Below are 54,537 nucleotides of genomic sequence, written 5' to 3'. Positions count from 1 at the left end.
TAGGGGAGACAGGGGTGGTAACACCGCAGTACTACTTCGGTATGAAGGCCCATATCGGCGTGGACGTCGAGTCCGGCCTGGTGCACAGCGTGGTGGGCACGGCGGCCAACGTGGCGGATATCACCCAAGTCGACAAGCTGTTGCACGGTGAGGAAAACATGGTGGGAGCCGATGCGGGCTATACCGGTGTCGAAAAGCGTCCGGAGCATGATGGCCGGAAGGTTATTTGGCAGGTGGCGGCACGCCGCAGCACCTACAAGAAACTGGGCAAGCGCAGCGCTCTATACAAAGCCAAGCGCAAAATCGAGAAGGCCAAGGCGCAGGTTCGGGCCAAGGTCGAACACCCATTCAGAGTGATCAAGCGCCAGTTCGGTTATGTGAAGACGCGGTTCCGTGGCCTGGCGAAGAACACGGCGCAACTGGTGACACTGTTCGCGCTGTCGAATCTGTGGATGGCGCGCAGACATTTACTGACGAATGCGGGAGAGGTGCGCCTGTAATGCGGGGAATGGCTGCCGCGAGGTGCTTGCGGCGGCTAAAAACACAGAAATAAGCGGGTGATCTGATCGCTTTTGATCGATTTGCCGCTTTCAAAATCGGCGGAGGCTGAAGTTAGCCAGAAATACATGACTACTTCAGACCATCCTTAAGCACAAAGCGAAACTGCCCGTCACTGCTATTAGTCAACTCATACCAGCCAGCCATATGCATCTCCGTTATTTAGATTGCTAATGTGCGTGAAGAGTGTAGTCGAAAGAATAGGGCAGGGCGGCGGATAGCAATGATGATCGTCGTGATCGATTGAACGCTTGGCCCCTGCTGCGCGAACTACAGAATGGTCAGGGCGGTAAACCCACAGCAGGCGGATATACGAATGCACCACGCTGACGAAAGGGTTAGGAAAGCTTTGCTCACTTTTTGTGGGGAGAGTTCATATAAGTTGTTATGTGTTTTAATTGAATTTAGGCCAGCGGTTGTAGCCTACATCCGGATTGTTTGACTGAAACTGCTTAATGAACTTGGCCTCTTTTTTTGCAAGCTGGGAATCACTGCAGCTTGCTGACTCCCATAATATTTCTTTTCTAACCGTATAGTCTTTCTGCGTTTCAATAGGGAGTTTGCGGAAGTCTTCGTTCACAATATTTATATCTGGACTTCCAAAATATCTGAAGCTTTCATATGCCACTTTACCGATATAAATTTTATTGGTGGCTAGATATGTAATTTTATATATTTGTTTCATCTGCGCGCATAACTCGGATAGGCACATAACTATTAAGTAGGCGACACGTATGTCGCGAAACGTATCGCATAAGCTTCCTATCTGTCAGCTAAGCCCTTGTCTCGCTTGAGTGCTGTCGTGATAAACGCGACAGCACTCAGGGAGAAGCGTGACATGGGGGACGGCAAGCCTAAGCGGCTGGATCAAGTGCGCCAGCCAATTCGTGTACGAAGCTATTCCATCCACATTGAGGCTGTCTACGCCGAGTAGGCAAAGCGCTTTATTTGTTACCACCGTTATCGGCATTTGGCAGCGATGGGGCGGTGGAAGGTGAGGTGTGTGTAGCGGCGAGAAACATCGCTGTTTCTCGCCGCGAACAGCATCACTGCGTTTGGCTTAGTCCGCGCGTGGCTGCAGTACCAGCTGGCTGCGACTATTGGCCTTGATCGCATCTAGGTCGAGGTGCATGGGTACGTACTCACCGCGCATATAGCGCTCGGCTTGGTCTTTGTAGTGCTTATCGAACAGCACGCCGCTTTGCCCGACCGGGTTGATGCCCAAGGCGCTGCTGGCGTCGGCCATATCGATCAGGCGGCGGGTCGAGGGGCCGTAGACCACGGACCAGGGCGCCGGGCCGATGGGTTGCGAGAGGTTGTTCGGTGTTTCATGGCCGCCCGGTGCGGCAAAGGGCCCAACGTTGAACAGCGTATCCAGCGGCTTTTGCTGGCCCAGCGGGTGGCTGTGGGTGAGGGTGTGCACGTTGCCCCAGGCCCATGTGCTCGCGTCATTGCCGAGGGTGCTGCGCAGGTGGGCGAGGCTGGCTTGCCAGGCGGCCTTGACGGTATCGGCGCGGCTTTCCACGGCGTCGCTGCCGCGTTTGTCCCACCACGGCGATGTGGCGTCGCTGGCCAGGCGCGGCAGGGCGCTGTCGAGTACGCGGGTTTGCAGCAGCGTGGCGAAAAAGGCCTCGCTCAGCTCGTCGGCCATGGCCTCAACCGTCAGCTGATATACCAGTTGGTTGAACAGCGTGGCGGCCGTGGCGTCGAGGGTGTGCTGGCCATCCCAGCCCAGCAGTTGCTCGACCAGCGCTTGCTCTTCGGCATCGCCTGCGGCGGCGCGCAGGTCGGCGGCCAGCGGCGTGAGCAGGCGTTGTGGGTAGCCGGTGCCGGGTTCCAGTTGCAGCGCCTGGCTGTTGTTCAGGTCCCATTTCACGCTGTTATCGCTGAGGCGCTGATTCAGGCGTTGGCCGCGGTCGGGCAGGTTGTAGTAGCCGGGAATCGCCATGCCGGTGGGCGACACGGGCTGGTAGTTGGCCGAGACGATATAGCCGCGCGCGGGGTTCTCTTCTTGCGGGTTGGCGCTGAAGGGGAAGTAGCCGTCTTTCTCCGCTTCACCGCTGGCGCCGTCGAGGATAAAGCTCGGGTTGACCCCGGCTGGGCGACGCGGCAGTTTCGCCGCAGCCCACCAGCCAATGTCCCCGCTGGCATTGGCCCAGACAATGTTCAGGCCTGGCGACTCGATGTTTTCCACGGCGGCGCGTGCCGTATCCAGGCTGTTGGCACGGTTGAGCTGATAAAAGCCGTCGAGGATCGGGTTGTCGGTTTCGAGGAACGCCCACCACATGGCAATCGGTGTGCTGCCGGCGGTTTCACCCAGGGCGCTGTTGATGATCGGCCCGTGCGGCGAGCGGCGAATGGTCAGGCTGACCGGTTCGGCATCCTTGACGCTGATCTGCTCTTCGCGGCTTTGCAGGTCGACCCACTGGCCGCGGTACCAGACCTGATTGGGGTTGTCCGGGTTGGTTTTTTCGGCGATCAGGTCGAGGTCATCGTTCTGGAACATGGTGATGCTCCAGGCAAATTCGTTGTTATGCCCCAGCGAAGCCACCGGGTTGAGCGCCTGGTGGTGACCGTACAGGCTGAAACCCGGGTAGCTGAGGTTGGCCTCGTACCACACCGACGGCACGGCGAAGCGAATATGCGGGTCGCCGGCCAATAGCGGTTTGCCGCTGGCCGTGCGGCTGCCGGATACAGCCCAGGCATTACTGCCTTCAAACTGCGGCAGGCCGGCTTCTTCCAAGGCGGCGAGGCTCAGCTCGGCGATGGCGTTCAGATCCTGCCAGTCGCCAGCGGCCAGTTGTTGCCCCACCACGCCCTGCGGGTGCCAGTCGAGGTCGAAGACCTTGAGGTAGTCCGCGCCCAGCTGATCGCGGATATGCGTCAGCACCGGTTCTGTGCGAAACGCCGCGGCGAAGCTGTAGGCCATATAGCCTGCAACGCTGAGGGTGTCGGCGGTGGTGAAGGGGCGTTTGTCGATGCCCAGAACATCGAACTCAATCGGCGCCGGATGGTTGGCCTGGTATTGGTTGATGCCGTCGAGGTAAGCCTGCAGCGCTTTGCTCGCCGTGGCGCTCATGTCCATCTTCGCGGCGTAACGGTCGGCATGTTCACGAATGCCCAGGGTGCGGAACAGGCGGTCGGTGTCGACCAGTTTGCTGCCGAGAATTTCCGCCAGCTCGCCCCGCGCCAGGCGGCGCAGAATTTCCATCTGGAACAAGCGGTCCTGGGCGTGCACATAACCCAGGGCGCGGTACATATCGGCTTCATTCTGCGCCTGAATGTGCGGCACGCCGCGCTCGTCGTAATCCACCGTGACTGCCGCCTGCAGGGCGCTCAGCTGCAGCTCGCCGGCACGTTGCGGCTGCTTGCTGTCGATGTACCAGTAAGCGCCGCCAGCAGTGGCGGCGACGATAACGGCCAGGGCGGTCAGGGTGCGTTTCATTGGGTGTTCCTTGTTTTATAGGTTTTATCAGCGCTGCCATTGTGCGGGCTGCCGGGTGCGCAGGCATTGACCAAATAGAGCTGGAGTGAAAGTCTTTGGTCAATTGATGGGGTTTATATGAAGCACGATCCGCACAACAGCATTGCCAGCATGTTGACCCACTCCTCGACCCTGCGCCGCCTGCTCTATGAGGCCTTGGCCGCGCTCGGCCTCGACCCAACTGACACCTACCGGCAGGCCTATCAGGGTGTGGTCTTGGCGCCGCCACTGCTCAATGCCCGTGAAGACCACGACAATGCCCCGCGCTTCTGGCAGGCGCTGGAAGGTATCAGCGGTGATGTGGATATTGGCCTGCACCTGGGCGAGACCATGCAGCCGCGGCCGATGGATGTGGTCGGCTACCTGCTGCTGGCCAGCCGTGACCTGGGGCAGGCGTTGGAGAGCTTTGTGCGCTTTCAGCACATTCTCTCCGGTGGCTTTGCCGCGCGTTTGGAGCTGGAGGGTGAGCAGGCGCGGCTGATTGTTGACCTCAATTACCGTGGCGTTGGCTCGCTGCGCCAGCAGATGGAGTGCCTGGCGTTGCTGCTGCAGAAGATGCTGGCGAGCATTAATAACGACGGCAGTTTTCATCTGTCGGGGCTGGATTTTCGCCATCCCGCGCCGTGTCGGCTAAGTGAGCACCGGCGCTTGTTTGGCCTGCTGCCGCGCTTTGCCCAGGCCCACGATGCGCTGATTTTTCCGCGTGCCTGGCTGGGCCGGCCGTCACGCAGCGCCAACCCCAGGCTGTTTGCGGTGCTGTGGGCGCAGGCTGAAGTGGAGTTGGCGGAGTTGCAGGAGAACCAGTTACTCAATCGCGTGCGCTACTGGCTGGAGGTCAACCTGGGGGTGCAGCTGTGTGTGCTGGCACATTGCGCCAAGGCCCTTGGATTTAGCGCGGGGGCGTTGCAGCGGGCGCTGGCTGAGCAACAGCAGAGCTTTCGCCAACTGCACGATGAAGTGCGCCGCCTGCGCGCGCAAAGCCTGCTGGAGCAAGGGCTAGCCATTCGTGAAGTGGCCCGCGCCTGCGGCTTTGCCGAGTTGTCGCCGTTCTACCGCGCCTTCCGCCGCTGGCAGGGCGACACGCCGCAGGCCTATCGCGTATTAGCGACTGACGCGGAAGCGCCCGCTCAAACGGCTCAAGCGCTGCGCTAGCTGGCTGAGTTGCTGGCCATCGTTACTCAGCCTTTGCGCATCGGCGAGGGCTTCTTCGGCCACTTGCTGCACGCTGTGCAGGTGCTGGCTGACTTCCGCGCTGGTGGCGGCTTGCTCGTGGGTGGCGGCGGCGATCAGCTCGTTCATTTGGGTGATGGCGTTGATGTCTTGGGCCACGTTGCCGAGCAACTCGGCGGTCGCCTGGCTGTCCTGCACACAGCTGCGCACGCTGTCGCGACTTTCCTGCATGGCGGCGGCCGCTTGGCGGCTACCTTGTTGCAGGCCGCTGATGATTTGTTGGATTTCAGCGGTAGACAGCGCGGTTTTTTGCGCCAGGTTACGCACCTCGTCCGCTACCACGGCAAAGCCACGGCCATGCTCGCCAGCGCGTGCGGCTTCAATCGCTGCGTTGAGGGCGAGCAGGTTGGTTTGGTCGGCAATCGAACGGATCACTTCCAGCACCTTGCCGATTTGCTCGGACTGCGCAGCCAGCGCCTTCACCTCGGTCTCAGTGACGTCGATTTGTGTGGCCAGTTTGCCGATCTCGCTGCGCACATGGTTGACCGACCGGCTGCCCTCGGCGGCTTGCTGGTTGGCGGTTTGGGCGGCGGTGGCGGCGCCATCGGCATGCCCGGCGACCTCATCAATAGCGGTGCTCATCTGCAGCATGGCTGAGCTCATGTAGATGATTTCACCTTGCTGCTTGTCTGCGCCGGTGCGCAGTTGGTCGGTGGCTTGCAGCAGGCTGTCCCCCATGCGTTGCAGGCCTTGGGTGTCTTTGATCACTTCACCGACCAGCTCATCAAGGGTGTCGAGAAAGTGGTTGAAGCCTTTGCTCACTTTGCCCTGGGCGCTGCTGCGGTAGCTGAGGTCGACCTCGTCATCGTTCTCAGTGAGTTTTTCGGCGGCTTGCATCAGCGCAGCACTTTCAACGGCTTCCGAGTGTGTCTGCACGGCGAGATAGATCAGAATTGCGCTTTCCACCACCACATACAGCGCATGCAGGAAGATGATCGGCCAGCTGCCATTCGGCAGTACCGTGACATCAACACCGCGTGCTTGCAGGGCGTAGAAGCTCAGGTGATGCACGGCAATCACCAGGGCTGCGACCACAATCGGCAGCCAGTCGCGGTAGTACACCAGAACGGCCAGCAGCACGAAGATGCCGAAGTGCATTTCCAGCATGCCGCCCGCCTGGTTGATGTGCAGCGCTGACATCACCATAAACGCTGCGCCCATCACGCAGCGCAGCAGGCGTTGGCCGCTGATCAGCTGGTTAAGCACACTCACCACCGCCGCCGTGCCGCCACCCACCAACAGTGCCTGGCCCCAGGTGCCATGCCAGGCCGCGAGCCCGAGCGAGAAGAGAACCATCAGCCAGAGCACACCCAACATGATGCGATCCGCTTTACGGTAGTGCTGCTGCAGTGGGGAAAGGCTGTTAGGCATGGCGAGAGACTCGAAAGGTTGCGTTGCCGTCGTGATGGGCTGGTAACCGTCACGTGGTGATGTGCTTTTTTAAACGTAATACTTGTACATTATATTAGCTTTGTACAATCCTTGTTGAGAATTTACAGGCCTCGTATTGAGCAAGCGATGGGCCTTACAACCCCTATATCGACAAATTCAGTCTAGGCATGAACGCGGGTCTGTGCGTTTTTGCAGCGGCGCCGACGACTGGCTCCGTCGGCAGTACCTGCATCCGGCAGCCAGTATCAGAGGGATTGCCGGCGTCAGTTGTCCTGCCAGTCGCAGAAGCAGCCGAGCGCCAGGGTATTGCTGGCATTCACCGCGCGGCCTTCGATCAGGGCCTCAAGAATGGGTTCGATAAAGCTGTTGCTGGAGGTGCAGGTGGCCCCTTCACTGTAGGGGCCAAAGTAGGCCAGTTGGCCGTTGCGGTCCCAAACAGCCACCGCCGGGCTGGCCGGAATCTGATCGCTGCCAGGCAGTGCGGCCAGTGGCTGCAGAGCGCTCAGGGTGCTCGGCAGTTGGCCTTTAGTGTTGGGCTTTTGTACGGCATAAAAGCTCACGCCTTGCGAGCCAAAACGCTCGGTTAAATCGGCCAGGTGCTGCTGGTTGCCGATATTGCACGGGCAGGTTGGGTCCCAGAAGTGCACCAGGCGGATCGGCCCAGGGCCGGCCAGTTCGTCCGGTAGGCGCAGTTGTTCACCATAGAACAGGGCGGTCTGGTCGCTGAAGCTGCGCAGGTAGCGCGCCTCGTACCACCAGTAGGCAACAAGCATGGCGGCGGCCCAGAGCAGAATCAGCAGGCTGGCGAGTAGGGTGTTACGCGAGGGTAGGGTCATGAGCAGTCTTCGTTAAACAGGCGTGCAGCTTGCCATGGCTGGCGCGACAGCAGAATATCGGCCACCGGATAAAGCCGTTCCAGATGCCCTGCGAGTGCCCCTGTGTGATTGTTGGAAGCCCCATGCCAGAGCCGTTTCAGCCGCAAAACCTGATTGCCAGTCTGCGACCCTTGGCCGCAGCGCATTCGCTGTCGTCAGCGGAGCAGGCGTATCGGCAGTTCTATGGCTTCAGCGATGCGTTGGCTACACGCACCTGCATGGGTTGGTTGCAGGCGGGGGGCTATCAGATTGCCGCGCAAGCGTGGTGGCCAGAGCAGCCGCGCGCCACTCTGCTGCTGCTGCACGGTTATTACGATCATGTGGGCCTGTATCGGCATGTGATCGAGTGGGCGCTGGGGCAAGACTTTGCCGTGCTCGCCTGCGACCTGCCAGGGCATGGCTTATCCAGCGGTGCGCGCGCCAGCATTGGCGACTTTGCTGAGTATCAGGCGGTGTTGCGTGCGCTGCTGGCCGCTGCTGCTGAGCTGGCTTTGCCACAGCCCTGGCACCTGTGTGGGCAGAGCACCGGTGGGGCGATCCTGATTGACTACCTGCTGACGGGTGAGCCTGTCGCGCAAATTGGCGAAACCATCCTGCTGGCCCCGCTGGTGCGTCCGCGTGCCTGGGGTTGGTCGCAGCTGAGCTACCGGGTGATGCGCCACTTCGTCAGCGAGATCCCCCGGCGCTTTAGCGTTAACTCCAGCGATGCGGCGTTTATCGAGTTCGTCCATCACCACGACCCGTTGCAGCCGCGCAATTTGCCGACCGCCTGGGTTGGGGCGCTGAGCCGCTGGGTGCCGCACATTGAGGCCGCGCCGCGCAGTAAGCGCAGCCCGTTGATCGTGCAGGGGGAAGCGGACATGACCGTGGCTTGGCGGCATAACCTCAAGGTGCTACAGGACAAGTTCGCCGCGCCGCAGATCCTGCGCCTGCCCGAAGCGGGCCACCACCTGGCTAATGAAGCGCCGGCCTTGCGCCAGCGCTATTTCGACTTTCTCAGCCAGCGGCTGGGCTAGATACCGCTTTGTGCCGGGGCCAGGTTAGCGGTGCTCTGGCCAACGGCCAGGCCGTTGCGGATGGCGGCCAGGGCGGCCTGGTAATAGGCCTTGCCGGCGTCTGACTGGGCAAAGCTGACAAACTCCTCCAGCTCGGCATCACTCAGCTCACGGTAAACGTGCAGCAGGGTGTTATCCAGGTCGGCGCCGATTTGTTCCATCAGGCGCTGACGTTGACTGTTGAGCAGGACCTGCGCGCTGTCGCCACCGAGCAAGCCAGGGAGCATCTGGCTCAGGCTGTCGGCGGCCACGCCAGCGAGTGCCAGGCTGACTTCGGCACCGGCCTCTTTGGCGGGCAGAGCCTGAGCCAGATGACGGATCTGTAGGCGTCGGGTGGCGCTGGCGTCGCTGCGCGGCAGGCCGTTGGCGTAGCGCGCCAGTTGGTCGCTGCGGGTGGCGAGCAGTTCGGCATCGACAATCTTGCGGCCCACGGGCGACTGGAAAAACTGCAAGGCGGCGGTGGGTTGTTCGAGGTTCTGACGCAAGCCCTGTTGCGCGCGCTGATCCACGGCGGCAGCGGCAAAGCGCTGGTTGCTGTTATTCACCAACGCCTGATGCACCGCCGGCGGCAAGCTGCTGCGGTAGCGTTCCTGGGCGGCCTGCAAGGCGTCGCTGAAGTGCATGCGCTGCTGCGGCCAGCCGGCTGCCTGATACAGCTGCAGGTAATCATCCGCCAGGGCGGGTAGGCTCAGCAGCAGGGTTAGAACAACGGCAAGGGCGCGCATAGTGACTCCATTCGTGGGGCGGCTATTTTCGGTGTGCATTAAGAGCTTGTCGAGGTCAGTCAGCGGGCTGCTAGAATCGCAAACCTGTATCTAGGCAGGTACTCATTCCTTCGGGGCGATCCTTGAACACCTGCTCATCTAACGACCTCAACGCCCGTGTGGCGCGCATTATCGATGACTTGGCCGAACGTGGCTGGTCACTGCAAACACACTTCATTGCCCCCACTCTGACCCTTGAACTGGCCGAAGAGTGCCGTAAACGTGCGGCCGCCGGCTTATTGGTGCGGGCTGGCGTCGGTCGCAGCGCCCTGGCAGTGATCAACGAAGGGCTACGCGGTGACCATATTCAGTGGTTGGAGGCCGGGCAAAACCCCGCCTGTGATCAATACCTGGCGCTGATGGACGGCCTGCGCCAAGCGCTTAATCAGGCGCTGTATCTCGGGCTGGAAGATTTTGAAAGCCACTTTGCCCTGTATCCGCCGGGGGCTTATTACAAAAGGCACCTGGACCGTTTTCGTGATGATGACCGTCGTGCAGTGTCGGTGGTGTTTTATCTGAATGAGCAATGGCAGGCTGAGCAGGGCGGTGAGTTGCGCCTGCATTTAGCCGACGGCAGCCACCATGATGTATTGCCTGTGGCGGGCAGCCTGCTGGTATTTCTCTCGGCAGAGATGCCCCATGAAGTGCTGCCGGCAACCCGCGAGCGGTTGTCACTGACCGGCTGGCTGCGTCGCCGGGGTAGCGGGCCACTGTAACCGGCAGGGCGAGAGGGTGTTATGCAGAAAATTCTGGTGAGTCGCTGCCTGTTGGGCCAGCGTGTGCGCTATGACGGCGGCGCCCATGGCCCGTTTAGCCTGCTGGAACGTTGGCAGGCACAAGGCCGGGTCGTGCCGCTGTGCCCGGAAGTGGCTGGCGGCCTGCCAACCCCACGCCCACCTGCGGAAATTGCCGACGGTCAGGGCGTGCATGTGCTGGATGGGCGGATACCCGTGCTGACGGTGGAGGGCGACGATGTCAGCGCCGCCTTTATTACCGGGGCCAAACAGGCGCTGGCCTTGGTCGCTCAGCATGGGATTCACATCGCGCTACTGAAGGCGCGCAGCCCTTCGTGCGGTAACCGCGAGAACTACGACGGCACGTTTAGCGGCACCAAGGTGGCCGGTGAGGGCGTCACTGCGGCCGCTCTGCGGCGCATAGGTGTGCAGGTGTTCAGCGAAGAAGAGTTGCCCGCTGCCGAGGCCGCGTTATTGGCGTTGGAGCACGGCGCCGGCGGAACAATCGAGGCGGGCTAGGGTCGACTTCAGCAACATTCACCTGAAGGAGTCACTATGAAAGCCTTAATGATTAGCGCCGGCCTGTGCGCCACCCTGCTCGGCGCCGCGTCGTCGGCCTGGGCAGAGATGCCACGCAGCGCTGCGCCAGCGGATGCCGCGGTGTATTTCATTGAGCCGGCAGACGGCGCCACAGTCGATCAGACCTTCACCGTTAAGTTTGGCCTCAAGGGCATGGGCGTAGCCCCGGCGGGTGTCGATGTGCCGCACACCGGCCACCATCACCTGCTGGTTGACCTCAAGCAGGCGCCGGCCATGGATCAGCCCTTGCCGATGACCGACAACGTGCGGCACTTCGGTAAAGGCCAAACCGAAACCGAGCTGACCCTGGCGCCTGGTAAGCACATGCTGCAACTGCTGGTTGGCGACAAGAACCACGTGCCGCTGAATCCATCGGTGATGTCCGAGACGATCAGCGTGACGGTGAAGTAAGTCGCGCGCCACGCAAGAAAAAGGGAAGCCGAAGCTTCCCTTTTTTGTTGTCACAGCCTTTAGAAATTATTTCGGATCTAGCGAGCTAGAGCGAGACAAGGCAGAAATGGCCGAGGGCGCGGAGTTTACTGGCTGTAAATGAGCAGCCCGAGGCCATTTCTAACGCCGTATCGCCGACGCGCAGCAGATCGTGAACAAATTCTTAGAACAGGACGCGGCTACGGATGGTGCCATTCACGTGCTGCAACTTCTCCAGCGCCAGGTCGGAGTACTCGGCGTCGACGTCGATCACCACGTAACCAACCTTGGCATTGGTCTGCAGGAACTGGCCGGAGATGTTGATGCCATTTTCGGCGAACACGTTGTTGATCTCGCTCATTACGCCCGGCACGTTCTGGTGAATGTGCAACAGGCGGTGCTTGCCTGGGTGAGCCGGTAGAGCCACTTCAGGGAAGTTGACCGAAGACACCGAGGTGCCGTTGTCGCTGTACTTGACCAGCTTCTCGGCCACTTCCAGGCCGATGTTGGCCTGTGCTTCGGCGGTCGAGCCACCGATGTGCGGGGTCAGGATCACGCGATCCAGGCCACGCAGCGGGCTTTCGAACTCTTCGTCGTTGGACTTCGGTTCGACGGGGAACACGTCAATCGCGGCGCCAATCAGGTGCTCGTCCTTGATCGCTTCGGCCAGGGCTTCCAGCACCACCACGGTACCGCGTGCGGCGTTGATCAGGATGCCGCCCTTTTTGATGGCGCGAATTTCTTTCTCGCCGATCATCCACTTGGTGCTTTCGATCTCAGGCACGTGCAAGGAGACGATGTCGCTCATGCCCAGCAGCTCGGTGAGGTTGCCGATTTGAGTGGCGTTACCCAGTGGCAATTTGGTCAGCGGGTCGTAGAAAAACACCTGCATGCCCAGAGACTCGGCGAGTACCGAGAGCTGCGTGCCAATCGAACCGTAGCCGACGATGCCGAGCTTTTTGCCGCGGATCTCGAAGGAGTTAGCCGCCGATTTGATCCAGCCGCCGCGGTGGCAGGAGGCGTTCTTCTCAGGGATGCCGCGCAGCAGCAGGATCGCTTGGGCCAATACCAGCTCAGCGACCGAGCGGGTGTTCGAATACGGTGCGTTGAATACGGCGATGCCGCGCTCGCGGGCTGCATCCAGGTTGACCTGGTTGGTGCCGATGCAGAAGCAGCCTACGGCGACCAGACGCTTGGCGCAGTCGAAGACTTCTTCAGTCAGCTGAGTGCGCGAACGGATACCAATAAAGTGCGCGTCGGCGATCTTTTCTTTCAGCTCGTCGTCGGAGAGTGCGCCCTTGAGGTACTCGATGTTGGTGTAACCAGCGGCCTTCAGGGTGTCCACTGCATTCTGGTGGACGCCTTCAAGAAGAAGGAACTTGATCTTGCTCTTGTCGAGAGAGGTCTTGCTCATCGGAGTACCTGTTGTCCCACAAATAGTGTCAGGGAGGAGGCCGGGCGCGGCCGGCCGCAGCCCGCAGATCGGCCCGGGGGCACGATTCACGGGGGGCGTATGCTAGCATACGAGCCCCGCGAAACACCTATCCTGGCAGATGAAGCGTGCTCAGGGTGACCATGAATCGTTTGAGAGTTCCGTAGATGACCAACCCTGCGCTGATCGAAGAGCTGAAGACCCTGGTGGAGCCCGGCAAGGTGCTTACCGATGCCGATTCCCTCAACACCTACGGCAAGGACTGGACCAAGCATTTCGCCCCTGCGCCGCTGGCGATTGCCTTCCCCAAGAGCATCGAGCAGGTGCAAGCGATCGTCCGTTGGGCCAATCAGCACAAGGTTGCACTGGTGCCGTCCGGTGGCCGTACCGGGCTTTCCGCTGGCGCCGTGGCGGCCAATGGCGAAGTGGTCGTCGCCTTCGACTACATGAACCAGATTCTTGAGTTCAACGAATTCGACCGCACCGCCGTGTGCCAGCCGGGTGTGGTGACCAAGCAGCTGCAGATGTTCGCCGAAGATAAAGGCCTGTACTACCCGGTGGACTTCGCCTCGGCAGGCTCCAGTCAGATTGGTGGCAATATCGGCACCAATGCCGGCGGGATCAAGGTGATTCGCTACGGCATGACCCGTAATTGGGTCGCAGGTTTGAAAGTGGTCACCGGCACCGGCGAGTTGCTGGAGCTGAACAAGGACCTGATCAAGAACGCCACCGGCTACGACATGCGCCAGCTGTTTATCGGCGCCGAAGGCACCCTGGGTTTTGTGGTTGAAGCGACCATGCGCCTGGACCGTGCGCCGAAGAACCTCACTGCGATGGTGCTCGGCACGCCGGACTTCGATTCGATCATGCCGGTGCTGCACGCCTTCCAGAACAAGCTGGACCTGACTGCTTTCGAGTTCTTCTCCGACAAGGCCCTGGCCAAGATCATGGCCCGTGGCGATGTGCCGGCGGCGTTTGAAACGGACTGCCCGTTCTACGCCCTGCTGGAATTCGAAGCCACCACCGAGGAAGTCTCCGAAGCGGCCCTGGCCACCTTCGAGCATTGCGTCGAGCAAGGCTGGGTGCTGGATGGCGTGATGAGCCAGAGCGAGCAACAACTGCAGAACCTGTGGAAGCTGCGCGAGTACATCTCGGAGACCATCAGCCACTGGACGCCGTACAAGAACGACATCTCGGTCACCGTCTCCAAGGTGCCGGCGTTCTTACATGACATCGACGCCATCGTCGGCGAGCACTACCCGGATTTCGAAATCGTCTGGTTCGGCCATATCGGCGACGGGAACCTGCACCTGAATATCTTGAAGCCGGAGAACCTGTCCAAGGACGAATTCTTCGCCAAGTGCGCCACGGTCAACAAGTGGGTGTTCGAGACCGTGCAGAAGTACAACGGCTCGATCAGCGCCGAACACGGCGTGGGCATGACCAAGCGCGATTACCTGACCTACAGCCGCTCGGAAGCCGAGATTGGCTATATGAAGGCGATCAAGGCGGTGTTTGACCCGAACGGGATTATGAACCCGGGCAAGATCTTCCCGCTCTGACGGCTCAAGCCATTGCTAAAGGCGTTCAACCGTAGCGCTAGCCAGGCTGCGCCTTTAGTCGAAACGACAGCGCGGCCTCACTCGTCCAGCATGAGCAATCCATTATTCAGCAGGCACAGGAGTCGGTGATGAGTTACCAGCACCAGTATGTCGATGGCACCCATATCCACTTCCCCATGGGCAAGGTGGTGTGTATTGGCCGTAATTACGCCGAACATGCCAAGGAACTGAATAACCCGGTGCCGACCGAGCCCTTGCTGTTTATCAAGGCGGGCAGTTGTGTGGTGCCGCTGGATGACGGCTTTACCCTGGTTGAGGGTAAGGGCGATGTGCATTACGAGGCGGAAATTGCCGTGCTGATTGGCAAGCCGCTGTCGCGCACGCCGAATGCTGAGGAAGTACGCGATGCGATTTCCGGCTTTGCCCCAGCGTTAGACCTGACCCTGCGCGACCTGCAGGCGACGCTCAAGGCCAAGGGCTACCCCTGGGAAATCGCCAAGTCGTTTGACGGTGCCTGTGTGTTGGCGCCCTTTATTCCGGGTGATGCGATTGAGGATTTGGCGGATATTGGCATTCGTCTGGCGATCAACGGTGAAGTACGGCAGGACGGCAACAGCCGCGACATGCTCAACCCGATTCTGCCGATGATCCAGCACATCTGCGGGCATTTCAGCTTACAGCCTGGCGATGTCATCCTTACCGGCACACCTGCGGGTGTGGGGGCGCTGCACAAAGGTGATGAGCTGGTTCTGGAACTGGTTGGCCATAGTCGTTTCGCCAGCCGCGCGCTCTAGCCGACGCCTGACCCGCAGCCTTGTTGGTGCAGGCACCTGGAGGTGCCTGCTGGCTTTGCGGTTTAACAGAAACTTAAGCGTAGCGCTCTAGTCTGACTGCCATCGTTCTTATATGAGTTGTGTGCGATGTCGATCTGGATTGCCCCACGGGGGCCGCTTTACCGGCGGATACTGCTGGTTGTTCTGCTGGCGGCTGGCCTGTTTTCAGCCAGTTATCTGCATTGGGATGATCGGCTGGCTTTTTGGGCCAAAGAGCAGCGGGTGAATGCCGACGAGCAGGCGCAGAGCATCTGGCTGCCGGGTTATCGGGCGATCCTGCAAGGCAAGCCCCTACAGGGGCTCGAAAACGAGGAGTTGTCCGGGCTGACCTACAGCGCCGAGACCAACACGCTGTTCACCGTCACCGGGAAACGTCCACAGCTAATCGAGCTGACCCTCACGGGAGAGGTGATTCGGCGCATCGTTCTGCATGGCTTTGCCAACCCTGAAGGGGTGGAAATGCTCTCCGGTGGTCGCTTGGCGATTATTGATGAGCGCAAGCGCACCCTCACCACGTTCAAGCTCGGCGCGCTGACCCATAGCCTGGAATTTGCCGACTTGGCCTCTTATGACCTGGGGTTTGCCGATGCCGGCAATAAGGGCTTCGAGGGGATTGCCTGGGACGGTCGCAATGAGCGCGTGCTACTGGGTAAGGAGCGTGGCCCATTGGGTCTGTTCAGTCTGCCGTTTCCCGGTGAGGAGGGCGCCGCCGGTACCCTGCAGCCGATGACGTCCGGGCATCTGTTTCTGCGTGATATTTCCTCGTTGAGCTACGACGCCCGCACTGGTCATGCGCTGGTGCTGTCAGATGAATCGCGGCTGCTGCTGGAAGTGGACGAGCAGGGCGAGCCGGTCAGCTTTATCAGCCTGGCCCGAGGCATGAATGGCCTGCAGCGTGGCATCGCTCAGGCCGAAGGGGTGACCATGGATGCGGACGGCAATATTTATATCGTCAGCGAGCCCAACCTGTTCTATGTGTTGCGCAAAGAACCGGCGAGCGCGCCGCCCGCCCAAGCGGATTAAGCTTGGGTTAAGCACCGATTAAGCCTGATTTCAGCTATGCCTTCTATTCTGGTTACATCAACTAACCAACTGGAGGGTTATCCCATGAAGCGTTTCACCTTGGCTTTACTGCTGGCACCACTGTTTTCTACTGCCGCACTGGCGACAGGCTATACCGGCCCTGGCGCGGTCGCCCAAGTCACCACGGTGGCCGCGGCGCTGGAGGCTGCTGACGACACGCCAGTGCTGCTGCAAGGGCAAATCGTCAAGCGTCTGCAGGACGAGCTCTATGAATTCAAGGATGCCAGCGGCACCATCACGGTTGAAATCGACGATGAGCACTGGCCAGCCCAGGCTATTTCCGAAACGGCGACAGTGAAGATCACCGGCGAAGTCGACCTTGATCTGACCAGCCGCGAAATCGATGTCGAGCACCTTGAACTGGTCAAGTAACTCGCCCCATCGAGTATTTACGTAAGCCCGAAGCCTCGCTTCGGGCTTACGCCGTTTTGTCACCGGTTATTGTTGAGAGTGCAGCGCGATGCGAGATCATTTCACCCTGAAACGCCTGCTGCTGAGTCTTGCTGCGCTGCTGTTGCTGTTACTTGCACTCTTCGCGCAGGAATACCGCCTGTTCGAGCGAGCCTGGTTCAACGTGCAGCAGTGGCAACAGGCGAGCACCGGCCAGCAGGCGCCAATGCTGCTCTCGGACTATCAGGTGGATATCGAGGCGCAGGTGATTGAGGGGTTGGATGATGATGTCTCGGCGCTGACCTACGACCCGGACCGCAAGAGCCTGTTTACCGTAACCAATCAGAAGGCGCAGCTGATCGAGCTGTCGCTGGATGGCAAGTTACTGCGGCGTATCGACCTACATGGTTTTGGCGATGCCGAGGCGGTCGAGTACATCGGCAAGGGCTTGTATGTAATCACTGACGAGCGACGTCAGCGGCTGATCAAGGTGCGCGTGGATGACGGCACCACAGCCCTGCATGCCGAGCAGTCCCAACAGCTGTCCTTGAGCATTGGTCTGAGTGGCAACAAGGGCTTTGAGGGGTTGGCCTACGACTCGGTCGGCCAGCGCCTGTTTGTCGCCAAGGAGCGCGATCCACTGCGTATCTACGAAATCCATGGCTTCCCCCAGCTCGATTCGGCGCAGCCGTTTGCCGTGCATGTGGTGGATGACCGGCAGCGCGACGCTAGGTTGTTTGTGCGTGACCTTTCCAGCCTGCAGTTCGATGAGCGCAGCGGGCACTTGCTCGCGTTATCCGACGAGTCGCGGCTGGTGCTGGAGCTGGACACCGAGGGCAAACCGATCAGCAGCCTGTCACTGCTGAGGGGCCGAAACGGTCTTAAGCGCAGTGTGCCTCAAGGCGAAGGGATTGCGATGGATGACCAGGGCACCCTTTACCTGGTCAGCGAGCCGAACCTGTTCTACCGCTTCAAGAAGCCTGGGGCTTAAGCCGTGACGTAAGCGCGGCGGTTGAGGGTTGCAACAGGCGAGCGGTCTTCCATTCAAAGCCCAGGGTTAAGCCGATGGCGGCGCAGGCCAGGCCACCGGCCAGCCCCCACCACACGCCATGAGCGCCCCAGCCCAGCGGGAAGGCCAGCGTCCAGGCCAGCGGCGCCCCCACGGCCCAATAGCAGCCGAGGCCTACCCAGAAGGTGGTCTTGGCGTCCTTGAGGCCACGGATCGCGCCCATGGCGATGGTTTGGATGCCGTCGAAGAACTCGAACCAAGCGGCAATCGCCAGCAGGGCCACGGCCAGCGCTACCACCTCGTGATAGGTCTGGTCTGCAGCGTCGAGAAACAGTCCAATCACCCAGTGCGGGGCGAGCCAGAATAGGCCGGCAAACCCCAGCATGCACAGCGCGCCCAGGCCCAGCCCGAGGCGCCCGGCTTGCCTGGCTTGCAGCAGGCGGCCGGCGCCGAAGTGTTGGCCGATGCGGAAGGTCACTGCGTAGGAAATCCCCACCGGCACCATAAACGCCACGTACACCGACATGATCGCGATCTGGTGTGCCGCCAGTTGCGTGCTGCCCAGCGCGCCCATGCACAGCGCGGCAAAGGCAAACAGGCCTGACTCCACCGCATAGGTGCCGCCAATCGGCAGGCCTAGGCGCAGCAGTTCTTTCAGCTCAGCCCACACCGGCCGTAGCAGGCCGCGCCACAGAGGGTAAGGGCTGTAGGCGCTGTGGTGCAGTACATGCCAGGCCAGTAGAAGCGCCATGATATTCATCACCACGGCAGTCACCAGACCGATCCCGGCCAGGCCCAGCGGCGGCAGGCCGAACCAGCCCTTGATCAGGGCATAGTTGAGGATGAAGTTGGCCAGCGCCCCGCCAATGCTGATGGCCATTACCGGGCCAGGGCGGCCGATGGCGCTGGTAAAACCGCGCAGCGCCATAAAACTCATATAGCCGGGCAGGGCATACACCAGGGTTGAGAGAAACTGCATGGCGCCGCTGACGTTCTCCGGCTGCTGGCCGAAATACAGCAGTGCCGGGCCGAGGTGCCACAGCGCCAGCCCGGCCAGCAGCGCCAGCCCCCAGCCGAGCCACAGGCCGTTCTGGGTCAACCGGGTCACTCCGGCTGCGTCATTGGCGCCGTGACGGATCGCCACCAGGTTGCCGACCGAGGCAATCACCCCGACGCAGAAGATCGAGACAAAGGAGTAGCTGGCCGCCCCCAGGCCGCCTGCTGCCAGAGTGGCGGGGCCGAGCAGGCCCATCATCACGGTGTCGGTAAACACCATTAGTACGTGCGCCAGTTGCGCCGCAATTAGCGGCCCGGCAAGTTTCAAGATGGCGCGTAACTCGCCACGAAGCGGTTGCAGCATGATGAGTTCTACTCAGTTAGAAGGCTTGCTCGGGTGCTCCGTGCAGGCAGAGAATGCGCAATTTTCCTGCGCTATTGGTGCCGGCACAAAAGGATAATAGCGATGCCAGATATGACTATTACTCATGGATTAACCTTATGAGCCCGCGCTTGCCGCCGCTGTATGCCTTACGCGCCTTTGAAGCGGCAGCACGGCACTGCTCCTTCACCCGCGCCGGCGAAGAGTTGGCGATTACCCAGAGTGCGGTCAGCCGCCATGTGCGCACCCTTGAAGAGCACTTTGCCTGTCGCCTGTTTGAGCGCCGGGGCCGCAGCCTGCAACTCACCGAGACGGCGCGCCTACTACTGCCGGGGCTGCGTGATGGCTTTGAGGCGCTGGAGCGCGCCTGCAACACCCTGCGCGTCGATGACAGCGTGCTGCGCCTAAAAGCCCCCTCGACACTGACCATGCGTTGGTTGCTGGCGCGCCTGTCGCATTACCGCCTGAGCAGTGCCAGCGAAGTGCAGCTGACCAGTGCCTGGATGGATGTGGACAAGGTGGACTTTCTGCATGAGCCGTTCGACTGCGCGGTGCTGCTCGGGCAGGGCGACTTTCCGGAGGAATGGGAAAGCACTGAGCTGTTTGCCGAGTGGCTGATCCCCGTCTGCGCGCCTGAGGCGTTGACTGAGGAGCCCTGGGATCTGTCGCGTCTGCAGGCCGCCGAGTTGTTGCACCCCACCCCGGATCGCCGCGATTGGCGGCGCTGGTTGCAGGCCATGGGGCTGGCCGATCAAGTGCCGCTCAAGGGTGGCCAGGTGTTCGACACCCTGGAGCTGGGCATCGTGGCGGCCGCGCGCGGTTATGGCGTATCCATCGGCGACTTGGTGATGGTCGCCGAGGATGTCGCGCAAGGGCGGCTCGGCTTGCCTTGGCCCAGTGCAGTGCCCAGCGGCGACCGCTACTACCTGGTTTGGCCCAAGGCGCGGCGTGGTCAGGAGCGTTTCCGGCGGCTGCGTGATTATCTGTTGGCTGACGTAGCGGCCATGCAATTACCGCCAGTGCAGCGCCTGCCGGGGGATTAAATCAGCTGCGCCAAGGCGTAAAAAATATTGGACTAATGAATTGCGCGCTTTAAGTTTTTATTATTATTTTTCAATGGCTTATTGGTTGTTAGTCGAAAGTTTACTGCCGTCTTGATGGGCGTTTGTCAAACAATTTGCACTTATTCGTTTGACATATTTTACGGCTTTGGCAGACTTGCTCGCAGGGTTTAGGGGCTTCTAAGTCCTTAAGCCACGCGCACAACAGGGTGCGTGCCACAGTGTTTGACGCCCTGCATAGCAATGGCCGGCTGTCCGGCCCCAAGGTGAAGTATGTCCAACAACGATACCAACAAGCGCCCAGCGGCGCGTAAACCGGTGGTCCTGATGTCTATGGGCACCCAGGAACGCAAAGGCCACGCTTATCAGGTCATGACCCACAAATACATCACGCCGTTGGCGGAGATAGCTGGCTGTGTGCCGGTATTGGCCCCGAGCTGCTGTGGCGTCGATGACATCGACCAGTACCTGTCCATGGTTGATGGTGTGTACCTGACGGGTGCGGGGAGCAATATCGACCCGGCGCTTTATGGTCAGAAGAACAAGACTCCGAGCAAGGGCCAGGATAAAGAGCGTGATCTGTTCGATATTCCGCTGATTCGCGCGGCCCTCAAGCGCGGTTTGCCGTTGTTCGCCATTTGCCGTGGTATGCAGGAAATAAACGTGGCGCTGGGTGGCACCATTCACCAGAAAGCCTACGAAGTGCCGGGCTTGAACGATCACCGTGAAGACTCCAACGACCCAGTGGCAGTGCAGTACGCCGACAGCCATACCGTGCAGGCGCTGCCCGGTAGCTGGTTTGCTGAGCTGATGGGCGATGCGGCGTTTCCGGTTAATTCGCTGCATGGCCAGGCGCTTGATCAGTTGGGTGAGGGCGTTGAGGCTCTGGCCCACGCCGAAGATGGTTTGGTTGAGGCGATTCACCTGCCGGGCGTTGAGCAGTTCACCTTGGCGGTGCAATGGCACCCGGAGTGGCAGGCCGCGCAAAACCCGCATTCGGTGAAAATCTTCAAAGCGTTTGGCGACGCTTGCCGTGAGTACGCCGCACAGCGCGACTAACACTCCGCTTTGCCCTGCGGCATAAAGAAGCCCCGCATGCGGGGCTTCTTTATGCCGGTGATTCAGGTCGCGCTGCCGCTGGGGCGGTACTGCAAGGCTTCGCCCAGATGATTGCGGCTGATATCTGCGGCGCCGTCCAGGTCGGCCAGGGTGCGTGCCACTTTTAATACGCGGTGAGCGGCGCGCAGGCTCAGGCCCAGGCGCTCGCAGGCGTTTTCCAGCCACTGGCGGTCGGCGTCGGGCAAGCGGCAATGCTGTTGCACGCCGTTAAGGTCGAGGTGCGCGTTGCTGCAGCCTTGGCGTTCCAGTTGCTGCTGACGTGCTTTAACCACCTGAGCGGCCAGCTCGGCGCTGCCTGGACCGGGCTCAGTGCTGGGGTTGAGGCGGGTGGTTTCGCGCGGCACCGTCAGGTGCAGGTCGATACGGTCGAGAAAAGGCCCGGAGAGTTTGTTGCGGTAGCGTTGGATTTGCTCGCTGCTGCAACGGCAGCGCCCGGAAGGGTCGCCCAGGTGGCCGCAGGGGCAGGGGTTCATCGCCGCCACCAACTGGAAGCGCGCGGGAAAACGTACCTTGTCGCGGGCACGGGCAATCACGATATGCCCGCTTTCCAGCGGCTCGCGCAGGACCTCTAGCACCTTGCGATCAAACTCGGGCAGCTCATCTAAAAACAACACGCCGTGATGGGCCAAGGTGATTTCGCCCGGTTGCGGGCGACTGCCGCCCCCCACCAGCGCCGGGCCCGATGCGCTGTGATGCGGTGTACGAAACGGTCTTTGCGGCCAGGCGTTCAGCGGCGTGTGGCTGGCCACGGAATGGATGGCGGCTACTTCCAGTGCTTCCGCCTCGTTGAGGGGCGGCAGTAAGCCAGGCAGGCGGCTGGCCAGCAGGGTTTTGCCGGTGCCGGGCGGGCCGGTAAACAGCAAATTATGCGAGCCTGCGGCGGCCACCAACAGTGCGCGTTTGGCGGCAATCTGGCCCTGTACTTCGGCTAGGTCAGGGTAGGGCAATACTTGGCGCAGCAGGCCTTGCGCTTGAAACGGCGCAATCGGTGTTTGGCCGTTAAGGTGCGCGGCAACTTCTAGCAAGTGCTCGACGGCAATCACCGTCAGCCCAGACGCCAGGCTGGCTTCCTCGGCATTGGCCTTGGGCACCACCAGGGTGCGTCCGGCGGCGCGGGCCGCCAGTGCCGCAGGCAATACGCCTTGCACCGGGCGAATCGCCCCGGACAGCGCCAGTTCACCTAAGCATTCGAGCTGTTCCAGCGCCGCCGCAGGAACCTGGCCGCTGGCAGCGAGAATGCCGAGGGCAATCGCCAAGTCGAAACGGGCGCCGTCCTTGGGCAGATCGGCCGGGGCCAGATTGAGGGTGATGCGTCGGGGCGGAAAGTCGAAGGCGCAGTTGAGGATGGCACTGCGCACGCGGTCCTTGCTTTCCTTGACCGCGGTTTCTGGCAAGCCGACCAGCGCCAGTGAGGGCAGGCCATTGGCCAAGTGGGCCTCGACGGTGACGGCGGGCGCTTCAACGCCAACTTGGGCGCGGCTGTGGACTATGGCCAGGGACATCGATCACTCCTTGATCGGCAGATGCATCCGCTTGGGTATTACTCGTTGGGCGCGGTGGTGGCTGCGTTGCGGGCTTCCATCTCGCTGACCTTGGCTTCGAGGGCTTCCAGGCGAGCGCGGGTGCGGGCTAATACGACCATCTGGCTGTCGAATTCGTCGCGGCTGACCAGGTCGAGTTTGCTGAAGGCGCTTTGCAACAGCACCTTGAACTGGGCTTCGAATTCACTGCGCGGCAAGGGCGCATCGCCGTTGAACAGGCGCGAGGCATGGGTGGTCAGGGCGTCTAGCAGGGCTTTAGGTGGCAGCATAATGAGGTTCCGTTTACAGATGGCGGCAGTGTAGCACGCAGTTTTAACCGGCTTGCCGGGTGCGCTTGGCGTGGGATGGAGGCTGCTTGCACGGTTTTCGCGCGCGGCTCAGCGGGCTGTTGCACCGTTGTTGTGCGCTGGCTGTTGGCTATTACTGGGCTAAAACGCCCGTTTACTGGGTAACTGCATGAAATAAATCGGTTTTACCTGACCTGGCAAGCTTTCTGCTTTGTCTCCTGCGACGCAAGCACTGATGCAGTTCCGGTGCGTCAGGCGAAGCGGGGAAGTGTTTCGTTGGGAGCGGTTGCTGAGTATCGGTGCCGTTGGATCAGGGCTGCGATGCATTACAAAAGCCAGGCACTGCGCTTAGACTTGGACCGGGTTCGTAATTCCTGGGGCAAGTCCACCATACACGGGAGAGAGTTTCATGAAGCTAGTCACTGCCATCATCAAGCCGTTCAAGCTGGACGACGTTCGTGAGTCACTGTCGGAGATCGGCGTGCAGGGCATCACGGTCACTGAAGTCAAAGGTTTTGGTCGTCAGAAGGGCCATACCGAACTGTACCGCGGCGCTGAATACGTGGTCGATTTCTTGCCAAAAGTGAAAATCGACGTGGCCATCGCTGACGATCAACTCGATCGTGTGATCGAGGCCATCACCAAAGCTGCCAACACCGGCAAGATCGGTGACGGCAAGATTTTCGTTGTAAACCTGGAACAGGCCATCCGCATCCGTACCGGCGAAACCGGCACCGACGCAGTTTAAGCCTCCGCACGAACCCCCACGCCCCAGGAGTTAAACCATGACTCTGCGAAAAATCGCAGGGCTAGGAGCCCTTTTGTCTCTCGTTCCTGGCTATGCCATGGCCGAAGAGGCAAGCCTGAACAGCGGCGACACCGCTTGGATGTTGGTCGCCACTGTACTGGTGCTGTTTATGACCATTCCCGGTCTGGCGCTTTTCTACGCTGGCATGGTGCGTTCGAAGAACGTGCTGTCAGTGCTGATGCAGTGTTTTGCGATTACCGGGTTGATCAGCATTCTTTGGGTCGTCTATGGCTACAGCATGGCCTTCGACACGACTGGCATGGAGCAGGGGGTACTTAACCTCAACTCCTTCGTCGGTGGTTTCTCCAAAGCCTTCCTTTCTGGTTTGACTCTAGACAGCCTGGTGGCTGGGATTCCGGAGAGTGTCTTCATCACCTTCCAGATGACCTTTGCCATCATCACCCCTGCGCTGATTGTCGGTGCCTTTGCCGAGCGCATGAAGTTCTCGGCCATGCTGATCTTCATGGTGGTGTGGTTCACCCTGGTCTATGCGCCTATCGCGCACATGGTCTGGAGTGGCGACGGTGCTTTGATGTGGGACTGGGGCGTGCTCGACTTCGCGGGCGGCACCGTGGTGCACATCAACGCGGGTATTGCCGGTCTGGTGGCCTGTCTGGTGCTGGGCAAGCGTAAGGGCTTTCCTACTACGGCGATGCCGCCGCACAACCTCGGCTACACCCTGATCGGTGCAAGCATGCTTTGGGTCGGCTGGTTCGGCTTCAATGCAGGCTCTGCGCTGGCCGCCAACGGCAGCGCCGGTATGGCCATGCTGGTGACTCAGATTGCCACCGCTACAGCGGCGCTGAGCTGGATGTTCGCTGAGTGGATCACCCATCGCAAACCCAGCGTTCTGGGCATTGCCTCGGGTGCTGTGGCGGGTCTGGTGGCGATCACGCCGGCCTCCGGTACCGCGGGGCCGATGGGCGCTCTGGCGATTGGTCTGGCCAGTGGGGTGATCTGCTTCTTCTGCGCCACCAGCCTGAAACGCAAGCTGGGTTATGACGATTCCCTCGATGTATTCGGCGTGCATGCCGTGGGCGGGATTGTCGGCGCTATTCTCACTGGGGCGTTCGCCGCGCCCGCCTTGGGCGGCTTCGGCGCGGTGGAAGACATTGCGGGGCAGTTGTGGATTCAGTTCAAAGGGGTGGCCTTCACGGTGGTGTACACCGCTGTGGTGACCTTCGTAATCCTGAAAGTGATCGACCTAGTAATGGGCCTGCGTGTCAGTGAAGAGGAAGAGACCATCGGTCTCGATCTCGCCCTGCATAACGAGCGCGGCTACAACCTGTAAGCACACGGAGTGCGTCCGGCGCCAACCCGGACGCCTTAACCGAATAGCGCTAAAAAGCGTAACGGCAAGAGGTGAACCATGGACAACACAGCATTGACTGCACTGCAGTACGGTTTTGATACCTTCTACTTTTTGATTTGCGGCGCTCTGGTGATGTGGATGGCAGCAGGTTTTGCCATGCTCGAATCCGGTCTGGTGCGGGCCAAAAACACTACTGAAATTCTCACCAAGAACATCGCCCTGTACGCAGTGGCGAGCATCATGTACCTGGTGATCGGCTACCACATCATGTACTCCAGCCCGGAAGGCGGCATCCTGCCAAGCCTGGGTTTCCTGTTGGGTGACGAGCACAGCGTTGAGTCGGTCTTGGCCGGCGGTGACGACGCGCCTTACTACTCGGCGCGTTCGGACTTCTTCTTCCAGGTGGTGTTCGCTGCGACCTGCATGTCGATCGTGTCCGGTGCTGTGGCTGAGCGCATGAAGCTGTTTGCCTTCCTGGCATTCGCGGTGGTCATGACCGGTTTCATCTATCCGGTACAGGGCTTCTGGAAATGGGGTTCGGGCTTCCTCAACGAAGCCGGCTTCCTCGACTTCGCCGGCTCCGGTGTGGTGCACATGGCGGGCGCAACTGCTGCTCTGGCTGGCGTACTGCTGCTCGGCGCACGTAAAGGCAAGTACGGCCCGAATGGCCAGGTCAACGCCATTCCGGGTGCCAACCTGCCAATGGCTGCGTTGGGTACCTTCATCCTGTGGATGGGCTGGTTCGGCTTCAACGGTGGCTCGCAGCTGAAGATGAGCACCATCGAAGACGCCAACGCCGTGGCCAACGTGTTTGTGAACACCAACATGTCCGCTGCCGGTGGCTTGATCGCGGCGCTGATCGTGGCACGCATCCTGTTCGGCAAGGCTGACCTGACCATGGCCCTTAACGGTGCCCTGGCTGGCCTGGTGGCTATTACTGCCGAACCGCTGACCCCAACAGCCATGCAGGCCACTCTGATCGGTGGTGTGGGCGGCGTGCTGGTGGTGTTCTCGATCCTCGCGCTGGACAAGCTCAAACTCGACGATCCTGTCGGCGCCATCTCGGTGCACGGTGTGGTCGGTATCTGGGGCCTGCTGGCGGTTTGCCTGACCAATAGCGACGCGACGCTGGGCGCACAGCTGCTCGGTATCGGTTCGATCTTCGCCTGGGTCTTCGTTTGCAGCCTGATCGTCTGGTCCATCATCAAGCTGGTGATGGGGCTGCGCGTCAGTGAAGAAGAGGAATACGAGGGTGTGGATATCGCCGAGTGCGGTATGGAAGCCTACCCGGAATTCACCAAGCGTTAATTCCTGCTGGGTTTGAACAAGGGCGCCTAATGGCGCCCTTTGTTTTTTCTGTGGGTCGGAAAAGTCTGCTGTTTTTAGGCACGCGCGCGGTTGTGATCCAGCAGCAACAGACCCTAAAATGCGCGCCGTTGAGTGCCGCTCGCCGATGCGTAGCGCTCAGCCCAGGCAAGACCATTGGATTTTTTATCAGCGGCGTTAGAAAGCTGACGCCGCTGGGCTATAACTACTCTGCTTTTCGCAAGTCATGAGGTTGGAACATGAGCGACGATGATCTGGAAAACGACGAATTAGAAAGCGCTGACGAAGACGAAGGTGAGGAGCTGGCTGCCGCTGATGATGGCGACACTAGCGATGACGACGACAGCGACGATGAAGTTGTAGTCACCAGCAAGCCTAAAAAAGCCAAGGCTGCTGTCTCGGTAGAAGACTTGCCGAGCGTTGAAGCCAAGCAGAAAGACCGTGATGCCCTGGCCCGCGCCATGGAGGAGTTTCTCTCGCGTGGCGGCAAGGTGCAGGAGGTCGAGCCGAATGTGGTCTCCGACCCGCCCAAGAAGCCCGAAGGCAAATACGGCAGCCGCCCTATCTAAGCGCCTGCGGTAACACAAAAAAGCCCACAGGCCATAAGCCTGTGGGCTTTTTTGTGGCGTTAAGGGTTGCTTACGCCCAGCTGTGCAGCAAGGTCGGCAACTCTGCCAAGCTGCGGATCTCTCCATCCGGGTGGTTGTCGGCCTCCCAAGCTTTGCCCAGGGGGTTGAACCAGATGGCGCGCAGACCCGCCGCCTGAGCCCCGGCAATATCATCGCTGGGGTGGTCGCCAATATGCACCGCGTGTTCGGCGGCAATGCCGGCGCGCTTCAGGGCTTCGGTGAACGGTTTCGGGTCAGGTTTGCCGACGCCCAATTCTTCGGCGCAGAGGGCGAATTGGAAGTAGTCCGCCAGGCCGAGACGGCGCACATCGGCATTGCCGTTGGTGATAACCCCAAGCTGAAAGCGATTAGCCAGGGCTTCAAGTGTGGGGTGCACCTCAGCAAACAGTTCGACCTGATGGCGCGCCGCAAGGAAGATCTGAAAGCCGGCCTCGGCCAGCGCCTGCGCCTCGCTGTGCGGGTAACCCGCGTCTGTCAGGGCATGCAGGAGGATGCGCCGGCGCAGCTCACTGAGGCGGTGCTTGAGCATGGGTTCGGCCAGCAGCAGGCTGGCACGAATTGACCACAGATGCTCCACCGGCACAGCGCCGAGGCGCGGCGCGTGCAGAGCCAGCCAGTTACGCAGCGCCGCTTCGGCGTCCTGCATCACCGGGGTGACATCCCACAGAGTGTCGTCAAGGTCGAAGGTGATCAGCTGAATACTCATTCTGTGCTGCCTTTGCGTTTGGCCCGTGGGTGAGCCTGGTCATAGACCGTGGCCAGGTGCTGGAAATCCAGGTGGGTGTATATCTGCGTGGTGGCGATGTCAGCATGGCCGAGCAGTTCCTGCACCGCGCGCAAGTCTTGGGACGACTCCAGCATATGGCTGGCGAAGCTGTGACGCAGCATATGCGGATGCAGGTGCTGACCCAGTTCGCGTACGCCGGCTTGGCGCACCCGCAGCTGCACGGCTCGCGGGCCGATACGCCGGCCTTGCTGGCTGATAAACACAGCGCCATCGGCAGGCTTGGCCAGGGCGCGTAACGGCAACCAGTGCTCCATGGCCTGACGTGCCATGCGGCCGATGGGCAGCTCGCGGGTTTTGTTGCCTTTACCGGTGACGCGTACCAGGCCGGCGGGCAGGTCGAGGCCGTCCAGGTTGAGGCTGACCAGCTCCGACAGGCGCAACCCGGAGGAGTAGAACAGTTCCAACATCGCCTGATCACGCAGGGCGATAAAGTCGTCTTCCAGAGCACCGTCGAGCAGTTGTGCCGTGCGATCGGCGTCTAGGGTTTTTGGCAGGCGGCGTTCGCCTTTGGGCGGCATCAGGCCGCTGGCGGGGTCGCTTTCGCAGTGGCCTTCGCGAATCAGGTAACGGTACAGGCCACGGGTCGCGGAAAGCAGGCGCGCCAGGCTGCGGCTAGATTGCCCTTGCATGTGCAGGCGTCCGACCATGCGCCGCAGCCGCGCGCTGTCGAGCGCCGACCAGCGGTCAATGTGCTCGGGCGGACACAGCGCCAATAGCGTGCTCAGGTCGTGCCGATAGCCGATCAAGGTGTGCGAGGACAGCTGGCGCTCACTGCGCAGGTGTTCGAGGTAGGCGTCCAGGAGGTCTTGCATGGCAGCTCCCTACGGTGCGGTCGCTGCGCCGGTTAACGCACCGAACGCAAGGGTGTGGCAAAACCGGGCACGACACGGGCCAGGACTTCGGCGATATAGCCGAGAAACAGGGTGCCCAGCGAGCTTTTGTAATGCTGCGGATCGCTGCTGCCAATCGCCAGCACACCATGCAGGCCTTGATGGGTGATGCTGACCACCGCTGCCGAACCGACCTGTTTGCCGTCCTTGCTGCCGAACAGGAAATTCAACTCATGCTCGCGCAGTACCCCGCAGATGGTCTTGCCTCCCGCCAGCAGGCTGCCGACAGCCTGGTGCGCTTCGGCGCTGCTGACTGAGCGGCCAACGGGCAACGGTGCTTCACTGAACAGGATCAGGCTAACGAAGGGCACCTGAAACTCACTGCGCAGGCTGTCTTCGACGCAGCTGACCACTTCTTCCAGGCTGTTGGCGTCGAGCAGGTCGAGCACCAGGCGGCGGGTCTTGTCGAACAGGCGGTCGTTGTCGCGGGCCACATCCATCAATTGTGAGAGGCGCTGACGCATTTCGATATTGCGCTCGCGCAGCAGCTTCACCTGCCGCTCAACCAGCGACACGGTATCGCCGCGCTGGTGCGGGATGCGCAGCTCGGGGATCAACTCGTCGTGATCGATAAAGAACTCCGGATGCAGGCGCAGGTAAGCGGCAACTGTCTCCGAATCCAGTGGCTTGGGTGAATCCTGCTTGTCGGTCATAGACGAACCTGTCCTTCGTACACGCGTACAGCGGGGCCGGTCATCATAACGGGCTGGCCCGGGCCTGCCCATTCAATGCTCAGTTTGCCGCCAGGCAACTCAATCTGCACCGGCGAGTCCATCCAGCCCTGGCTGATTGCCGCGACCGCCGCGGCGCAGGCGCCGGTGCCACAGGCCTGGGTTTCCCCGGCGCCACGCTCCCACACGCGCAGCTTGGCGCGATGGCGGTCAAGCACTTGCAGGAAGCCGACATTAACCCGTTGCGGGAAGCGCGGGTGGTGTTCGAGCTTCGGCCCCAGGCTGTGCACCGGCGCGTTATCGACGCTGTCGACGCGCAGCACGGCATGCGGGTTACCCATGGACACCGCGGCCAACTCAACGGTCTGTCCGTCGACGGCCACGCTGTAGCTCAGCGCCTGCTGCTCGGCCTGAAACGGGATCTCGGCTGGGACCAGGCGCGGTGCGCCCATGTTGACGCTGATCTGCCCGTCGTTGCGCACGTCCAGCTCGATAATGCCGCCCTTGGTTTCCACGCGGATCTGCTTTTTCACAGTCAGGCGCTTGTCCAGCACGAAGCGCGCGAAGCAGCGCGCGCCGTTGCCGCACTGTTCCACTTCCGAACCGTCGGCATTGAAGATGCGGTAGCGGAAGTCCACGTCTGGATTACTCGGCGGCTCGACCAGCAGCAGCTGATCGAAGCCCACGCCGGTGTGGCGATCGCCCCATTGCTTGGCGTTTTTCGGCTGTATGTGCGCGTGCTGGCTGATCAGGTCGAGGACCATGAAATCATTGCCGAGGCCGTGCATCTTGGTAAAACGCAATAACATGAACTCGTCCTTTTAGCTCGCGGGCGGCAGGCAGTGTTCGCCTGCAAAAAGCTCGCTGAGCGTCTCGCGACGACGCACTTCGAAGACCTGGTCGCCATCCACCATCACCTCGGCGGCGCGGCCGCGGGTGTTGTAGTTGGAACTCATGACAAAGCCATAGGCACCGGCTGAGCACACGGCCAGTAGATCGCCCTCGGTCAGGGCCAGCTCGCGGTCCTTGGCGAGGAAGTCGCCGGTTTCGCAAATCGGCCCGACGATGTCGTAATTGCGCGTCGCACCGGTACGCGGCTGCACGGCGATCACATCCATCCAGGCTTGGTAGAGCGCCGGGCGGATCAAGTCGTTCATCGCAGCGTCGACGATGGCAAAGTCTTTGTGTTCGGTGTGCTTGAGGTATTCGACCTGGGTCAGCAACACACCGGCGTTGGCGACAATCGAACGGCCTGGCTCGAATACCAGCTTCAACTCACGCCCGGCAATGCGCTCGCGCACTGCTTTTATGTAGTCGCCAGCCAGTGGTGGCTGTTCGTCGCGGTACTGCACGCCGAGGCCGCCGCCCAAGTCCAGGTGCTTGATCTGGATGCCTTGGCCGGCCAGGTTGTCGATCAGTGCGAGCAGGCGGTCGAGGGCATCGAGGAACGGTGGCAGCGTGGTTAGCTGTGAGCCGATATGGCAATCGACGCCCACCACCTGCAGGTTCGGCAGGGCTGCTGCGCGGGCGTATACGGCCGGCGCATCGCTGATGGCGATACCAAATTTGTTTTCTTTCAGCCCGGTGGAAATGTACGGGTGCGTGCCCGCGTCCACATCCGGGTTGACCCGCAGCGAAATCGCCGCTGTCTGGCCCAGTTCAGCGGCCACTACTTGCAGGCGCTCCAGCTCGTCAGTGGACTCGACGTTGAAGCAGTGCACGCCCACTTCAAGGGCGCGGCGCATGTCGTCGCGGCTCTTGCCGACACCGGAGAAGACGATCTTGTTCGCCTCACCACCGGCGGCCAGTACACGCTCCAGCTCACCACGGGAGACGATGTCAAAACCGGCGCCAAGACGCGCCAGGACATTCAAAACACCGATATTGGAGTTGGCTTTGACGGCGAAGCAGACCAGATGCGGCATGCCCTGCAGGGCATCCGCATAGGCACGGTACTGCGCTTCGATGTGTGCACGCGAATAGACGTAAGTCGGCGTGCCGAAGCGTTGGGCGATGGCGGACAACGCCACCCCTTCCGCGAACAGCGTACCGTCGCGGTAGTTGAAGGCGTTCATGCGCTGTCCTTATTCGGTCTGTGCAGGTTCAGTTGCGGGTTCCGCCTGTGCGGCCACGGACGCGCTTTCTTCCGGCAGGAACAGCGGGCCTTTTTGGCCGCAGCCAGCGAGCAGTGAGCTGATAGCAACCACGGTGAAGAGGGCAGTAAACAACCGCTTCATGATGAAATCCCTGTAAAAAGCATGATTGCGCCGGAGTATACCGAGCCCCCGACGCCTTGCCTATGCGCCAGGGGTCCCGTCTGGCGCGGCCTTGCTTGTCGCGTGGGAGCGCGTACTCGGCACCCGTGATCGGGCGCCTGAATAGTCAGCCCCCTCGTCGTGAGTAGTTCAGTATTAGTCGTCTACCGCTAAGGTGTGCTCGGTTACCTGAGGCGTTGCCACTGAGTCAGCGTACCCTGCAGCGGCATTTGCGCGAGGCCGGGTTATCCTTCAATCCGTTCACCTCTGTGGTGCAAGCGTTGGCTGTTACTATGCTGCGCTGCGTTTCTCACCTACTGGCGCCTTGCCTAACCGTCACGCTGTTATAGCGCCCGCTACCCAAGGCTTTTTGTAGTCGCTGAATTTTTTGAGGTATGTCGTAATGAGTTTGACCGAAGCCCGCTTTCACGATCTGGTCGATGCCACCCAACAGGCGGTGGAAGATATTTTCGATGACTGCGACCTGGACCTTGATCTGGAAAACTCGGCCGGGGTGCTGACCGTACGTTTCGAGAACGGCACGCAGTTGATCTTCAGTCGCCAGGAGCCCCTGCGTCAGCTCTGGCTGGCAGCCCGTTCCGGTGGTTTCCATTTCGATTACGACCCGGCCAGCGAGCGCTGGATCTGTGACAGCAGCGACGAGCAGCTGGGCGAAATGCTTGCACGTATCACGCTTGAGCAATCGGGTGCCGACCTTGAGTTCGAAGAACTCTGAGGCGATGGGCGAGCAGGTCGCTTCGCCCTGCCGCCGCCAGTGCTGCCTGGATGATCACGATATCTGCCTGGGTTGTGGCCGTACGCTGCAGGACATTCTCGACTGGAGCAAGGCCGACCGGCTGCGCCAGTGCGCGATCTGTGCGGCGGCTGAGGTGCGCCTGCAGCAGCGCAGCGATAACCCTTGACCGGGCGGTCTTGTTTATTTGAGTGGCTGTGGTACGGTCAGCAAAATCTTGCAAAACCCCGTCTTCGTGATGGGGTTTTGCTTTTTTCACCATCCGTAAAGGGGATATACCCGCACCATGACCAGCCCATCTTCGCTCACCATCACCCGTCTTGACCTGCAGCGCTTGGAGCATCTGCTCGACAGTCTCGACGATTTCGGCCCCAATGCCGTCGCGTTGCAGGCCGAACTTGATCGTGCCGATGTGGTGGGGCATGACGAAGTGCCGGCCGGGGTGGTTACCATGAATTCGCGGGTGCATTGCCGTGAAGAAAGCAGCGGCAAGGATTACCACCTGACCCTGGTCTACCCGCAGGACGCTGGTGGCGAAGGCTGTGTGTCGGTGCTGGCGCCGGTTGGCACCGCCCTGCTCGGCTTGTCCGTGGGTCAGCATATCGACTGGGTCACGCCCAGCGGCAAAGTGCTCAAGCTGACCCTGCTGGCGGTGGAATACCAGCCGGAAGCGGCGGGCGAATATAACCGCGCCTAACCGACGAACTCAGGCTTTCTGCAGGGCCTGATTGAGTGCCGCTTCCAGGCGGCTCTTGTAGCGCAGGTAATGCACGCTCTGCATATGCCCCTCGCCGAGCACGGCTGATAGATCCAAGTCGGTGATGTAGCAGGGGTAGCGCGCGCTATCACGGCGTTGCGCGAGGATGTGCTGGGCGACGGCGGCGAACAGGTCACCGGCGTATTCCAATTCAGAAAACTCCCGGTGGTTACAGTACAGCGTGACGTGCGTGCGCTTGTGGCCTGCCATCCCTGGCGACCACTCTGCGGGCCGTCGCTTCGCGACGTCAAAAATCTCTCCCGGAGATTTTTTGCCATCGCCTGGCTCGACAATAGCTTGCACGTCATAAAACGGATGACTGATCGGTGACAGTGGCGGCGCTCGCCGCTCCAAACGCTGCGCGCGTAACGGCGCATCGGGCAGCACTTGGTAATAGAGAATCTCCAGCGGCTGATGTGCTGGCAGGTTATCCAGCGGCAGCAGGGCGTTGCGTCGGTACAGCACGGATTGCAGAAAGCGTTGCAGTGGGGTCAGTAGGCTTTGTTCGTCACGGTACGGCATCTGCTGGCGCCATAGCGCGTTGTGCTCATCGAGCACGCTCAGCTCGGCCGTGGCGCTGGCTTCGTTCAGCCGGTAGAACACTTGGATGCACTGCGGCCTGCCAAGCGGTAGGATCAGCGCCAGGTCTTCACCCTCCAGGGCGCTGCGATCCAGGTGCAAGTCGCTGTAGCCGGGCAGCTCTTCGCCCAAATGTTCGATCAATGTGGGCAGGTCTTTCAGGCTGCTGTGGCTGACGTGGCCGGGCTTCAGTTCGAGTAAGTGATACTGCTGTTTGATTTGCAGCAGGTAGCGGTTGGCCTGTTGGCTGCTGAAGCTGGCAAGGGTTTCGCGGAACAGCTCCTCGACCCGTTCGGCAATCGCTGTGGCGCGGTTGCGGCAGAAGCAGCGCACCTGCAAATTAGGTTTTTGGCCGCTGGCGGGCAGGGCATTGAGGAAGTCGCGCAGGCAATCGAGCAGTGCAGTCGGGCCGTCATAGCGGGTGGCCAGTAACTCATTCCAGCTGTTCAGGGTGATTTGGTCGAGGGTCAGAATCAGGTTCTCACGTACCCCGGAATAGCCCAGTGCGTCGGTGCGCTCGCTGGTCATGTGCATGTTCATCTGGCTGAACTGTTTCAGCGGGTCGATACCGACGTTGATCAGCAGCAGCACCTCTTTGGGCACGCTGGCACTGAGCAGAGCGGCTTCGTCGACCGCGGGCAGCGGCAGCGGTATCACCTGTTGCAGGCTGCTGAGCAGGTTGGACAGCTCATACTCGGTCAGGTCGCTGCTACCAGGGTGCAGTGACAGCCGCGTGCTACTGTCGATCACGCCGTTGCGCTGGCACCAGGCGAGCAGTTCGATCAGCTCACGCGAGCGTTTCAGCGGCGAGAAATCTGCCAGGTCTTGTGCGTTAACGCTGCCGCTGTAGAGCGCCCAAAGGGTTTCATTGGGCTCATCCGGGCTTGGGCTCTGCGCCAGGGTCAGGGTGTCTTCGCCGAGGTCTGGGGCGATGCCGGGGTTGATAAATTCGATCTTGCCGGCCTTGCGCTCGAAGGCGGCATACAGGCGGCGACCGAGAATGCCCAGATCGCGGCTGTTGAGTGAGCTACCCACGTCTGCGTTACGGGCGAATTGCGAGAGAAAGCGGTAGCTGTAGGTCAGCTCATTGACCAACATGCGCCGCTCGGCGCTGACCTGGCGCACCTTCCATTGGCTGCGGCTGTCGAGCATGGCCAGTTGGCGGCTGTCCCAGTTCCAGTCGCCGGTCAGGCGTTCGAGCAGCAGGCGTTGCCAGCTCTTGCGGTTGTGGCGTGGCGGGCGGCTGAGCTTTTTATCGACCTTGAGGTACAGGCAGCGGCGGATCAGCTCTAGGCGTTCATGCTCGCCACGGACCTTGAGGTACTCCTCCAGGCGACGGTAGACGACGATATAGGGGTCGAGCTCGTCGACATCCAGGCGGTTGGCGAATACCGCCTGCTTGAAGCGCAGCGCCAGGCATTCAACCTTGGGGTGCTCGCTGGCGTAGACCTCGGTCAGCAGCAGCTTAAGCACCGACTTATAGGGTGACTCGATGCCCTTGAACAGTTGCCACATGCCCGCGCCGATAAACTCTTCAGGCGGAATGCGCGCCAGGTGGCCGAGGTCGATGACGTCTTCGGCGCGGACAAAACGCTTGGCCAGCAAGGTGTCGGTGTAGTGCTGGTAACGCTGTTCTTCATACACCGGCACCAGCCACCACAGTGGCGTGCGTCCACCGAGCCAGATCGCAGTTCGGTAGAACTCGTCGAGCAGCAGGTAGTGCTGGGTCGTGCCGCAGTCATCCGAGGTCAGTTGCGCTTCGCGCTCGCCCTGAGTGAAGCGCGCGGGGTCGATTAAAAAGAAGTGCGCCTCGGCACCGAAGGTGGCGGCCCAGCTTTCCAGTAGTGCGCATTTCTTCCCCAGCTCAAGCACTTGTTGCGCGCTAAGGTCACTGGCGTGGCACACCCACAGGTCCATGTCGCTTTGCTCAGCCTGGGCCACGGTACCCAGGCTGCCCATCAGAAACAGGCCATGGATCGGCAGGGCCTGCTTGCCGCGATACGGCTTGTAGGCAAATGAGCGGGTCAGGCGCTGCACTTCAGACAGTAGCTCGTCATCCGGCTCGAAGCCGCTAAGACCGGCCGGGGTTAGCGCGGACACATAGCCAGGCAGCAATGGATGGTTGACGTGGAGCAGCAGCGGCAGCAGTTTCAGCACCAGTTGTTGGCGCGTTGATAACGCCTGCATGGCGCGCTGCAGGCGGCCTTGATTCACGTGGAGGAAGCGTGCGCGTAGCTGCGTCAGGACCTTACGATCGATACCCTCTTCAATGTCCGGGCGAATTTCCTGGGTGCGACTCATGCTCATGCTCACTGGGAATCAGGGGCAAGCCTATCAGCTGCTCCCGTACTTGGAACCTGTTGAAACAAGGTGTGTGCCGTCAGGTTGGGGCGCTCAGGCGCAGCACGTGGGCTGGTGGTACGCCTGAGAGCAACTGCTTATCAGTATTGGGCCGTGGGGCGCGATGTGCAGCACAAAGCAGAGGGTCTGCTGCCATATCGCCCGGCGCGTACGTGGCTGAAGTGGCTTATGTCAGTAAGGCGGCTTTGGGTGACAGGATGGTCAGCAGGCCCTGGGTATGTTCGGCCGCATCAATGCCCAGGCTGGTCAGGTAGCCACCGTCTGCCTCGCTGATCAGGCCTTTCTCATGCAGGCGAGTAATCGCCTTCTGGGCTTTGATCGAAGCATTGTTGTGTACTTTGAGCCCTTCCAGGTGGTTGCTCAGGTTATACAAGGCGAGTATTTCCAGTTCGTCGATCAGGTCAGAAGTAAATGCGTTCATGGTGACTCCGTCTTGTTGTCGTGGCTGTCCAGCAGTGTAGTGGTGTGCGCTGCAGCTTGCCGAGCCGGTAACTGCCAGCGCTCAAGAATTTTCTGATAGGTGCCGTCGCTTTTTATCTGCCGCATACCCAGCTCAAAGCGCTGCAGCAGTGCTGGGGCCTCTGGGTGGTGGCGGGAGAAGGTCAGGTAGAGCTGCGGCTGGTGGACGGTGGCCAGGGCGACGAAGTGATTGGCCAGCTGCGGATGTTGCTGGATCAGTGCCTGGGTAGTGCCGCGAAACGCGACCACGTAATCGACACGGTCACGCTGCAGCATGAGAAAACCATTGAGGTCACGGCGCACCGGTACGCGCTGGATGTCCTGGCGGGCGTCAAAATGCGCGCCGTAGGTGTAGCCGATGGTTACCGCCACTCGCTTGCCGGCGAGGTCATCGAGGTTATCCAGCGGTGGAGCGCCGTTGCGCGCCCAGAGCAGGATGTCATCACTGAAGAGCATTTCCTGTGGCAAGAGGAATTGCGCTTCGATGCGAGGATTTGGGGTGGTGTTGAAACACGCCACCAGGCTGCCGGTGCGGGCCAGTTCCATGCAGCGCGGATAAGGGTAAGCGGCGAGTTCGATCGGCGTGTCGCTGCTGGCGAAGGCTGCGCGCACAATGTCTGCTGACATACCCACGATCTGCCCATCACGCCAAGCGGTGTAGGGGTACCAGTCGTCCTCTGCACCAATGCGCGGGAGCTCGGCCGCCGCGATCGCGGGTGGAGTCAGTGAGCAGAGCAAGATGAGCAATATGCCGCTTCGCTCAAGCCAATGCATCATCGGTGCTGCGCCTTGTGGGGTCAGATTGTCCGACAGTAACAACCTGCTAGCCCTTTTGAACAGTGCCCTGGGTCAAGTGCGCTTCAGTTTTGTGCTGGTAACTCGGGCAGGGCACGCAGGCCTTGCTCGTAACGGGCAAGGTCAAAGGCGCGGTCATCACGCAACATCACCTCGATTTCATCGGCCAACACCAGCGCCATCAACTCGATGATTGCCTCACGCTCATAGCCGACCAGGGTCAACTTGTTCAGCACGGCTTGGACGAAGGCTGGCTCGCCGGCTTCGAGTTGGTTCTCAATGGCCTGGGTCAGGGTGTCCTCGGCAAACGCTTCGTCGTCTTGCTCGCTCATTTTCTGCTCCGAAAGGGGGGGCTAACTCTGGGCAAAGTCCAACAAGGCTTGGCCCGTCAGGCGGTAGGTGGTCCATTCGTCTTGGGGCTTGGCGCCGAAGGACTCATAAAACTCAATAGCGGGGGTGTTCCAGTCCAGTACGGCCCACTCCAAGCGGCCACAACCTTTGCTCACGGCCAGTTGTGCGAGGTGCCGGAGCAATGCCTTGCCTGCGCCGATTTTGCGGTGGTCGGGGCTGACGTACAGGTCTTCGAGGTAGATGCCGTGCTTGCCTAGCCAGGTCGAATAGCTGAAGAAATACACGGCATAGCCAACCGGCACGCCGTTCTGCTCACAAATCAGCGCGTGCGACGTGCTGTCAGGGCCAAACAAACTGGCCTGGATGCCGGCCACATCGGTTTTCACCTCGTGTTCGGCTTTCTCATAGATCGCCAGGTCAGTAATAAAGTCCAGGATCAGGGCCGCGTCTTCGACGGTGGCAGGGCGGATGTGCAGGGCCATGGTGGTGTTCTCAACGGGCAGCGGGTTGTGCTCGTCCAGGAGACAAATGGTGCAGAGCCCTTCTGCCTCCTGGGTGCCTTCGATATAGCGCACACGACGGCTGGCTGAGTTTCGATCAGCGGAGAAGCGAAATCGTGGGCGCTTTATATCGGTCATGGTGGGCTTAGCGCTCAGCCAGCAGGGCTTTGCCACGCACCACGGCTGCGCGCACCTGATTCGGTGCGGTGCCGCCGATATGGTCACGGGCATTCACCGAGCCTTCCAGGGTCAGCACGGCGAACACATCCTGCTCGATCTGGTCGCTGAACTGGCGCAGCTCTTCCAGGCTCATTTCCGCTAGGTCTTTACCGCTGTCGACACCGTATTTCACCGCATGGCCGACGATTTCGTGGCAGTCGCGGAACGGCAGGCCACGGCGTACCAGGTAGTCGGCGAGGTCCGTGGCGGTGGAGAAGCCGCGCAGGGCCGCTTCACGCATGATCGCGTGCTTGGGCTTGATCGCCGGGATCATGTCGGCGAAGGCGCGCAGCGAGTCGCGCAGGGTGTCGGCGGCGTCGAACAGCGGCTCTTTGTCTTCCTGGTTGTCCTTGTTGTAGGCCAGCGGCTGGCCTTTCATCAGGGTCAGCAGGCCGGTCAGTGCGCCGAATACCCGGCCGGTTTTACCGCGTACCAGTTCGGGGACGTCGGGGTTTTTCTTTTGCGGCATGATCGAGCTGCCGGTGCAGAAGCGATCCGGCAGGTCGATAAATTGGAACTGCGCGCTGGTCCACAGCACCAGCTCTTCGGAGAAGCGCGACAGGTGCATCATGGCAATCGAGGCGGCGGCGCAGAATTCGATGGCGAAGTCGCGATCCGACACACCATCCAGCGAGTTGCCGCCGGCTGCATCGAACCCCAGCAGTTGCGCGGTGACTTCGCGCTGAATCGGGTAGGTGGTGCCAGCCAGCGCGGCCGAGCCAAGCGGCATACGGTTGGTGCGCTTGCGGCAATCGACCAGGCGCTCGTAGTCGCGGCTGAGCATCTCAAACCAGGCCAGCAGGTGATGGCCGAAGGTTACTGGCTGCGCAGTTTGCAAGTGGGTGAAGCCCGGCATGATGGTTTCCGCCTCACGCTCGGCCTGTTCCAGCAGACCCTGCTGCAGGCGGGTGATTTCGCCGAGGATCAGGTCGATTTCGTCGCGCAGCCACAGGCGAATATCGGTAGCGACCTGGTCGTTGCGGCTACGCCCGGTGTGCAGCTTCTTGCCGGTGACGCCAATGCGATCGGTCAGGCGCGCTTCGATGTTCATGTGCACGTCTTCCAGGTCGACGCGCCAGTCGAACTGACCGGCCTCGATTTCGCCCTGGATCTGCGTCAGGCCTTCGATGATGCTGTCGCGCTCAGCGTCTGTCAGAACGCCGACCTTGGCCAGCATGGTGGCGTGGGCGATGGAGCCCATAATGTCGTGGCGATAGAGGCGCTTGTCGAATTCGACGGATGCGGTAAAACGGGCAACAAAGGCGTCGACGGGCTCGCTGAAGCGGCCGCCCCAGGATTGGTTGGTTTTTTCAGTGCTCATGGGCTTCGCTCGCTGGTGCGCTAAAACGGGCTGGCCGCACGTGGCGGCCGGCAAGACGGAAAAGTGTGCCGATAATAACAGGCTGGCCGGCAAATTCGCCGCGTCGCGTTATCCGCTGCTGCAGCGGGGCGCGGGACGGGTAATGTTGCGCCGTTCACAGTTTTATTGTGGTGGGCGCATTTCGGTGCTTTATTTCGCCCGGCCGTAGCGGTCTATCTTGCTGCTGGGGCGGCTCACGCGGAAACTGCGGCGATGAAAATAAAAAAACCGTTATCAAAAAAGCAGCCTCCCCTGGTCGATGACTTCTTCGTTCCTGAACTGTGCGAGCCGGAAGCGTTGCTGAGCATGGTGTTGTTGGCGGAGTTGCTGGTGCTGGTGCTGGTGCTCGCTGAACCGATGTTGCCGGGTTTTGACTGGGTGCGTCTGGCCCTGACTTCGCTCTTTGTGCAGTGGATCGTGCTGCTCTCGGCCGCCGTGTTGTGCCGCCTGCGCCCGTTAATGGCGCGTATGCCCGCGGCCACGGCCGGCGCCTTGTGCTGCGCCATTGTGGTCGCGCTGACATTAGGCTGTACCGCCGTCGCCGATTATTACGAACTGGGCGGGCCGTTGCCGCGGATTGGCGAGGTCAACCTGTACCTGCGGCATGCATTGATCAGCTTGATCATGTCGGCGCTGCTGCTGCGTTACTTCTATCTGCAAAGCCAATGGCGTAAGCAGGAACAGGCCGAGCTGCGTGCGCGCATCGAGTCACTGCAGGCGCGCATCCGTCCACACTTTTTGTTCAACAGCCTAAACAGCATTGCCAGTTTGGTGGTTGTTGACCCATACAAGGCTGAGCAGGCCGTGCTGGATCTCTCCGATCTGTTCCGCGCCAGTTTGGCCAAGCCCGGCAACTTGGTGCCCTGGCGCGAAGAACTGGAGCTGGCGCAACGATATTTGTCGATTGAGCGCTATCGGCTCGGCGAGCGTCTACAGTTGCAATGGGAGGTGGCCGGCGTGCCGGACGATTTGCCGATTCCACAATTGACGTTGCAACCCTTATTGGAAAACGCCTTGATCTACGGCATTGCGCCGCGTATCGAAGGCGGCTTGGTGCGGGTTGAGGCGAGTTATCACGAGGGGGTATTCCAACTGTGCGTGAGCAATCCATACGAACAACTCGGCGAGCAACCGCCATCGAACGGCACGCATCAGGCGCTGAGCAATATTGATGCGCGCCTGGTGGCACTTTTCGGCCCGCGGGCCAGTCTTAGCGTAGAGCGCCGTGACGGCCGCCATTTCACCTGTCTACGCTATCCTTGTGTGAGACCCAAGCAGGAAGCCCGTGCATTATGAATGTCCTGATTGTCGATGATGAACCCCTGGCCCGTGAGCGCCTAAGCCGTATGGTGGGCGAGCTCGATGGCTATCGTGTGCTTGAACCCTCAGCCAGCAACGGTGAGGAGGCCCTGAGCCTGATCGACAGCCTGAAACCGGATGTGGTGCTTTTGGATATCCGCATGCCTGGCATGGATGGGCTGCAGGTGGCCGCCAAACTGTGTGAGCGCGAGGCGCCGCCGGCGGTGATTTTTTGTACGGCTCATGACGAGTTTGCCTTGGAAGCTTTCCAGGTCAGTGCGGTGGGCTATCTGGTCAAACCGGTGCGGGCGGAAAGCCTCAGTGAAGCGCTGAAGAAAGCCGAACGCCCGAACCGCGTGCAACTGGCCGCGTTGACTCGTCCAGCGGGGGACAGTGGCGGTGGCCCGCGCAGCCACATCAGTGCGCGTACGCGCAAAGGAATTGAGCTGATCCCGCTGGATCAGGTGATCTATTTTATTGCTGATCACAAATACGTGACCCTGCGCCACGTCGGCGGTGAAGTGCTGCTGGATGAGCCCCTAAAGGCGCTGGAAGATGAATTTGGTGATCGCTTCGTGCGTATTCACCGCAATGCGTTGGTGGCCCGCGAGCGCATCGAGCGGCTACAGCGCACGCCACTCGGGCATTTCCAGCTGTTTCTCAAAGGCATGGACGAAGAAGCACTGATTGTCAGCCGCCGGCATGTGGCTGGGGTACGCAAGTTGATGCACAACCTTTAGCGTTTGGTTGGATCTGCGGCACCCCGGCGATCCGACCGTAGAGGCGAAGGGGCATTGACTGTCCGGTTGCAGGCCTGATGTGGGCCAGCCTGTTATTATCCCCGGCAGTTCGTTTTCTGGAATTGCTCATGTCTCGCGAAATTCGCATCGCCACCCGTAAAAGTGCCCTGGCCCTGTGGCAGGCTGAACACGTCAAAGCGCGTCTCGAACAGGCGCATCCTGGCCTCAAGGTCAGCCTGGTACCAATGGTCAGCCGTGGCGACAAACTGCTCGATGCGCCGCTGGCGAAGATTGGCGGCAAGGGTCTGTTTGTCAAAGAGCTAGAAACCGCGTTGCTGGAGAATCAGGCTGACATCGCTGTGCATTCGATGAAGGATGTACCGATGGATTTCCCTGAAGGCCTGGGCTTGTACTGCATCTGCGAGCGCGAAGATCCGCGTGACGCCTTCGTTTCAAACACCTACGCAAGCCTCGATGCCTTGCCTTCCGGTAGCGTGGTCGGCACTTCCAGTCTTCGCCGTCAGGCCCAGCTGCTGGCGCGCCGGCCGGATCTGAAAATCCAGTTCCTGCGTGGCAACGTCAACACCCGCCTGGCCAAGCTGGATGCCGGCGACTACGACGCGATCATCCTCGCCGCAGCGGGTCTGATCCGTCTGGGCTTCGAAAGCCGCATTCGCGCCTCGATCAGCGCCGAAGACAGCCTGCCGGCTGGCGGCCAGGGGGCTGTGGGGATTGAGTGCCGCAGCGCCGACAGCGAAATCCATGCCCTGCTGGCGCCCCTGCATCACCGCGACACCGCGGTGCGGGTAACGGCCGAGCGCGCGCTAAACAAACACCTGAATGGTGGCTGCCAGGTGCCGATCGCCTGTTATGCGCTGCTTGAAGGTGAGCAGCTGTGGTTGCGCGGTTTGGTCGGCCAGCCGGATGGTTCGCAACTGCTGCGCGCCGAGCAGCGCGCCAGTAGTGCCGATGCCGAAAAACTCGGCGTTGCGGTGGCTGAAGCCCTGTTGGCGCAGGGTGCAGCGGCCATCCTGCAAGCTGTGTACGGTGAGGCCGCAGCCGAGTGAAAGGGTGGCGTTTGCTGCTAACGCGGCCGACTCAGGAGTCGGCCGCACTCGCTGCAACCTTGGCCCAGCAGGGTATTTACAGCAGCAGTTTGCCGTTGCTGGCGATCGAGGCGCTGGGCGAGTGTGCCGAACTACGCGCCACCCTTATGGGGCTGAGCCGCTACTGCGCGGTGATCGTAGTGAGTAAGCCCGCAGCGCGTTTGGGGCTCGAACTATTGCAGCGCTACCAAGTGGCAACACCTGTCACCCAGCCTTGGTTCAGTGTTGGTGCTGCTACGTCGCAGCTCCTTCAGGAGCATGGCCTGCAGGTGCATTATCCCGATCAGGGCGATGACAGTGAGGCGCTGCTGGCGCTGCCGGCATTTCAGCATGCTCTGGCGGCGGCCACTGATCCACGGGTGCTGATCCTGCGTGGTGAAGGTGGTCGAGAGTACATGGCCGAGCGGTTGCGCGGCCAAGGCGTGCAGGTGGACTGTCTCGCCCTGTATCGGCGGGTGCTGCCGGAATACCCGCCGGCGGCGCTGGCCAAGCAGGTTGAAACCGAACACTTGAACGCCCTGATGGTCAGCAGTGGGCAGGGCTTTGTGCATTTGCGCGAGTTGGCTGCCGAGGCGTGGGCTGAGCTGGCCCTGCTACCCTTATTTGTACCCAGCCCGCGCGTCGCCGAAATGGCCCGTGCGGCAGGTGCGCAATTTGTTGTGGATTGCCGTGGCGCGAGTGCCGCGGCGTTGCTGGCGGCGTTGCAAGCGCAACCTACCCCTGATCTCTGACGCAAAGGATGGATACGTGAGCGAAGCAACTACTCCGAAAGATCAAGCCCCGAACGAGCAAGCGCAGACGCCGGTGGATGCCGCCACGGACATACCGCTCACGCCTGCACCCGGCGCGAATAAATCGGCCGCACGTGGTAATGGCCTGGCGCTGCTGGCATTACTGATTGCGGCGGCAGGTGCCGGCGCTGGGGGCTGGGGGCTGTGGCAGCTACACGGGATGGAGGCACGCGAGCAGCAACAGCTGAGCCAGTTGCAGGATGGGCGTAATGAAGCGCTGAGCGCGGCGCAGAGCCTGACGCAGGTTGGCCGGACGCTGGAGGCGCGTATCGACCAGCTGCCCAGCGTTGATGAGTTGGAGTCGCGTCGTCGCCTGCTGACGCAGCTGCAAGGGGAGCAGCAGTTACTTAACCAGCGTCTGGAGACAGTGCTGGGAGCCAGCCGGCAAGACTGGCGCTTGGCTGAAGCCGAGCACCTGCTGCGCCTGGCCAGCCTGCGACTGTCTGCGTTGCAGGACATAAGCAGTGCCACCGCGCTGGTGCAGGCCGCCGATGAAATCCTCCGTGAACAAAATGATCCTGCTGCGTTTGCTGCTCGTGAGCAGTTGGCCAAGAGCCTGCAAGCGCTACGTTCGACCCTCAACCCTGACCGTACCGGGTTGTTCCTCCAGCTCGGCGCGTTGCGTGAGCAGGTAGCACAACTCAATGCCCAGGCTCCGGTGTTTAGTGGCGAAGGTGGTGTGCTCAGTGAATTGGCGAGCGAGGGTGCTGCTGAGCCGCAATGGTGGCAGCGCGCCTTGCAGACCTTGGCGGAATATTTCCGCATCGACTTCAATGCCGATCGCAATATTCGCCCGATGTTGGCCGGCCAGAGCCTGACTCAGGTGCGCCTGGCACTCAGCCTGGCGCTGGAGCAGGCGCAATGGGGCGCGTTGCATGGCCAGAGCGACGTCTATCGACAGGCGTTGCAGCAGGCGCGCGAGGTGTTGGATGCGCACTTTGATCTGGATAACCCGAACAGTCGTGCCTTACGCGCGCGCATCGATGAATTGGCTGAGCAGCCGATTGCGGTAACACCACCGGACTTGGCGCCAACGCTGAATGCCGTGCAGGCATACATTCAGGCCAAGCAGGCCGCACGTCTGCAGCAGCCCAGCGAGACTAAGCCAGCGGCCAGTGCCGCAGAGGCTGCCGAGGCTTCATCGCAGGAGGCGCTGCAATGAAGCGTATCTACTGGTTGCTGTTGATCTTGGCGGTTGTCGCCGCCGTCGCCAGTCTGGTGTTGTTCGGTCTGCCGTTGGCCGAGCACAAGGGCTATGTGCTGATTGCCTTTCAGGGCTTCCGCTATGAGTCCAGTCTGTGGGCATTTGTAGCGTTGGTGTTGGTGGTTTGGCTATTGGTTTACCTGGTACGCCTGAGCCTGAGATTGCTGGTCACGTCTGGCGGTTTGCTCAACCCCTGGTCCTCTTTGCACAATCGTCGCCGCGCGCGTGTGGCATCGCAGCAGGGCTTTCTTGACCTGGCTGAAGGCCGTTGGGCTCGCGCGCTACGTCACCTGAAACAGGCGGCAGACCATTCGCCGCAGCCATTGAGTTATTACCTGGGGGCGGCGCGTGCCGCGCACCAGCTGGGTCAATACGCAGACAGTGACGACCTGCTGGAACAGGCCCTCAACCGTCAGCCGCAAGCGGAGCTGGCGATTGCCTTGCAGCATGCTGAGCTGCAACTGGCGCGCGGCCAGACTGCTGAGGCGCTGGAGACCTTGCAGGTCATGCGCTCGCGCCACCCGCACCACCACCTCGTGCTGCGTCAGCTGCAGCAGCTTTATCTGCAGTCTGAAGATTGGTCGGCCCTGCTTGGCCTGTTGCCGGATCTGCGTAAAGAAAAAATACTCGGCAATGCCGAACTGAGTGAGCTGGAACGCCAGGCTTGGCGCGGGCGCTTGTTGCAGGCGGGGCAGCAGGAAGAAGGTGACGCGCAAGCGGCTCTAGCGGTGTTGCAACAGGCCTGGCAAGCCATGCCGGCAGCACAGCATAAGCAACCCGAGCTGGTGGCAGTGTATGCCGAGCAACTGCGCCAATTGGGCGCCGAAGCTGAGGCGGAAGAGCTGCTGCGGCATTTCCTCAAACAGCATTACGACACGGCCCTGGTGCGCCTTTACGGCTTGTTGCGTGGATCGGATCTTGGGCGCCAGTTGCAGGCGGCCGAAGGCTGGTTGAAGCAGCACCCAGACGATGCTGGCTTGCTGTTGACGTTGGGGCGACTATGCCTGCACAGCCAACTGTGGGGTAAGGCCCAGGATTACCTGGAAAGCAGCCTGACCTTCCAGCGTCATCCGGAAACCTGCACCGAACTGGCCCGTCTGCAAGCGCAGTTGGGTGACCTGGCGCGCAGTAACAGCCTGTATCAGGAAGGTTTGAGTTTGCTCGATTCACGGTTGTGCACGCCGGCTTTACCGGTAACCACCTGAACTAAGCGTTTTGTGAGGTGCTTATGCGAGCCTTGTTGATGGGATGCCTGGCGTTGTTGCTGCTCGGTTGCGCGGGGCCCCAGGTCAGCGACTATGCCCGTGAGCAGCCCAGCCTGGAGCTGAGTGATTACTTCAACGGTGAGTTGCAGGCCTGGGGCATGTTTCAGAACCGTTCCAGCGAGGTGGTCAAACGCTTCCATGTGGCCATGACTGGCACCTGGAACGGCGATGTGGGTGTGCTCGACGAGCGCTTCACCTACAGCGATGGCAGCACCGAACGGCGCGTCTGGACCCTAAAAAAACAGGCTGACGGCAGTTGGCGTGGCACGGCCGATGATGTGGTGGGCGAGGCTATCGGTCACGTTGCAGGCAATGCCCTAAATTGGCGTTACCAGCTACGCCTGAAGGTCGATGACTCGACCTATGTCGTTGATTTTGATGATTGGATGTACCTGATGGACGGTCAAGTCATGCTTAACCGGGCGCGTATGTCCAAGTGGGGCATTGATCTTGGCCAGGTTACCCTGAGCTTTTATAAGCCTGCGCTGGTTGAGGGCACTCAGTAATTACCGGTTAAACGCTTGTATGAAATTATCTCCGGAGCTGCCTTGAAGGCTTAGGCCTGCGGGAATAGTCTGGCTGCAGCACTGCCGGAAAGTTGCCGCTTCACGGCTGTCTTCCCCGACCCTGCTCGAACTGACAAAAAACTGTCTCGGCGCAGGCGAACAACACTAATAGCAATAGGGAAGTAGAGGTCATCATGCTCGAGAGTTGTCAGAACGCCCAAGAACGCTGGGGTGGAGTTCACCTGCTGATTGACCGCTGGCTGCAAGAGCGCAAGGAACTGGTGGAGGCATACGCCGCCATCGACGGTTCAGCGCAAGCGTCAGCCGCTAAGACGCTGCTGAGTTTCTGCGAAATCCTGGTCGACTATGTGTCGGCGGGTCACTTCGAGGTCTATGAGCAACTGACCAGCGAAGCCAAAGCATTTGGTGATCAGCGCGGGCTTGAGTTAGCCAAGCAAATCTACCCGCGTATTGAGGTGATTACCGAAGTGGCGCTGGCGTTCAATGATCGCTGCGACACGGGCGACTGTGCTGACTCGGCATCGCTGCTTGATGAGCTGAAACGCCTGGGTCAGCTTCTGCATGAGCGTTTCGAGTTGGAGGACTGCCTGATTGAAGTCCTGCACAACGCCCATCAGGAACAGGCCGCGCCAGCGCTCTGATTCGCTACTCCTTGGTGTCGAGCAATTCCAGTTCGAACACCAGGGGTGCGTAGGGAGGGATCAGATCCCCTGCACCCTCTTCGCCATACGCCTGGGCCGAGGGAATCACCAAACGCCACTGCGCACCTACCGGCATCTCCTGCACGGCGCTGCGCCATCCGGCGATTACGCTATCCAAGCGAAACCACTGCGCAGTCTGGCTTTCGTCAAATTGGCTGCCATCGGCCAGAAAACCGATATAGCGCACGTGAATACGGTCTTTCGGGCCAGGTTTGCGACCGCTGCCGGCGCGCAGTTCCTGCATCAGCACACCATCCTGCAGTACGCGCACGCCCGCTTTGGCTTTCTCCTTGGCGAGAAAACGCTGCTCGGCGGCTTTAGCTTTTTCGATGCGTTCCGGCGCTTCGCTCAGGTGCGCTTCATGTTCAGCCAACAGGCTTTCGATGCGCTTGGCGTCCAGTGCCAGCGGCTCGTAGTGGTAGGCCTGGCGCAGCCCATCGAGCAGGGCCTGCAGCTGTAAATCAGGCACTTCATCGCGCAGCCGCTCGCCGAGCCTGACTCCCAGGCTGTAGGCGAGATCATGGTTATGATTATCTGCTTGAGCCCAGGGTGCGAGCAGGCAGATCAGAAGCAGGGTAAAGCGTGACATGGCGGTTCTCCGGCCGAAGGTGCGCCGATTATGCCTGCCAAGTGCGCCACCTCAATGCACGAGGTGGCAAGGCAGGTGAGAGGAGGTCTAGTATGACGTCATCTCATCCGCCAGGAGGCGCGTCATGTCGGCTAAAAAGAACGCAAAGAAGAATTCAGTGAGTACCCCCCTGCACTTGTTGCAGCAGCTTTCCAGTAGCCTGCTTGAGCATCTTGAGGACGCTTGTACGCGTGCCTTGGTTGATGCTGAGAAGTTGCTCGCCAAGCTGGAAAAGCAGCGCGGCAAAGCTCAGGAAAAACTGCATAAAGCGCGCAGCAAAATGCAGGACGCGGCCGTTGCCGGTAAAGCCAAGGCCCAGGCCAAAGCAAAAGACGCGGTGTCTGAGTTGGAGCAACTGCTCGATACCTTGAAAGACCGTCAAAGCGAAACCCGCAGCTATATCGCAGGGCTTAAGCGTGACGCTCAGGAAAGCCTGAAACTGGCTCAGGGCGTCGGTAAGGTCAAAGAAGCCGCGAACAAGGCGCTGGATAGTCGCACTGCCAAGGCCGCGATGGTCGAGCCTGCAGCCAAGCCCGTAGCCCGCAAAGCCCCGGCAAAAGCGCCCGCCAGCACAGCATCCGCCAAACCCGCCCGCAAGCCTGCGGCAAGCACGGCCAAGGCCCCGGCGAAGCCAGCGGCTAAAGCCCCTGTGGCAGCAAAGCCTGTGGCGAAAGCGCCGGCCAAGCCAGTGGCCGCTAAGGCGCCCGCTAAACCAGCCGCTCAACCAGCCGCTCAACCAGCCGCCAAGGCACCGGCCAAAGCACCCGCCGCAGCCAAGCCAGCGGCAAAGCCGCCAGTCAAGACGCCGGCAGCTACTAGCCGTGCCAAGCCAGCCGCTAGCAGAACAACGGCCGCTAAACCTGCCGTTAAAAAAGCTCCAGCCGCTAAGCCCGCCAGTAAGCCGGCCGCCAAGCCAGTGGCTGCCAAGGTCGAAGCGCCTGTTACAGCCGCTGACAGCTCCGCGTCTGGCGCCGTTTAGTCCGTGAGTTGAGCCGCCGCGGTGCGTAGCCTGTGCAGCGCATCGTGGTCGGCCGCATCACCCGCCAGGCGTTCCAGCCATTCTGCGGGCGCTATTGCGGCGTCGTTTAGCCAGTTCTGAATCTGCGCTGACAGACGTTCCAGCAACTCTTGCTCAGCCTCTAACTCAAGCCGTTTCACCTGTTCGCGCAGGTGCGCCAGGGGCTTATCGCGTTGGGCTTGTTCGCGCCAGGCTTGCCGTACCTGTCGCAGGGGTTCGATTACCTGCTGCTGCCAAGGCTGCGCAAGGCCATGCAGGGCATCGATGCGTGCTTGGTTGCAGGTCACCTGATGGCGTTCCAGCCAGGCGGCGCACAGCAGCAGGCAAACGTCAGCCCCTTGCGCTTGTAATTGCAGGCAGGCGGCTTCGACGCCGGGGCGTTGATAGAGTGCTTCGGCGAATCGCCACAGATCAGTGGACATGGTGCTTTCCGGATTTCTCAAGGGGGACTCTGGTAGACTCCGCCGCCATTATGATCCGACTCCAGAACCTGACTTTACAGCGTGGCCCTCAGCGTTTGCTAGAAGACGCCGAGATGACCCTGCACCCCGGCCACAAAGCCGGCCTGATCGGCGCCAACGGTGCCGGCAAATCCAGCCTGTTTGCCCTGTTTCGTGGCGAGCTGAGTGCGGACGCGGGCGACTGCCTGATTCCCGCCGATTGGCGAGTGGCCCACATGCGCCAGGAGATCGACGCGGTCGAGCGCCAGGCGGTGGACTACGTGCTCGATGGTGACGTGCAGTTGCGGCGGGTGCAGGCCGAATTGGCCGTCGCCGAAGCCGCGCATGACGGCGCTGCGGTGGCGCGCTTGCACATCGAGCTGGACACCCTCGACGGTTACACCGCCGATGCCCGTGCGCGCAAACTGCTCGCCGGCCTGGGTTTCGACAGCGCGCAGATGGACCGCCGCGTCGGCGATTTCTCCGGCGGTTGGCGTATGCGCCTGAATCTTGCGCAGGCGCTGATGTGCCCGTCCGACCTGCTGCTGCTCGACGAGCCGACCAACCACCTCGATCTGGATGCGATTCTCTGGCTGGAAAGCTGGCTGAAGGGCTATCCCGGCACCTTGCTGTTGATTTCTCACGACCGTGATTTCCTCGATGCCGTGGTCGATCACGTCGCTCACCTCGATCAGCAGAAGCTGACCCTGTATCGCGGTGGCTATTCGGCCTTCGAGCGCACCCGTGCCGAGCGTCTGGCGCAGCAGCAGCAGGCCTACGAGAAGCAGCAGGCACAGCGCGCGCACATGGAAAAGTATATTGCGCGCTTCAAGGCCCAGGCCACCAAGGCGCGCCAGGCGCAGAGCCGAATCAAGGCGCTGGAACGTATGGAGGAGTTGTCGGCCGCGCATGTCGACTCGCCCTTTGATTTCAGCTTCCGCGAGGCGGACAAGATTTCCAGCCCGCTGCTGAGCCTTAGCGAAGGCCGCCTCGGTTATGGCGACAAGGTGGTACTGGAAAAGGTCAAACTGAGCTTGGTTCCCGGCGCGCGCTTGGGCCTGCTCGGGCCGAACGGCGCGGGTAAGTCGACCCTGATCAAAAACCTGTCGAATGAGCTGCAGCCGATCAGCGGTCACCTGCAACGCGGCGAGAACTTGGTCGTCGGCTATTTTGCCCAGCACCAGCTCGATGCCCTGGATGACAAGGCCAGCCCGCTGCTGCATTTTCAGCGCCTGGCACCGACCGAGCGTGAACAGACCCTGCGCGACTTCCTCGGTGGTTTCGACTTCCGTGGCCCACGTTGCGACGAGCCGGTGCTGAATTTCTCCGGCGGCGAGAAAGCCCGTCTGGCCTTGGCGCTGATTGCCTGGGGCAAGCCCAACCTGCTGCTGCTCGATGAACCGACCAACCACCTCGACCTGGAAATGCGCCTGGCGCTGACCATGGCGCTGCAGGAATTCAGTGGCGCCGTAGTGGTGGTGTCCCACGACCGGCACTTGCTGAAAAGCACCACCGATGAGTTCCTGTTGGTCGCCGATGGTCAGGTGCAGCCGTTTGACGGTGACCTGGAAGACTACGCGCGTTGGCTGGTGGATTACCGCACGCGGCAGGCACCGAGCAGCAGCGGCGAGAGCAACCCGGATAAAGCCGACAAGCGCGTGCAGCGTCAGGCAGCGGCCGCGCTGCGTCAGCAACTGGCGCCGCACAAACGTGAAGCCGACAAGCTGGAGAAAGAGCTGGGCCAGCTGCATGAAAAGCTGGCTGCCGTGGAAGCCCGTTTGGCTGATAGCGAGATCTACGAAGCTGCGCAGAAGGACGCATTGCGTGATGCCCTGGCTGAGCAGGCTAAGCTGAAAAGCCGCGAAGCCGATCTGGAGGAGCGTTGGATGTCTGCACTGGAAACCCTCGAAGCCTTGCAGGCTGAGCTGGAAGCGGCCAGTTGAACATCACCCTGCCTACCCTTGAATGGCTGATGACCTGGCGCGAACCGCTGGTCAGAACTGGCCAGGTGATCTTGATCCTGCTGCTGGCCTGGGTGTTTCAGCGCATCTTCACTCGCGGCATCACCCGTCTCGGCAACCGTTATCCGCAGCTACCGGCCGAGCTACTGATGCCGTTGCGCGGTTTGCTGCGCTGGTTGATTCTCGGCAGTGCCTTTATGTTGGTGCTGGAGCGTTTGGGCGTTTCCGCTCAGGTGCTGTGGACGGCCCTCACCGGGTTTGCCGCCGTGGCGGCGATTGCCTTTTTCGCCATCTGGAGCGTGTTGTCCAACATGTTCTGCGCGCTGCTGATTTTCGCCATGGGGCCGTTCCGTCTGGGCGATTGTGTCGAGGTGCTGGAAAGTGCCGACAAGCCCGGCGTGCGTGGGCGCGTGGTAGCGATCAACCTGTTCTATACCACCCTGGAAGACCTCAGCGGTGATGCGCCCGGCGCCTGGGTGCAGATTCCCAATAGCCTGTTTTTCCAAAAAGCCGTGCGCCGCTGGCGTAATGGTCAACTCCCCCCTGAGCGTACCTCCGAGATCTGATTCCTATGGAATGGCTGAGCAACCCTGAAATCTGGGTCGCGTTTCTGACCCTGACTGCCCTGGAAATTGTCCTGGGCATCGACAACATCATCTTTATCTCGATTCTGGTCAGCCGCCTGCCCAAGCATCAGCAACCCAAGGCGCGCTTCTTCGGCCTGGCGTTAGCCATGGGCACGCGAATTCTGCTGCTGTTGTCGATCAGCTGGGTGATGCGCCTGACGGCCGACCTGTTCCATGTGTTCGATCAAGGCTTCTCCGGGCGTGATCTGATCCTGCTCTTTGGTGGCCTGTTCCTGTTGTGGAAGAGCACTGCCGAGATCTTCCACAGCCTGGAAGGCGAAGAAGAAGCTCAGGCCGTCGGCGGCAAGACCTATGGCTTTATGGGCATCATCGTGCAGATCGCTATCATCGACATCGTGTTCTCTCTGGATTCGGTGATTACTGCAGTCGGCCTGGTCGACAACGTGCCCGTCATGGTCGCGGCCATCATCATCTCGGTGATCGTGATGATGCTCTCGGCAGGCACCATCAGCGACTTTATCGACAAGCACCCGAGCCTGAAAATACTCGCCCTGTCGTTCCTCATCGTGGTCGGTACTGTGCTGGTTGCCGAAGCCTTCGGCGTGCATGTGCCTAAGGGTTATGTGTACTTCGCCATGGCCTTCTCGCTGGCGGTGGAAGCCGTCAATATCCGCATGCGTGTGGCCCGTGCCCGCGCGCGCAAGGAAGAAGGGTTGGATCCAGTGCAGCTGCGTAAAGGTTCGCCGGACTGATTCACTGGCTGGGCGAGTTACACAACAAGGGGTAGGCTGCATGGCTTACCCCTTTTTTATTGTTCTGTTTGAGGTGTGTGCGATGGTATTGGAAACCTGGCTTGCGTTCTTTGTTGCCTGTTGGATCATCAGCCTGTCGCCAGGCGCCGGGGCGATTGCTTCGATGTCGGCCGGTTTGCAGTATGGCTTCTGGCGGGGCTACTGGAATGCTCTAGGTTTGCAGCTGGGCTTGGCGTTGCAGATTGCCATTGTGGCGGCTGGGGTCGGGGCGGTCTTGGCAGCGTCGGAGTTAGCCTTCAGCCTGATCAAGTGGTTTGGCGTGGCGTACCTGGTGTACCTCGGCTATCGCCAGTGGCAGGCCTTGCCCAGTGATATGATGGCGCAAACCGAGCGTCCCATCGGGCGGCCGCTGAGCTTGGTGTTGCGCGGTTTTCTGGTCAATTTCGGCAACCCCAAGGCGATCGTTTTCATACTCGCGGTGTTGCCGCAGTTCATCAATCCACAGGCGCCGTTGTTGATCCAGTACCTGCTGATAGGCGTGACCATGATCTGCGTTGATCTGATCGTTATGGCCGGCTACACCGGCCTGGCGGCACGGGTGTTGCGTGCGCTGCGTTCGCCACGCCAACAGCAACTGATGAACCGCACCTTCGGCGCGCTGTTTATTGGTGCGGCGGCCTTGCTGGCCAGTGTGCGCCGCGCGCCGATCTGATCTAAGCGGGTTGAGTTACCAAGGAATCGGCTGGCCGTCCCAGCCCCAGAACGTGCCGGTTTGCTCGGGGCCGTGCCGTTCAACCTGCGCCAGCAGGCATTCGGCGGCATAGCTTGGGGTGAACAGTTGGTCGGCCGGCACATTGGCCTGAAAGGGTTTCGACAGCTCAGTGTCGGTGGTGCCGGGGTGCAGGCTGAGTACGCAGCTGTTGGGATTGAGGCGGCTGAGCTCAATGCTCGCAGTGTGTAGCAACTGGTTGAGTGCCGCTTTGCTGGCGCGGTAGCTGTACCAGCCGCCTAGGCGGTTGTCGCCAATTGAGCCAACCCGTGCCGACAGCGCCGCGACCGTGCACGGGTGCTTGCCGCGTAACAACGGCAGCAGGTGCTTGAGCAGCAAGATCGGCGCGAAGCTGTTGCGCGCAAAGGTGGTTAGCAGCCCCTCAAGGTTGAGTTGGGCCAGGCCCTTTTCGGCTTTGGCGGCGCCGTCCTGTAGCACTCCGACCGTGCACAGCAGCAGGTGCAGGCGCGGTATTGCTGCGCGCAGCTGTGTGGCCAATTCACTTAGAGCCTGTTCATCGCATACATCGACATCCAGGCAGTGCAGGCGCGTGCCATGTTCTAGGGCCAGTGCCTGCAGTTCGGCAGCTTGGCTGGCCTGGCGGGCAACCGCCCAAACACCGGCTATCTCTGCGCGGGCCAGTAGCTGCGTGGTCAGTGCCAAGCCGATACCACGGCTGGCACCACAGACCAGTGCATAGGCCGGTTCGTCGAGGCGTTGCGAAAAACTCATCGGAGCACTCCTGCGTGATTGCGACAATCCGTCGCGGATCTAGGTCGATCAGAGGTTGAGGAAAGCCAGTGCGAGGATGACAATGGTATTGTCATTCATTCGTATTTGGATCCTATCCTCTATGACTTCCGTATTGCGTTTCTGCAGCTGGTTGCTGATGCCTGCGGATTCCACGCCATTCGGACACTCAGCCCACGCTGATCCGGACACCTGTTCCACGATCATTCGGACAGGCAGTCGGAGCGCAGCGACGCAGGGGTGGCATTGTTAGTCTGAGGTGCCCGGCGTCGTCAATTTCTGCGTCCGTTTGCGCATTGATTCACCCTTCAGATTGATCCGATAAGCGTTGTGCACCAGGCGGTCGAGGATGGCGTCGGCCAGGGTCGGGTCGCCGATCAGCTCGTGCCAG

At 60.8% G+C, this 54,537-nt stretch carries 58 protein-coding genes; 33 read left to right on the top strand and 25 right to left on the bottom strand.

Features of this window, described 5'->3' with window-relative positions; genetic code table 11:
- Positions 1-500, top strand: a 500-nt coding sequence (locus SOP97_RS02520; protein ID WP_322948121.1) for an IS5 family transposase, incomplete at its 5' end; no start/stop codon positions are given.
- A 452-nt stretch (positions 501-952) separates the two neighbouring features.
- Here the strand turns inward: SOP97_RS02520 and SOP97_RS02515 are convergent.
- The gene (locus tag SOP97_RS02515) at positions 953-1,243 is read right to left on the bottom strand and encodes a GIY-YIG nuclease family protein (RefSeq protein ID WP_322948120.1); all 291 of its coding nucleotides are present in this window, start codon (positions 1,241-1,243) and stop codon (positions 953-955) included.
- A 375-nt stretch (positions 1,244-1,618) separates the two neighbouring features.
- A complete protein-coding gene (locus tag SOP97_RS02510; RefSeq protein WP_322948119.1) occupies positions 1,619-4,003 on the bottom strand; it encodes a penicillin acylase family protein in 2,385 nt (794 codons plus the stop codon).
- Positions 4,004-4,120: 117 nt separating this feature from the next.
- On the opposite strand from SOP97_RS02510, the gene SOP97_RS02505 reads away from it, so the two are divergent.
- A complete protein-coding gene (locus SOP97_RS02505; protein WP_322948118.1) occupies positions 4,121-5,194 on the top strand; it encodes an AraC family transcriptional regulator in 1,074 nt (357 codons plus the stop codon).
- Here SOP97_RS02505 and SOP97_RS02500 read toward each other — a convergent pair.
- Together SOP97_RS02500 and SOP97_RS02495 are read right to left on the bottom strand one after the other, a co-directional pair.
- Positions 5,144-6,643: a methyl-accepting chemotaxis protein gene (locus SOP97_RS02500; protein WP_322948117.1), complete on the bottom strand. Its 1,500-nt coding sequence runs from the start codon at positions 6,641-6,643 to the stop codon at positions 5,144-5,146. The two genes, SOP97_RS02505 and SOP97_RS02500, sit on opposite strands and share 51 nt — an antisense overlap.
- 284 nt (positions 6,644-6,927) lie before the next feature.
- Entirely contained in the window at positions 6,928-7,500 is a 573-nt protein-coding gene (locus SOP97_RS02495) for a DUF6436 domain-containing protein (RefSeq protein WP_322948116.1), read from the bottom strand.
- A gap of 122 nt (positions 7,501-7,622) precedes the next feature.
- Between SOP97_RS02495 and bipL the strand changes: the two genes are divergently transcribed.
- Complete coding sequence (gene bipL, locus SOP97_RS02490) at positions 7,623-8,555, top strand: phospholipase BipL (protein ID WP_322948115.1); 933 nt, start codon at positions 7,623-7,625, stop codon at positions 8,553-8,555.
- Here the strand turns inward: bipL and SOP97_RS02485 are convergent.
- Positions 8,552-9,319 carry a hypothetical protein gene (locus tag SOP97_RS02485; RefSeq protein ID WP_322948114.1) on the bottom strand — a complete coding sequence of 256 codons (768 nt, stop codon included), beginning with the start codon at positions 9,317-9,319 and terminating at the stop codon, positions 8,552-8,554. The two genes, bipL and SOP97_RS02485, sit on opposite strands and share 4 nt — an antisense overlap.
- Before the next feature lie 122 nt (positions 9,320-9,441).
- Between SOP97_RS02485 and SOP97_RS02480 the strand changes: the two genes are divergently transcribed.
- The 3 genes from SOP97_RS02480 to SOP97_RS02470 are packed head-to-tail and all read left to right on the top strand — an operon-like array spanning position 9,442 to position 11,082.
- Positions 9,442-10,074: a 2OG-Fe(II) oxygenase gene (locus SOP97_RS02480; protein ID WP_322948113.1), complete on the top strand. Its 633-nt coding sequence runs from the start codon at positions 9,442-9,444 to the stop codon at positions 10,072-10,074.
- A gap of 21 nt (positions 10,075-10,095) precedes the next feature.
- Entirely contained in the window at positions 10,096-10,611 is a 516-nt protein-coding gene (locus SOP97_RS02475) for a 2-thiouracil desulfurase family protein (RefSeq protein ID WP_322948112.1), read from the top strand.
- A 36-nt stretch (positions 10,612-10,647) separates the two neighbouring features.
- Positions 10,648-11,082, top strand: coding sequence for a DUF4399 domain-containing protein (locus tag SOP97_RS02470; RefSeq protein ID WP_322948111.1), 435 nt, complete (start codon positions 10,648-10,650; stop codon positions 11,080-11,082).
- A gap of 202 nt (positions 11,083-11,284) precedes the next feature.
- Here the strand turns inward: SOP97_RS02470 and serA are convergent, their stop codons facing one another.
- On the bottom strand, positions 11,285-12,514 hold the full coding sequence (gene serA / locus SOP97_RS02465; RefSeq protein ID WP_322948110.1) for a phosphoglycerate dehydrogenase: 1,230 nt from the start codon (positions 12,512-12,514) through the stop codon (positions 11,285-11,287).
- A gap of 185 nt (positions 12,515-12,699) precedes the next feature.
- Between serA and SOP97_RS02460 the strand changes: the two genes are divergently transcribed.
- The 5 genes from SOP97_RS02460 to SOP97_RS02440 all read left to right on the top strand — a co-directional run bounded on the left by SOP97_RS02460 (position 12,700) and on the right by SOP97_RS02440 (position 17,391).
- Positions 12,700-14,094, top strand: a complete 1,395-nt coding sequence (locus tag SOP97_RS02460) for an FAD-binding oxidoreductase (RefSeq protein ID WP_322948109.1) — start codon at positions 12,700-12,702, stop codon at positions 14,092-14,094.
- Between the two features lie 128 nt (positions 14,095-14,222).
- On the top strand, positions 14,223-14,888 hold the full coding sequence (locus tag SOP97_RS02455; protein WP_322948108.1) for a fumarylacetoacetate hydrolase family protein: 666 nt from the start codon (positions 14,223-14,225) through the stop codon (positions 14,886-14,888).
- A gap of 126 nt (positions 14,889-15,014) precedes the next feature.
- Positions 15,015-15,950, top strand: coding sequence for an SdiA-regulated domain-containing protein (locus SOP97_RS02450; RefSeq protein ID WP_322948107.1), 936 nt, complete (start codon positions 15,015-15,017; stop codon positions 15,948-15,950).
- An 84-nt stretch (positions 15,951-16,034) separates the two neighbouring features.
- Positions 16,035-16,382, top strand: a complete 348-nt coding sequence (locus SOP97_RS02445) for a NirD/YgiW/YdeI family stress tolerance protein (RefSeq protein ID WP_322948106.1) — start codon at positions 16,035-16,037, stop codon at positions 16,380-16,382.
- 88 nt (positions 16,383-16,470) lie between these two features.
- A complete protein-coding gene (locus tag SOP97_RS02440; RefSeq protein WP_322948105.1) occupies positions 16,471-17,391 on the top strand; it encodes an SdiA-regulated domain-containing protein in 921 nt (306 codons plus the stop codon).
- Here the strand turns inward: SOP97_RS02440 and SOP97_RS02435 are convergent.
- Positions 17,372-18,769, bottom strand: coding sequence for a NorM family multidrug efflux MATE transporter (locus SOP97_RS02435; protein ID WP_322948104.1), 1,398 nt, complete (start codon positions 18,767-18,769; stop codon positions 17,372-17,374). The genes SOP97_RS02440 and SOP97_RS02435 overlap by 20 nt on opposite strands.
- 137 nt (positions 18,770-18,906) lie before the next feature.
- On the opposite strand from SOP97_RS02435, the gene SOP97_RS02430 reads away from it, so the two are divergent.
- Both SOP97_RS02430 and SOP97_RS02425 read left to right on the top strand, forming a co-directional pair.
- Complete coding sequence (locus SOP97_RS02430; protein ID WP_322948103.1) at positions 18,907-19,830, top strand: LysR substrate-binding domain-containing protein; 924 nt, start codon at positions 18,907-18,909, stop codon at positions 19,828-19,830.
- Positions 19,831-20,121: 291 nt separating this feature from the next.
- Positions 20,122-20,907, top strand: a complete 786-nt coding sequence (locus SOP97_RS02425; protein WP_274089493.1) for a gamma-glutamyl-gamma-aminobutyrate hydrolase family protein — start codon at positions 20,122-20,124, stop codon at positions 20,905-20,907.
- Positions 20,908-20,969: 62 nt separating this feature from the next.
- Here the strand turns inward: SOP97_RS02425 and SOP97_RS02420 are convergent, their stop codons facing one another.
- Together SOP97_RS02420 and SOP97_RS02415 are read right to left on the bottom strand one after the other, a co-directional pair.
- A complete protein-coding gene (locus tag SOP97_RS02420) occupies positions 20,970-22,469 on the bottom strand; it encodes a YifB family Mg chelatase-like AAA ATPase (RefSeq protein WP_322948102.1) in 1,500 nt (499 codons plus the stop codon).
- Positions 22,470-22,507: 38 nt separating this feature from the next.
- A complete protein-coding gene (locus SOP97_RS02415) occupies positions 22,508-22,777 on the bottom strand; it encodes an accessory factor UbiK family protein (RefSeq protein ID WP_322948101.1) in 270 nt (89 codons plus the stop codon).
- Positions 22,778-23,204: 427 nt separating this feature from the next.
- Here SOP97_RS02415 and glnK point away from each other — a divergent pair, with 427 nt between their 5' ends.
- From glnK to sutA, 4 genes are all read left to right on the top strand, one after another.
- On the top strand, positions 23,205-23,543 hold the full coding sequence (gene glnK, locus SOP97_RS02410; protein ID WP_021700071.1) for a P-II family nitrogen regulator: 339 nt from the start codon (positions 23,205-23,207) through the stop codon (positions 23,541-23,543).
- Positions 23,544-23,580: 37 nt separating this feature from the next.
- Positions 23,581-24,894, top strand: a complete 1,314-nt coding sequence (locus SOP97_RS02405) for an ammonium transporter (RefSeq protein WP_274088197.1) — start codon at positions 23,581-23,583, stop codon at positions 24,892-24,894.
- Positions 24,895-24,972: 78 nt separating this feature from the next.
- The gene (locus SOP97_RS02400; RefSeq protein WP_274088198.1) at positions 24,973-26,223 is read left to right on the top strand and encodes an ammonium transporter; all 1,251 of its coding nucleotides are present in this window, start codon (positions 24,973-24,975) and stop codon (positions 26,221-26,223) included.
- Positions 26,224-26,480: 257 nt separating this feature from the next.
- Positions 26,481-26,810 carry a transcriptional regulator SutA gene (gene sutA / locus SOP97_RS02395; RefSeq protein ID WP_274088199.1) on the top strand — a complete coding sequence of 110 codons (330 nt, stop codon included), beginning with the start codon at positions 26,481-26,483 and terminating at the stop codon, positions 26,808-26,810.
- A gap of 70 nt (positions 26,811-26,880) precedes the next feature.
- Here sutA and SOP97_RS02390 read toward each other — a convergent pair whose 3' ends face one another.
- Genes SOP97_RS02390 through lptM form a run of 6 tightly spaced genes read right to left on the bottom strand, consistent with a single transcriptional unit; the run spans position 26,881 to position 31,455 of the window.
- Complete coding sequence (locus SOP97_RS02390; protein ID WP_274088201.1) at positions 26,881-27,576, bottom strand: HAD family hydrolase; 696 nt, start codon at positions 27,574-27,576, stop codon at positions 26,881-26,883.
- Positions 27,573-28,469 carry a tyrosine recombinase XerC gene (gene xerC, locus SOP97_RS02385; RefSeq protein ID WP_322948100.1) on the bottom strand — a complete coding sequence of 299 codons (897 nt, stop codon included), beginning with the start codon at positions 28,467-28,469 and terminating at the stop codon, positions 27,573-27,575. The genes SOP97_RS02390 and xerC overlap by 4 nt, the downstream gene beginning before the upstream one ends.
- A 32-nt stretch (positions 28,470-28,501) precedes the next feature.
- The gene (locus SOP97_RS02380; RefSeq protein WP_274088203.1) at positions 28,502-29,200 is read right to left on the bottom strand and encodes a DUF484 family protein; all 699 of its coding nucleotides are present in this window, start codon (positions 29,198-29,200) and stop codon (positions 28,502-28,504) included.
- Entirely contained in the window at positions 29,197-30,027 is an 831-nt protein-coding gene (gene dapF / locus SOP97_RS02375; RefSeq protein WP_274088204.1) for a diaminopimelate epimerase, read from the bottom strand. The genes SOP97_RS02380 and dapF overlap by 4 nt, the downstream gene beginning before the upstream one ends.
- Before the next feature lie 12 nt (positions 30,028-30,039).
- On the bottom strand, positions 30,040-31,293 hold the full coding sequence (lysA, locus tag SOP97_RS02370) for a diaminopimelate decarboxylase (protein WP_274088205.1): 1,254 nt from the start codon (positions 31,291-31,293) through the stop codon (positions 30,040-30,042).
- Between the two features lie 9 nt (positions 31,294-31,302).
- Positions 31,303-31,455, bottom strand: coding sequence for an LPS translocon maturation chaperone LptM (gene lptM, locus SOP97_RS02365; RefSeq protein WP_274088206.1), 153 nt, complete (start codon positions 31,453-31,455; stop codon positions 31,303-31,305).
- 421 nt (positions 31,456-31,876) lie between these two features.
- Between lptM and cyaY the strand changes: the two genes are divergently transcribed.
- The 3 genes from cyaY to rnk all read left to right on the top strand — a co-directional run bounded on the left by cyaY (position 31,877) and on the right by rnk (position 32,924).
- Positions 31,877-32,209: an iron donor protein CyaY gene (cyaY, locus tag SOP97_RS02360; RefSeq protein ID WP_274088207.1), complete on the top strand. Its 333-nt coding sequence runs from the start codon at positions 31,877-31,879 to the stop codon at positions 32,207-32,209.
- A gap of 4 nt (positions 32,210-32,213) precedes the next feature.
- Positions 32,214-32,396: a DUF1289 domain-containing protein gene (locus tag SOP97_RS02355; RefSeq protein WP_274088275.1), complete on the top strand. Its 183-nt coding sequence runs from the start codon at positions 32,214-32,216 to the stop codon at positions 32,394-32,396.
- A gap of 117 nt (positions 32,397-32,513) precedes the next feature.
- Positions 32,514-32,924 (top strand): nucleoside diphosphate kinase regulator, encoded by a 411-nt coding sequence (rnk, locus tag SOP97_RS02350; protein ID WP_274088208.1) that lies wholly within the window; start codon positions 32,514-32,516, stop codon positions 32,922-32,924.
- A 9-nt stretch (positions 32,925-32,933) separates the two neighbouring features.
- On the opposite strand, the gene SOP97_RS02345 is transcribed toward rnk, so the two are convergent.
- The 6 genes from SOP97_RS02345 to argH all read right to left on the bottom strand — a co-directional run bounded on the left by SOP97_RS02345 (position 32,934) and on the right by argH (position 39,569).
- Positions 32,934-35,864, bottom strand: coding sequence for a class I adenylate cyclase (locus SOP97_RS02345; protein ID WP_274088209.1), 2,931 nt, complete (start codon positions 35,862-35,864; stop codon positions 32,934-32,936).
- Positions 35,865-36,090: 226 nt separating this feature from the next.
- On the bottom strand, positions 36,091-36,345 hold the full coding sequence (locus tag SOP97_RS02340) for a TIGR02647 family protein (protein ID WP_274088210.1): 255 nt from the start codon (positions 36,343-36,345) through the stop codon (positions 36,091-36,093).
- Complete coding sequence (locus SOP97_RS02335) at positions 36,342-37,160, bottom strand: substrate-binding periplasmic protein (protein WP_274088211.1); 819 nt, start codon at positions 37,158-37,160, stop codon at positions 36,342-36,344. The genes SOP97_RS02340 and SOP97_RS02335 overlap by 4 nt, the downstream gene beginning before the upstream one ends.
- 83 nt (positions 37,161-37,243) lie before the next feature.
- Positions 37,244-37,510, bottom strand: a complete 267-nt coding sequence (locus SOP97_RS02330; protein WP_274088212.1) for a hypothetical protein — start codon at positions 37,508-37,510, stop codon at positions 37,244-37,246.
- A gap of 21 nt (positions 37,511-37,531) precedes the next feature.
- Positions 37,532-38,011, bottom strand: a complete 480-nt coding sequence (locus SOP97_RS02325; protein ID WP_274088276.1) for a GNAT family N-acetyltransferase — start codon at positions 38,009-38,011, stop codon at positions 37,532-37,534.
- A gap of 163 nt (positions 38,012-38,174) precedes the next feature.
- On the bottom strand, positions 38,175-39,569 hold the full coding sequence (gene argH, locus SOP97_RS02320) for an argininosuccinate lyase (RefSeq protein WP_322948099.1): 1,395 nt from the start codon (positions 39,567-39,569) through the stop codon (positions 38,175-38,177).
- 252 nt (positions 39,570-39,821) lie between these two features.
- Between argH and SOP97_RS02315 the strand changes: the two genes are divergently transcribed.
- From SOP97_RS02315 to rsd, 8 genes are all read left to right on the top strand, one after another.
- Positions 39,822-40,904 (top strand): sensor histidine kinase, encoded by a 1,083-nt coding sequence (locus SOP97_RS02315; protein WP_274088214.1) that lies wholly within the window; start codon positions 39,822-39,824, stop codon positions 40,902-40,904.
- Positions 40,901-41,647, top strand: coding sequence for a LytR/AlgR family response regulator transcription factor (locus SOP97_RS02310; RefSeq protein WP_274088215.1), 747 nt, complete (start codon positions 40,901-40,903; stop codon positions 41,645-41,647). The genes SOP97_RS02315 and SOP97_RS02310 overlap by 4 nt, the downstream gene beginning before the upstream one ends.
- Before the next feature lie 128 nt (positions 41,648-41,775).
- Complete coding sequence (hemC, locus tag SOP97_RS02305) at positions 41,776-42,714, top strand: hydroxymethylbilane synthase (protein WP_274088216.1); 939 nt, start codon at positions 41,776-41,778, stop codon at positions 42,712-42,714.
- The gene (locus SOP97_RS02300; RefSeq protein ID WP_274088217.1) at positions 42,711-43,484 is read left to right on the top strand and encodes a uroporphyrinogen-III synthase; all 774 of its coding nucleotides are present in this window, start codon (positions 42,711-42,713) and stop codon (positions 43,482-43,484) included. Before hemC ends, SOP97_RS02300 begins: the two co-directional genes overlap by 4 nt.
- Before the next feature lie 16 nt (positions 43,485-43,500).
- Positions 43,501-44,706 (top strand): uroporphyrinogen-III C-methyltransferase, encoded by a 1,206-nt coding sequence (locus SOP97_RS02295; RefSeq protein WP_411912015.1) that lies wholly within the window; start codon positions 43,501-43,503, stop codon positions 44,704-44,706.
- Complete coding sequence (locus tag SOP97_RS02290) at positions 44,703-45,953, top strand: heme biosynthesis HemY N-terminal domain-containing protein (protein WP_274088218.1); 1,251 nt, start codon at positions 44,703-44,705, stop codon at positions 45,951-45,953. Before SOP97_RS02295 ends, SOP97_RS02290 begins: the two co-directional genes overlap by 4 nt.
- A 23-nt stretch (positions 45,954-45,976) precedes the next feature.
- A complete protein-coding gene (locus SOP97_RS02285; RefSeq protein ID WP_322948098.1) occupies positions 45,977-46,519 on the top strand; it encodes a DUF3833 domain-containing protein in 543 nt (180 codons plus the stop codon).
- Positions 46,520-46,713: 194 nt separating this feature from the next.
- On the top strand, positions 46,714-47,181 hold the full coding sequence (gene rsd / locus SOP97_RS02280) for a sigma D regulator (protein WP_274088220.1): 468 nt from the start codon (positions 46,714-46,716) through the stop codon (positions 47,179-47,181).
- Positions 47,182-47,185: 4 nt separating this feature from the next.
- Here rsd and SOP97_RS02275 read toward each other — a convergent pair whose 3' ends face one another.
- A complete protein-coding gene (locus SOP97_RS02275; protein WP_274088221.1) occupies positions 47,186-47,830 on the bottom strand; it encodes an FKBP-type peptidyl-prolyl cis-trans isomerase in 645 nt (214 codons plus the stop codon).
- Positions 47,831-47,954: 124 nt separating this feature from the next.
- On the opposite strand from SOP97_RS02275, the gene SOP97_RS02270 reads away from it, so the two are divergent.
- Complete coding sequence (locus SOP97_RS02270; protein ID WP_274088222.1) at positions 47,955-48,848, top strand: AlgP family protein; 894 nt, start codon at positions 47,955-47,957, stop codon at positions 48,846-48,848.
- Here the strand turns inward: SOP97_RS02270 and SOP97_RS02265 are convergent.
- The gene (locus tag SOP97_RS02265; protein ID WP_274088223.1) at positions 48,845-49,309 is read right to left on the bottom strand and encodes a TIGR02444 family protein; all 465 of its coding nucleotides are present in this window, start codon (positions 49,307-49,309) and stop codon (positions 48,845-48,847) included. The genes SOP97_RS02270 and SOP97_RS02265 overlap by 4 nt on opposite strands.
- A gap of 50 nt (positions 49,310-49,359) precedes the next feature.
- On the opposite strand from SOP97_RS02265, the gene SOP97_RS02260 reads away from it, so the two are divergent.
- The 4 genes from SOP97_RS02260 to rhtB all read left to right on the top strand — a co-directional run bounded on the left by SOP97_RS02260 (position 49,360) and on the right by rhtB (position 53,339).
- On the top strand, positions 49,360-51,270 hold the full coding sequence (locus tag SOP97_RS02260; RefSeq protein WP_274088224.1) for an ATP-binding cassette domain-containing protein: 1,911 nt from the start codon (positions 49,360-49,362) through the stop codon (positions 51,268-51,270).
- 29 nt (positions 51,271-51,299) lie between these two features.
- A complete protein-coding gene (locus SOP97_RS02255) occupies positions 51,300-51,854 on the top strand; it encodes a mechanosensitive ion channel domain-containing protein (protein WP_411912016.1) in 555 nt (184 codons plus the stop codon).
- A gap of 5 nt (positions 51,855-51,859) precedes the next feature.
- Entirely contained in the window at positions 51,860-52,627 is a 768-nt protein-coding gene (locus SOP97_RS02250) for a TerC family protein (protein WP_274088225.1), read from the top strand.
- Between the two features lie 82 nt (positions 52,628-52,709).
- Entirely contained in the window at positions 52,710-53,339 is a 630-nt protein-coding gene (gene rhtB / locus SOP97_RS02245) for a homoserine/homoserine lactone efflux protein (RefSeq protein WP_274088279.1), read from the top strand.
- Positions 53,340-53,354: 15 nt separating this feature from the next.
- Here the strand turns inward: rhtB and SOP97_RS02240 are convergent, their stop codons facing one another.
- Both SOP97_RS02240 and SOP97_RS02235 read right to left on the bottom strand, forming a co-directional pair.
- A complete protein-coding gene (locus SOP97_RS02240) occupies positions 53,355-54,128 on the bottom strand; it encodes an SDR family NAD(P)-dependent oxidoreductase (RefSeq protein WP_274088226.1) in 774 nt (257 codons plus the stop codon).
- A 267-nt stretch (positions 54,129-54,395) separates the two neighbouring features.
- Positions 54,396-54,537, bottom strand: a 142-nt coding sequence (locus SOP97_RS02235; RefSeq protein WP_322948122.1) for an ATP-binding protein, incomplete at its 5' end; no start/stop codon positions are given.

The organism is Pseudomonas spirodelae, assembly GCF_034653255.1.
In the GTDB taxonomy this organism is placed as follows: Bacteria; Pseudomonadota; Gammaproteobacteria; order Pseudomonadales; family Pseudomonadaceae; genus Aquipseudomonas; species Aquipseudomonas spirodelae.
Note: the sequence above shows the minus strand (reverse complement) of the source record. Positions and strands in the feature narration are given on the sequence as shown.

Excerpts from the sequence above, each read along its gene's own strand:
- SOP97_RS02515 (WP_322948120.1), bottom strand. The coding sequence starts at position 1,243 with ATGAAACAAATATATAAAATTACATATCTAGCCACCAATAAAATTTAT.
- SOP97_RS02510 (WP_322948119.1), bottom strand. The coding sequence starts at position 4,003 with ATGAAACGCACCCTGACCGCCCTGGCCGTTATCGTCGCCGCCACTGCT.
- SOP97_RS02505 (WP_322948118.1), top strand. The coding sequence starts at position 4,121 with ATGAAGCACGATCCGCACAACAGCATTGCCAGCATGTTGACCCACTCC.
- SOP97_RS02500 (WP_322948117.1), bottom strand. The coding sequence starts at position 6,643 with ATGCCTAACAGCCTTTCCCCACTGCAGCAGCACTACCGTAAAGCGGAT.
- SOP97_RS02495 (WP_322948116.1), bottom strand. The coding sequence starts at position 7,500 with ATGACCCTACCCTCGCGTAACACCCTACTCGCCAGCCTGCTGATTCTG.
- bipL (WP_322948115.1), top strand. The coding sequence starts at position 7,623 with ATGCCAGAGCCGTTTCAGCCGCAAAACCTGATTGCCAGTCTGCGACCC.
- SOP97_RS02485 (WP_322948114.1), bottom strand. The coding sequence starts at position 9,319 with ATGCGCGCCCTTGCCGTTGTTCTAACCCTGCTGCTGAGCCTACCCGCC.
- SOP97_RS02475 (WP_322948112.1), top strand. The coding sequence starts at position 10,096 with ATGCAGAAAATTCTGGTGAGTCGCTGCCTGTTGGGCCAGCGTGTGCGC.
- SOP97_RS02470 (WP_322948111.1), top strand. The coding sequence starts at position 10,648 with ATGAAAGCCTTAATGATTAGCGCCGGCCTGTGCGCCACCCTGCTCGGC.
- serA (WP_322948110.1), bottom strand. The coding sequence starts at position 12,514 with ATGAGCAAGACCTCTCTCGACAAGAGCAAGATCAAGTTCCTTCTTCTT.
- SOP97_RS02460 (WP_322948109.1), top strand. The coding sequence starts at position 12,700 with ATGACCAACCCTGCGCTGATCGAAGAGCTGAAGACCCTGGTGGAGCCC.
- SOP97_RS02455 (WP_322948108.1), top strand. The coding sequence starts at position 14,223 with ATGAGTTACCAGCACCAGTATGTCGATGGCACCCATATCCACTTCCCC.
- SOP97_RS02450 (WP_322948107.1), top strand. The coding sequence starts at position 15,015 with ATGTCGATCTGGATTGCCCCACGGGGGCCGCTTTACCGGCGGATACTG.
- SOP97_RS02445 (WP_322948106.1), top strand. The coding sequence starts at position 16,035 with ATGAAGCGTTTCACCTTGGCTTTACTGCTGGCACCACTGTTTTCTACT.
- SOP97_RS02440 (WP_322948105.1), top strand. The coding sequence starts at position 16,471 with ATGCGAGATCATTTCACCCTGAAACGCCTGCTGCTGAGTCTTGCTGCG.
- SOP97_RS02435 (WP_322948104.1), bottom strand. The coding sequence starts at position 18,769 with ATGCTGCAACCGCTTCGTGGCGAGTTACGCGCCATCTTGAAACTTGCC.
- SOP97_RS02430 (WP_322948103.1), top strand. The coding sequence starts at position 18,907 with ATGAGCCCGCGCTTGCCGCCGCTGTATGCCTTACGCGCCTTTGAAGCG.
- SOP97_RS02425 (WP_274089493.1), top strand. The coding sequence starts at position 20,122 with ATGTCCAACAACGATACCAACAAGCGCCCAGCGGCGCGTAAACCGGTG.
- SOP97_RS02420 (WP_322948102.1), bottom strand. The coding sequence starts at position 22,469 with ATGTCCCTGGCCATAGTCCACAGCCGCGCCCAAGTTGGCGTTGAAGCG.
- SOP97_RS02415 (WP_322948101.1), bottom strand. The coding sequence starts at position 22,777 with ATGCTGCCACCTAAAGCCCTGCTAGACGCCCTGACCACCCATGCCTCG.
- glnK (WP_021700071.1), top strand. The coding sequence starts at position 23,205 with ATGAAGCTAGTCACTGCCATCATCAAGCCGTTCAAGCTGGACGACGTT.
- SOP97_RS02405 (WP_274088197.1), top strand. The coding sequence starts at position 23,581 with ATGACTCTGCGAAAAATCGCAGGGCTAGGAGCCCTTTTGTCTCTCGTT.
- SOP97_RS02400 (WP_274088198.1), top strand. The coding sequence starts at position 24,973 with ATGGACAACACAGCATTGACTGCACTGCAGTACGGTTTTGATACCTTC.
- sutA (WP_274088199.1), top strand. The coding sequence starts at position 26,481 with ATGAGCGACGATGATCTGGAAAACGACGAATTAGAAAGCGCTGACGAA.
- SOP97_RS02390 (WP_274088201.1), bottom strand. The coding sequence starts at position 27,576 with ATGAGTATTCAGCTGATCACCTTCGACCTTGACGACACTCTGTGGGAT.
- xerC (WP_322948100.1), bottom strand. The coding sequence starts at position 28,469 with ATGCAAGACCTCCTGGACGCCTACCTCGAACACCTGCGCAGTGAGCGC.
- SOP97_RS02380 (WP_274088203.1), bottom strand. The coding sequence starts at position 29,200 with ATGACCGACAAGCAGGATTCACCCAAGCCACTGGATTCGGAGACAGTT.
- dapF (WP_274088204.1), bottom strand. The coding sequence starts at position 30,027 with ATGTTATTGCGTTTTACCAAGATGCACGGCCTCGGCAATGATTTCATG.
- lysA (WP_274088205.1), bottom strand. The coding sequence starts at position 31,293 with ATGAACGCCTTCAACTACCGCGACGGTACGCTGTTCGCGGAAGGGGTG.
- lptM (WP_274088206.1), bottom strand. The coding sequence starts at position 31,455 with ATGAAGCGGTTGTTTACTGCCCTCTTCACCGTGGTTGCTATCAGCTCA.
- cyaY (WP_274088207.1), top strand. The coding sequence starts at position 31,877 with ATGAGTTTGACCGAAGCCCGCTTTCACGATCTGGTCGATGCCACCCAA.
- SOP97_RS02355 (WP_274088275.1), top strand. The coding sequence starts at position 32,214 with ATGGGCGAGCAGGTCGCTTCGCCCTGCCGCCGCCAGTGCTGCCTGGAT.
- rnk (WP_274088208.1), top strand. The coding sequence starts at position 32,514 with ATGACCAGCCCATCTTCGCTCACCATCACCCGTCTTGACCTGCAGCGC.
- SOP97_RS02345 (WP_274088209.1), bottom strand. The coding sequence starts at position 35,864 with ATGAGTCGCACCCAGGAAATTCGCCCGGACATTGAAGAGGGTATCGAT.
- SOP97_RS02340 (WP_274088210.1), bottom strand. The coding sequence starts at position 36,345 with ATGAACGCATTTACTTCTGACCTGATCGACGAACTGGAAATACTCGCC.
- SOP97_RS02335 (WP_274088211.1), bottom strand. The coding sequence starts at position 37,160 with ATGATGCATTGGCTTGAGCGAAGCGGCATATTGCTCATCTTGCTCTGC.
- SOP97_RS02330 (WP_274088212.1), bottom strand. The coding sequence starts at position 37,510 with ATGAGCGAGCAAGACGACGAAGCGTTTGCCGAGGACACCCTGACCCAG.
- SOP97_RS02325 (WP_274088276.1), bottom strand. The coding sequence starts at position 38,011 with ATGGCCCTGCACATCCGCCCTGCCACCGTCGAAGACGCGGCCCTGATC.
- argH (WP_322948099.1), bottom strand. The coding sequence starts at position 39,569 with ATGAGCACTGAAAAAACCAACCAATCCTGGGGCGGCCGCTTCAGCGAG.
- SOP97_RS02315 (WP_274088214.1), top strand. The coding sequence starts at position 39,822 with ATGAAAATAAAAAAACCGTTATCAAAAAAGCAGCCTCCCCTGGTCGAT.
- SOP97_RS02310 (WP_274088215.1), top strand. The coding sequence starts at position 40,901 with ATGAATGTCCTGATTGTCGATGATGAACCCCTGGCCCGTGAGCGCCTA.
- hemC (WP_274088216.1), top strand. The coding sequence starts at position 41,776 with ATGTCTCGCGAAATTCGCATCGCCACCCGTAAAAGTGCCCTGGCCCTG.
- SOP97_RS02290 (WP_274088218.1), top strand. The coding sequence starts at position 44,703 with ATGAAGCGTATCTACTGGTTGCTGTTGATCTTGGCGGTTGTCGCCGCC.
- SOP97_RS02285 (WP_322948098.1), top strand. The coding sequence starts at position 45,977 with ATGCGAGCCTTGTTGATGGGATGCCTGGCGTTGTTGCTGCTCGGTTGC.
- rsd (WP_274088220.1), top strand. The coding sequence starts at position 46,714 with ATGCTCGAGAGTTGTCAGAACGCCCAAGAACGCTGGGGTGGAGTTCAC.
- SOP97_RS02275 (WP_274088221.1), bottom strand. The coding sequence starts at position 47,830 with ATGTCACGCTTTACCCTGCTTCTGATCTGCCTGCTCGCACCCTGGGCT.
- SOP97_RS02270 (WP_274088222.1), top strand. The coding sequence starts at position 47,955 with ATGTCGGCTAAAAAGAACGCAAAGAAGAATTCAGTGAGTACCCCCCTG.
- SOP97_RS02265 (WP_274088223.1), bottom strand. The coding sequence starts at position 49,309 with ATGTCCACTGATCTGTGGCGATTCGCCGAAGCACTCTATCAACGCCCC.
- SOP97_RS02260 (WP_274088224.1), top strand. The coding sequence starts at position 49,360 with ATGATCCGACTCCAGAACCTGACTTTACAGCGTGGCCCTCAGCGTTTG.
- SOP97_RS02255 (WP_411912016.1), top strand. The coding sequence starts at position 51,300 with ATGACCTGGCGCGAACCGCTGGTCAGAACTGGCCAGGTGATCTTGATC.
- SOP97_RS02250 (WP_274088225.1), top strand. The coding sequence starts at position 51,860 with ATGGAATGGCTGAGCAACCCTGAAATCTGGGTCGCGTTTCTGACCCTG.
- rhtB (WP_274088279.1), top strand. The coding sequence starts at position 52,710 with ATGGTATTGGAAACCTGGCTTGCGTTCTTTGTTGCCTGTTGGATCATC.
- SOP97_RS02240 (WP_274088226.1), bottom strand. The coding sequence starts at position 54,128 with ATGAGTTTTTCGCAACGCCTCGACGAACCGGCCTATGCACTGGTCTGT.